53 protein-coding genes (2 of these 53 running past the window's edge) are annotated in these 57,671 nt (G+C 57.1%); 48 read left to right on the top strand and 5 right to left on the bottom strand.

Going from position 1 to position 57,671, the window contains the following annotated elements:
* The 9 genes from gcvT to tuf all read left to right on the top strand — a co-directional run.
* Positions 1–77 carry the end of a glycine cleavage system aminomethyltransferase GcvT gene (gene gcvT, locus HMPREF2605_RS02305; protein WP_005508390.1) on the top strand. Its footprint begins 1,042 nt before the window's first position, so 77 of the gene's 1,119 nt are visible here — the last part of the coding sequence; its start codon lies off the left edge, out of view; it ends in the stop codon at positions 75–77.
* A 276-nt stretch (positions 78–353) separates the two neighbouring features.
* Complete coding sequence (locus HMPREF2605_RS02310) at positions 354–1,850, top strand: L-serine ammonia-lyase (protein ID WP_070846818.1); 1,497 nt, start codon at positions 354–356, stop codon at positions 1,848–1,850.
* Between the two features lie 257 nt (positions 1,851–2,107).
* Entirely contained in the window at positions 2,108–5,614 is a 3,507-nt protein-coding gene (gene rpoB / locus HMPREF2605_RS02315) for a DNA-directed RNA polymerase subunit beta (protein WP_070846819.1), read from the top strand.
* A gap of 110 nt (positions 5,615–5,724) precedes the next feature.
* Complete coding sequence (locus HMPREF2605_RS02320; RefSeq protein WP_044150206.1) at positions 5,725–9,627, top strand: DNA-directed RNA polymerase subunit beta'; 3,903 nt, start codon at positions 5,725–5,727, stop codon at positions 9,625–9,627.
* 593 nt (positions 9,628–10,220) lie between these two features.
* Positions 10,221–12,251, top strand: a complete 2,031-nt coding sequence (locus tag HMPREF2605_RS02325; protein ID WP_070846820.1) for a neutral/alkaline non-lysosomal ceramidase N-terminal domain-containing protein — start codon at positions 10,221–10,223, stop codon at positions 12,249–12,251.
* Positions 12,252–12,888: 637 nt separating this feature from the next.
* Positions 12,889–13,263: a 30S ribosomal protein S12 gene (rpsL, locus tag HMPREF2605_RS02330; protein WP_005504939.1), complete on the top strand. Its 375-nt coding sequence runs from the start codon at positions 12,889–12,891 to the stop codon at positions 13,261–13,263.
* On the top strand, positions 13,263–13,733 hold the full coding sequence (gene rpsG / locus HMPREF2605_RS02335) for a 30S ribosomal protein S7 (RefSeq protein WP_005504941.1): 471 nt from the start codon (positions 13,263–13,265) through the stop codon (positions 13,731–13,733). The genes rpsL and rpsG overlap by 1 nt, the downstream gene beginning before the upstream one ends.
* A gap of 72 nt (positions 13,734–13,805) precedes the next feature.
* The gene (gene fusA / locus HMPREF2605_RS02340) at positions 13,806–15,920 is read left to right on the top strand and encodes an elongation factor G (protein WP_049347282.1); all 2,115 of its coding nucleotides are present in this window, start codon (positions 13,806–13,808) and stop codon (positions 15,918–15,920) included.
* A 200-nt stretch (positions 15,921–16,120) separates the two neighbouring features.
* Positions 16,121–17,311, top strand: coding sequence for an elongation factor Tu (tuf, locus tag HMPREF2605_RS02345; RefSeq protein ID WP_005508397.1), 1,191 nt, complete (start codon positions 16,121–16,123; stop codon positions 17,309–17,311).
* Positions 17,312–17,897: 586 nt separating this feature from the next.
* On the opposite strand, the gene HMPREF2605_RS02350 is transcribed toward tuf, so the two are convergent.
* Positions 17,898–21,227 carry a Fe2+/Zn2+ uptake regulation protein gene (locus HMPREF2605_RS02350; protein ID WP_246828151.1) on the bottom strand — a complete coding sequence of 1,110 codons (3,330 nt, stop codon included), beginning with the start codon at positions 21,225–21,227 and terminating at the stop codon, positions 17,898–17,900.
* Between the two features lie 576 nt (positions 21,228–21,803).
* Between HMPREF2605_RS02350 and rpsJ the strand changes: the two genes are divergently transcribed.
* From rpsJ to glmM, 36 genes are all read left to right on the top strand, one after another.
* On the top strand, positions 21,804–22,112 hold the full coding sequence (gene rpsJ / locus HMPREF2605_RS02355) for a 30S ribosomal protein S10 (protein WP_004005287.1): 309 nt from the start codon (positions 21,804–21,806) through the stop codon (positions 22,110–22,112).
* Positions 22,113–22,125: 13 nt separating this feature from the next.
* The gene (rplC, locus tag HMPREF2605_RS02360; protein WP_005504955.1) at positions 22,126–22,782 is read left to right on the top strand and encodes a 50S ribosomal protein L3; all 657 of its coding nucleotides are present in this window, start codon (positions 22,126–22,128) and stop codon (positions 22,780–22,782) included.
* A 6-nt stretch (positions 22,783–22,788) separates the two neighbouring features.
* Positions 22,789–23,406 (top strand): 50S ribosomal protein L4, encoded by a 618-nt coding sequence (gene rplD / locus HMPREF2605_RS02365; protein ID WP_005504957.1) that lies wholly within the window; start codon positions 22,789–22,791, stop codon positions 23,404–23,406.
* The gene (gene rplW, locus HMPREF2605_RS02370; RefSeq protein WP_005504959.1) at positions 23,406–23,708 is read left to right on the top strand and encodes a 50S ribosomal protein L23; all 303 of its coding nucleotides are present in this window, start codon (positions 23,406–23,408) and stop codon (positions 23,706–23,708) included. The genes rplD and rplW overlap by 1 nt, the downstream gene beginning before the upstream one ends.
* Positions 23,709–23,748: 40 nt before the next feature.
* Positions 23,749–24,585 (top strand): 50S ribosomal protein L2, encoded by an 837-nt coding sequence (gene rplB / locus HMPREF2605_RS02375; RefSeq protein ID WP_005504961.1) that lies wholly within the window; start codon positions 23,749–23,751, stop codon positions 24,583–24,585.
* Positions 24,586–24,597: 12 nt separating this feature from the next.
* Positions 24,598–24,879, top strand: a complete 282-nt coding sequence (gene rpsS / locus HMPREF2605_RS02380) for a 30S ribosomal protein S19 (protein WP_004005282.1) — start codon at positions 24,598–24,600, stop codon at positions 24,877–24,879.
* Positions 24,880–24,939: 60 nt separating this feature from the next.
* On the top strand, positions 24,940–25,305 hold the full coding sequence (gene rplV / locus HMPREF2605_RS02385) for a 50S ribosomal protein L22 (RefSeq protein WP_005504964.1): 366 nt from the start codon (positions 24,940–24,942) through the stop codon (positions 25,303–25,305).
* Positions 25,306–26,103 (top strand): 30S ribosomal protein S3, encoded by a 798-nt coding sequence (gene rpsC / locus HMPREF2605_RS02390; RefSeq protein ID WP_005504966.1) that lies wholly within the window; start codon positions 25,306–25,308, stop codon positions 26,101–26,103.
* Positions 26,104–26,523 carry a 50S ribosomal protein L16 gene (gene rplP / locus HMPREF2605_RS02395; protein WP_005504968.1) on the top strand — a complete coding sequence of 140 codons (420 nt, stop codon included), beginning with the start codon at positions 26,104–26,106 and terminating at the stop codon, positions 26,521–26,523.
* Between the two features lie 5 nt (positions 26,524–26,528).
* Positions 26,529–26,768: a 50S ribosomal protein L29 gene (gene rpmC, locus HMPREF2605_RS02400; protein WP_005504969.1), complete on the top strand. Its 240-nt coding sequence runs from the start codon at positions 26,529–26,531 to the stop codon at positions 26,766–26,768.
* Complete coding sequence (gene rpsQ, locus HMPREF2605_RS02405) at positions 26,765–27,037, top strand: 30S ribosomal protein S17 (RefSeq protein WP_005508401.1); 273 nt, start codon at positions 26,765–26,767, stop codon at positions 27,035–27,037. The genes rpmC and rpsQ overlap by 4 nt, the downstream gene beginning before the upstream one ends.
* Before the next feature lie 473 nt (positions 27,038–27,510).
* Positions 27,511–30,243: an LPXTG cell wall anchor domain-containing protein gene (locus HMPREF2605_RS02410; RefSeq protein ID WP_070846822.1), complete on the top strand. Its 2,733-nt coding sequence runs from the start codon at positions 27,511–27,513 to the stop codon at positions 30,241–30,243.
* Positions 30,244–31,675: 1,432 nt separating this feature from the next.
* Positions 31,676–32,047, top strand: a complete 372-nt coding sequence (gene rplN / locus HMPREF2605_RS02415) for a 50S ribosomal protein L14 (RefSeq protein WP_005504986.1) — start codon at positions 31,676–31,678, stop codon at positions 32,045–32,047.
* Positions 32,048–32,050: 3 nt separating this feature from the next.
* A complete protein-coding gene (gene rplX / locus HMPREF2605_RS02420) occupies positions 32,051–32,386 on the top strand; it encodes a 50S ribosomal protein L24 (protein ID WP_005504988.1) in 336 nt (111 codons plus the stop codon).
* Positions 32,386–32,946: a 50S ribosomal protein L5 gene (gene rplE, locus HMPREF2605_RS02425; RefSeq protein WP_070819400.1), complete on the top strand. Its 561-nt coding sequence runs from the start codon at positions 32,386–32,388 to the stop codon at positions 32,944–32,946. The genes rplX and rplE overlap by 1 nt, the downstream gene beginning before the upstream one ends.
* Positions 32,947–33,019: 73 nt before the next feature.
* Positions 33,020–33,418 carry a 30S ribosomal protein S8 gene (gene rpsH, locus HMPREF2605_RS02430; protein ID WP_049331925.1) on the top strand — a complete coding sequence of 133 codons (399 nt, stop codon included), beginning with the start codon at positions 33,020–33,022 and terminating at the stop codon, positions 33,416–33,418.
* Between the two features lie 27 nt (positions 33,419–33,445).
* The gene (gene rplF, locus HMPREF2605_RS02435; RefSeq protein ID WP_005505004.1) at positions 33,446–33,982 is read left to right on the top strand and encodes a 50S ribosomal protein L6; all 537 of its coding nucleotides are present in this window, start codon (positions 33,446–33,448) and stop codon (positions 33,980–33,982) included.
* A 2-nt stretch (positions 33,983–33,984) separates the two neighbouring features.
* Positions 33,985–34,344, top strand: coding sequence for a 50S ribosomal protein L18 (gene rplR / locus HMPREF2605_RS02440; protein ID WP_070819401.1), 360 nt, complete (start codon positions 33,985–33,987; stop codon positions 34,342–34,344).
* 29 nt (positions 34,345–34,373) lie between these two features.
* Positions 34,374–35,018: a 30S ribosomal protein S5 gene (rpsE, locus tag HMPREF2605_RS02445; RefSeq protein WP_171840195.1), complete on the top strand. Its 645-nt coding sequence runs from the start codon at positions 34,374–34,376 to the stop codon at positions 35,016–35,018.
* Positions 35,019–35,020: 2 nt separating this feature from the next.
* The gene (gene rpmD, locus HMPREF2605_RS02450) at positions 35,021–35,227 is read left to right on the top strand and encodes a 50S ribosomal protein L30 (protein ID WP_004005265.1); all 207 of its coding nucleotides are present in this window, start codon (positions 35,021–35,023) and stop codon (positions 35,225–35,227) included.
* Positions 35,228–35,229: 2 nt separating this feature from the next.
* Positions 35,230–35,676, top strand: coding sequence for a 50S ribosomal protein L15 (rplO, locus tag HMPREF2605_RS02455; protein ID WP_005505008.1), 447 nt, complete (start codon positions 35,230–35,232; stop codon positions 35,674–35,676).
* Positions 35,677–35,957: 281 nt separating this feature from the next.
* Entirely contained in the window at positions 35,958–37,265 is a 1,308-nt protein-coding gene (secY, locus tag HMPREF2605_RS02460) for a preprotein translocase subunit SecY (RefSeq protein ID WP_070633781.1), read from the top strand.
* Positions 37,262–37,825 (top strand): adenylate kinase, encoded by a 564-nt coding sequence (locus tag HMPREF2605_RS02465; protein ID WP_070633782.1) that lies wholly within the window; start codon positions 37,262–37,264, stop codon positions 37,823–37,825. Before secY ends, HMPREF2605_RS02465 begins: the two co-directional genes overlap by 4 nt.
* 120 nt (positions 37,826–37,945) lie before the next feature.
* Positions 37,946–38,785: a type I methionyl aminopeptidase gene (gene map, locus HMPREF2605_RS02470; protein WP_070633783.1), complete on the top strand. Its 840-nt coding sequence runs from the start codon at positions 37,946–37,948 to the stop codon at positions 38,783–38,785.
* A gap of 122 nt (positions 38,786–38,907) precedes the next feature.
* Entirely contained in the window at positions 38,908–40,122 is a 1,215-nt protein-coding gene (rlmN, locus tag HMPREF2605_RS02475; protein WP_044150213.1) for a dual-specificity RNA methyltransferase RlmN, read from the top strand.
* Between the two features lie 286 nt (positions 40,123–40,408).
* A complete protein-coding gene (gene infA, locus HMPREF2605_RS02480; RefSeq protein ID WP_005505018.1) occupies positions 40,409–40,630 on the top strand; it encodes a translation initiation factor IF-1 in 222 nt (73 codons plus the stop codon).
* A gap of 124 nt (positions 40,631–40,754) precedes the next feature.
* Positions 40,755–40,868, top strand: a complete 114-nt coding sequence (rpmJ, locus tag HMPREF2605_RS02485; protein ID WP_004005257.1) for a 50S ribosomal protein L36 — start codon at positions 40,755–40,757, stop codon at positions 40,866–40,868.
* A gap of 179 nt (positions 40,869–41,047) precedes the next feature.
* Positions 41,048–41,416, top strand: coding sequence for a 30S ribosomal protein S13 (gene rpsM / locus HMPREF2605_RS02490; RefSeq protein WP_005505026.1), 369 nt, complete (start codon positions 41,048–41,050; stop codon positions 41,414–41,416).
* 68 nt (positions 41,417–41,484) lie between these two features.
* Positions 41,485–41,892: a 30S ribosomal protein S11 gene (gene rpsK, locus HMPREF2605_RS02495; RefSeq protein ID WP_005505028.1), complete on the top strand. Its 408-nt coding sequence runs from the start codon at positions 41,485–41,487 to the stop codon at positions 41,890–41,892.
* A gap of 138 nt (positions 41,893–42,030) precedes the next feature.
* A complete protein-coding gene (locus HMPREF2605_RS02500) occupies positions 42,031–43,023 on the top strand; it encodes a DNA-directed RNA polymerase subunit alpha (RefSeq protein ID WP_005505031.1) in 993 nt (330 codons plus the stop codon).
* 105 nt (positions 43,024–43,128) lie between these two features.
* A complete protein-coding gene (gene rplQ, locus HMPREF2605_RS02505) occupies positions 43,129–43,782 on the top strand; it encodes a 50S ribosomal protein L17 (RefSeq protein WP_012903064.1) in 654 nt (217 codons plus the stop codon).
* Between the two features lie 173 nt (positions 43,783–43,955).
* On the top strand, positions 43,956–44,921 hold the full coding sequence (gene truA, locus HMPREF2605_RS02510; protein WP_070846823.1) for a tRNA pseudouridine(38-40) synthase TruA: 966 nt from the start codon (positions 43,956–43,958) through the stop codon (positions 44,919–44,921).
* 364 nt (positions 44,922–45,285) lie between these two features.
* Positions 45,286–45,729, top strand: a complete 444-nt coding sequence (gene rplM, locus HMPREF2605_RS02515) for a 50S ribosomal protein L13 (protein WP_005505035.1) — start codon at positions 45,286–45,288, stop codon at positions 45,727–45,729.
* 32 nt (positions 45,730–45,761) lie between these two features.
* The gene (gene rpsI, locus HMPREF2605_RS02520) at positions 45,762–46,253 is read left to right on the top strand and encodes a 30S ribosomal protein S9 (protein ID WP_005505036.1); all 492 of its coding nucleotides are present in this window, start codon (positions 45,762–45,764) and stop codon (positions 46,251–46,253) included.
* 180 nt (positions 46,254–46,433) lie between these two features.
* Positions 46,434–47,501, top strand: coding sequence for a polyphosphate kinase 2 (gene ppk2 / locus HMPREF2605_RS02525; RefSeq protein ID WP_070687290.1), 1,068 nt, complete (start codon positions 46,434–46,436; stop codon positions 47,499–47,501).
* 242 nt (positions 47,502–47,743) lie between these two features.
* On the top strand, positions 47,744–49,102 hold the full coding sequence (glmM, locus tag HMPREF2605_RS02530) for a phosphoglucosamine mutase (RefSeq protein WP_049327570.1): 1,359 nt from the start codon (positions 47,744–47,746) through the stop codon (positions 49,100–49,102).
* 175 nt (positions 49,103–49,277) lie between these two features.
* Here the strand turns inward: glmM and mscL are convergent, their stop codons facing one another.
* From mscL to coaA, 3 genes are all read right to left on the bottom strand, one after another.
* Positions 49,278–49,658 carry a large conductance mechanosensitive channel protein MscL gene (gene mscL, locus HMPREF2605_RS02535; RefSeq protein ID WP_049331947.1) on the bottom strand — a complete coding sequence of 127 codons (381 nt, stop codon included), beginning with the start codon at positions 49,656–49,658 and terminating at the stop codon, positions 49,278–49,280.
* 292 nt (positions 49,659–49,950) lie between these two features.
* Positions 49,951–50,814 (bottom strand): M15 family metallopeptidase, encoded by an 864-nt coding sequence (locus HMPREF2605_RS02540; protein ID WP_141762261.1) that lies wholly within the window; start codon positions 50,812–50,814, stop codon positions 49,951–49,953.
* 220 nt (positions 50,815–51,034) lie between these two features.
* Positions 51,035–51,991 carry a type I pantothenate kinase gene (gene coaA, locus HMPREF2605_RS02545; RefSeq protein ID WP_070846825.1) on the bottom strand — a complete coding sequence of 319 codons (957 nt, stop codon included), beginning with the start codon at positions 51,989–51,991 and terminating at the stop codon, positions 51,035–51,037.
* Positions 51,992–52,174: 183 nt separating this feature from the next.
* On the opposite strand from coaA, the gene glmS reads away from it, so the two are divergent.
* The 3 genes from glmS to HMPREF2605_RS02560 all read left to right on the top strand — a co-directional run bounded on the left by glmS (position 52,175) and on the right by HMPREF2605_RS02560 (position 56,417).
* Positions 52,175–54,058 (top strand): glutamine--fructose-6-phosphate transaminase (isomerizing), encoded by a 1,884-nt coding sequence (gene glmS / locus HMPREF2605_RS02550; RefSeq protein WP_049338090.1) that lies wholly within the window; start codon positions 52,175–52,177, stop codon positions 54,056–54,058.
* Positions 54,059–54,323: 265 nt separating this feature from the next.
* Positions 54,324–54,761: a holo-ACP synthase gene (locus HMPREF2605_RS02555; protein ID WP_070831739.1), complete on the top strand. Its 438-nt coding sequence runs from the start codon at positions 54,324–54,326 to the stop codon at positions 54,759–54,761.
* A gap of 69 nt (positions 54,762–54,830) precedes the next feature.
* The gene (locus tag HMPREF2605_RS02560) at positions 54,831–56,417 is read left to right on the top strand and encodes a bifunctional ADP-dependent NAD(P)H-hydrate dehydratase/NAD(P)H-hydrate epimerase (protein WP_070831736.1); all 1,587 of its coding nucleotides are present in this window, start codon (positions 54,831–54,833) and stop codon (positions 56,415–56,417) included.
* 226 nt (positions 56,418–56,643) lie between these two features.
* Here the strand turns inward: HMPREF2605_RS02560 and HMPREF2605_RS02565 are convergent, their stop codons facing one another.
* On the bottom strand, positions 56,644–57,671 hold the 3' portion of the coding sequence (locus tag HMPREF2605_RS02565) for a sugar transferase (RefSeq protein WP_070642928.1). It continues 454 nt past the right edge of the window; only the last 1,028 of its 1,482 coding nucleotides appear in the window; its start codon lies beyond the right edge, outside the window; the stop codon is at positions 56,644–56,646.

Here is a 57,671-nt window from a genome sequence, read left to right on the forward strand (position 1 = left end):
CTGTGGATGTTGATATCCGCGGTAAGCGTGCTCCGTTTGATGTTGTGGCTCTGCCGTTCTACAAGCGTGAGAAGTAAGAGTTTTTCTGCAGGTAATCTGTAGGGTAGAGGCGTCGTGTCCTGTGTGGGCACGGCGCCTTTTCTGCGCCGTGAGGTGGGCGTTGAGTGGTGGGGGAGTGTATGAGGTGTTCTGAGCCTTAGTTTGTGCTGGTTCTGAAGTGCGTTAGGATTAGAGCGGCCAGTCAAGGGTGATTGTCCGCACTTATAGACCGCAGATTGATGTGTGGTTCCTCCATTGAGGGGCGCGTATCTTTTGGCGCGGTGCACAGACATTATTTATTTGAAGGACAGAACGTGGCTATTAACCAGAGCGCGCCCAGTAGCGCCCAGAAGAAGGCAGAGGCTCTGCCGTATGACATCAGTGTTTTTGAGATGTTCAGCGTTGGTGTGGGCCCTTCGAGTTCGCATACGGTGGGGCCGATGCGCGCTTCGAACCGTTTTGTGGCGGAGCTGATTGATGAGGGTCTGCTGGACCATGTGACGGGTGTGCACATTGACCTGTATGGTTCGTTGGCGGCTACGGGTGCTGGTCACGGCACGATGAGCGCTGCGTTGAAGGGTCTGTGTGGTTTTGTTCCGGAGACGATCAATATCGCTGAATCTGAGGCGATGATTGAGCGTAATAGTGTGGACGGTACCTTGCCGTTGGCGGGTTATCCGTCCTCTGCTTACGGTGTGACTGCGCCCGGTGGTGAGGAGCAGAAGGTGTACGGCCCGGTGGTGAAGTACCGTGAGCTGGATATGACTCTGCGCCCTCTGACGGTTCTTCCGCGCCATACGAATGGTATGAAGATCGCGGCGTTTGCGGGTGAGCAGCTGCTGTTGGAGCGCACCTACTATTCCATTGGTGGCGGCTTCATTGTTGAGGGTGATGAGGAGGCGACCGGTGGCGCGTCGCTGATGAATCCTCCGTATCCGTTTGGTTCGGCCGCTGAGTTGCTGGAGATGGCGAATGAGTCTGGTCTGTCGATTGCGCAGTTGAAGATGGCGAATGAGTGTTCGCTGCGTTCTGAGCAGGAGGTCCGTGACGGCATCTTGCATATCTACCGTGTGATGAAGGAGTGCATTGGCTCTTCTTTGGCGCGTGTGGGTTATTTGCCGGGCCCGCTGAAGGTGCGTTGCCGTGCGGGTGCGTGGCATCGCGATCTGATGGTGGAGGATCCTTCGAAGTCTCCTGAGTTCGCTATTGACTGGGTGAACCTGATTGCTTTGGCGGTCAATGAGGAGAACGCTTTTGGTGGTCGCGTGGTGACTGCTCCGACGAATGGTGCTGCGGGTATTATTCCTGCGGTGCTGCATTACGCGATGAATTACACGCAGGGTATCCGCCATTGCGGTCAGGCTGCTCGTGATCAGGCGGTTGTTGATTTCTTCTTGGCGTCTTCTGCTGTGGGTGTGCTGTATAAGAAGCGCGCGTCGATTTCTGGTGCTGAGGTTGGTTGCCAGGGTGAGGTGGGTAGTGCCTCCTCGATGGCTGCTGCCGGTTTGGCGCAGGTGATGGGTGGTACTCCTGAGCAGGTTGAGAATGCTGCTGAGATTGCGATGGAGCACAACTTGGGTCTGACGTGTGACCCGGTGGGTGGTCTGGTGCAGATTCCGTGTATTGAGCGTAATGCGATGGCTGCGTCGAATGCTGTGACGGCGGCTCGTATGGCGTTGCGTGGCGATGGTACGCACCGTGTGTCGTTGGATCAGGTGATTGAGACGATGCGTCAGACCGGTTTGGATATGTCTCACCGTTATAAGGAGACGTCTATGGGTGGTTTGGCTGTGAATGTGGTGGAATGCTAGGTGCACGCTGTGGCAGGTTTGCACTCCTGATGAGGGTGTGGTAGACAGAAGGGATTTCTTCCTGTATTGTTAGTATTTACGCTTTCCCTAACCTTTGTGCCTTCATATAGCGGTGGGCACGGGCTGAAGGTGACGTTTTTCCGTCCGACTCTATAGCTTCGAGCACCGTTTTATTCGGGGGCTGAGGTTGTCGTGTCGCTGGTAATGTCGCCGGGAGGCTGATTGCTAACAGACATGTCTGTGGAAGGATCCCCATTTTGGTCGCTTCGAGCACCTCTAACCATGACGCCGCTAACGGCGCAGAGAACGTCTCGCGCCGAATTTCATTCGCGAAGATTAACGAACCGCTGAAGGTTCCCAACCTGCTTGCTATCCAGACCGATAGCTTCGACCGCCTCGTGGGTAACGAGCGCTGGGTGGAGCGTCTGGAAAAGGCGCAGGCTGCTGGTGACACTTCTGTCCCCGCTCAGTCCGGTCTGGCTGAGATTTTTGAAGAAATCTCCCCGATTCGTGACTTCCAGGAGACTATGCAGCTCTCCTTCTCTGAGCCTGAGTTTGCTGACCCCAAGTACTCTGTTGAGGAGTGCAAGGACCGCGACGCAACCTACTCGGCTCCGCTGTACATTAAGGCTGAATTCATGAACCTCGCTACCGGCGAGGTCAAGCAGCAGACCCTGTTCATGGGTGACTTCCCCCTGATGACCGAGGCCGGTACCTTCGTTATTAACGGTACTGAGCGTGTGGTCGTTTCTCAGCTGGTGCGTTCCCCCGGTGCTTACTTCGAGAAGGCTCCGGACCGTACCTCCGATAAGGACATTTACTCTGCCCGCGTGATTCCTTCCCGCGGTGCATGGTTTGAGCTTGAGATTGATAAGCGCGACCAGGTTGGCGTGCGTCTGGACCGTAAGCGTAAGCAGTCCGTGACTGTTCTGCTGAAGGCTCTGGGCTGGACCGAGTCCAAGATCCTGGCTGAGTTCGGTCAGTACGACTCCATCCGCGCAACCCTGGAGAAGGACTCCGTCAAGGACCGCGACGAGGCTCTGCTGGACATCTACCGCAAGCTTCGTCCGGGCGAACCCCCGACGGTTGAAGCTGCCCAGGCTCTGCTGGACAACATGTACTTCACCCCGCGCCGCTACGACCTGGCGAAGGTTGGCCGTTACAAGCTGAACCGTAAGCTCGGCGTGGACGTTCCCATGGATTCCCCCGAGGCTTCCGTTCTGAGCCAGGACGACATCGCTCAGATGATTCGTTACCTCTGCGCTCTGCACGCAGGCGAGACCAGCATCCCCGGCGTCCGTGACGGCGAGGAGATCTCCCTCAAGATTGATATCGACGACATCGACCACTTCGGTAACCGTCGTATCCGCACTGTGGGCGAGCTGATTGAGAACCAGATCCGTACCGGTCTGTCCCGTATGGAGCGCGTGGTTCGCGAGCGCATGACCACCCAGGACGTGGACGCTATCACCCCGCAGTCCCTGGTGAACATCCGCCCCGTCGTGGCAGCTATCAAGGAGTTCTTCGGTACTTCTCAGCTGTCCCAGTTCATGGACCAGAACAACCCGCTGGCAGGTCTGACCCACAAGCGTCGTCTGTCCGCACTGGGTCCGGGCGGTCTGTCCCGTGACCGTGCAGGCATGGAAGTTCGAGACGTCCACCCCTCGCACTACGGTCGTATGTGCCCCATTGAAACCCCTGAAGGCCCGAACATTGGTCTGATCGGTTCGCTGGCAACCTACGGTCGCATCAACTCCTTCGGTTTCATTGAGACCCCCTACCGCGTGGTGACTGACGGCCGCGTGACCGATGAGGTCCGCTACCTGACCGCTGACGACGAGAAGTCTGTTGTTATCGCACAGGCAAACGCACCGCTGAACGCTGACCGCACCTTCGCTGAGAACGAGGTTCTCTGCCGCGCGGGCGATGGTTCTGGCGAAGCTGTTCTGGTTGCTCCCGGCGCCGTTCAGTACATGGACGTCTCCCCGCGCCAGATGGTGTCTGTTGCTACCGCTCTGATTCCTTACCTGGAGCACGACGACGCTAACCGAGCACTGATGGGTGCTAACATGCAGCGTCAGGCTGTGCCCCTGCTGGAGTCTGAGGCTCCCGTGGTTGGTACCGGTATGGAGAAGTACGCAGCACTGGACTCCGGTGACTCCGTGCTCGCGAAGAAGCCCGGTGTGGTTTCCTCCGTGGACGCTAAGACCGTTATCGTCCGTAACGACGACGGCTCTGTCTCCACCTACCCGATCATGAAGTTCTCCCGCTCGAACCCGGGTAACTGCTACAACCAGCGCGTTGTGGTGAAGGAAGGCCAGCGCGTCGAGTACCGCGACGTTATTGCTGATGGCCCCTCCACCGACGGTGGCGAGCTGGCACTGGGTAAGAACCTGCTCGTGGCATACATGCCGTGGGAAGGTCTGAACTACGAGGATGCGATCATCCTCTCCCAGCGTATGGTTTCTGAGGACGTGCTGACCTCGATTCACATTGAGGAACACGAGATTGATGCCCGCGACACCAAGCTGGGCCCCGAGGAGATTACCCGCGATATCCCGAACGTGTCCGAGGATGTTCTCTCGGCTCTGGACGAGCGCGGCATCATCCACATCGGTGCTGAGGTTGAGGCTGGCGACATCCTCGTCGGTAAGGTCACCCCCAAGGGTGAGACCGAGCTGACCCCCGAGGAGCGCCTGCTGCGCGCAATCTTCGGTGAGAAGTCTCGCGAGGTTCGCGACACCTCCCTGAAGGTTCCTCACGGCGAGTCCGGTACCGTCATTGGTATCCGCATCTTCGACCGCGAGAACAACGATGAGGACGATCTACCCCCGGGCGTGAACCAGCTGGTCCGCGTGTACGTGGCTCAGAAGCGTAAGATTACCGACGGCGACAAGCTTGCAGGCCGCCACGGTAACAAGGGTGTTATTTCCAAGATCCTGCCGATCGAGGATATGCCCTTCCTGGAAGACGGCACCCCCGTGGACGTTATCCTGAACCCGCTGGGCGTGCCCGGTCGTATGAACATTGGTCAGGTTCTGGAAGTCCACACCGGTTGGCTGGCTAAGCAGGGTTGGAAGATTGAGGGCGAGCCCGAGTGGCTTAAGCACATGCCGAACTTCCCGAAGGAATCCGGCCCGACCCGCCTGGCAACCCCGGTGTTCGACGGTGCCCACGAGGACGAACTGTTCGACCTTATGGACCACTCGAACCCGAACCGCGATGGTGACCGTCTGATCAACCGTTCCGGTAAGGCACGTCTGATTGACGGCCGTTCCGGTGAGCCGTTCCCGGATCCGATTTCGGTTGGTTACCAGTACATCCTGAAGCTGCACCACCTGGTGGATGACAAGATTCACGCTCGTTCCACCGGTCCGTACTCGATGATTACCCAGCAGCCTCTGGGTGGTAAGGCGCAGTTCGGTGGTCAGCGCTTCGGTGAGATGGAAGTGTGGGCGCTGGAAGCATACGGCGCCGCATACACCCTGCAGGAAATCCTGACCGTCAAGTCCGATGACGTGGCGGGCCGTGTGAAGGTTTACGAGGCTATCGTGAAGGGCGAGAACATCCCTGAGCCGGGTATCCCCGAATCCTTCAAGGTTCTTATCAAGGAAATGCAGTCTCTGTGCCTGAACGTCGAGGTGCTCTCCACCGACGGCAAGATTATTGAGATGAGCGACTCGGAGGAAGAAGGCTTCCGGGCAGCAGAAGATATGGGCGTGAGCCTGACCCACGACGAGCCTAGCTCCGTCGACGAGGCATAAGCACCGCCTCCTTCTAGGGTGGGGAGCCCCGCATGCGCTCGCGTGCGTTGTGGGGTTCCCGCCCGCTAACCCAAGTCTTCAGAAACTTACAGAAAGAGATTAGGACCGATATGTCCAACGAATCTTCGCTTGGTTTGATGCGAATTGGCCTCGCCACCGCCGACGACATCCGTCGTTGGTCTTTTGGTGAGGTTAAGAAGCCCGAGACCATCAACTACCGTACCCTGAAGCCCGAGAAGGACGGTCTCTTCGACGAGCGTATCTTCGGCCCCACCAAGGACTGGGAGTGCTACTGCGGTAAGTACAAGCGCGTGCGCTTCAAGGGCATTGTGTGTGAGCGCTGTGGTGTTGAGGTGACCCGCTCTAAGGTACGTCGTGAGCGTATGGGCCACATTGAGCTGGCTGCTCCTGTTACCCACATTTGGTACTTCAAGGGTGTTCCTTCCCGTCTGGGTTACCTGCTGGATCTGGCTCCGAAGGACCTGGAGAAGGTCATTTACTTCGCTGCGTACATGATCACTAAGGTTGATGAGGAAGCTCGTCACGAGGACCTGCCGATGCTGCAGGCTGCTCACGACCGCGAGAAGCAGGAGCTTGAGGCTGCTCTGAACGCTGATGTGAACGCTATCAGCCGTGAGGTTGAGGCTGAGCTGGCTCGTATTGAGGCAGAGGGCGGCAAGGCTGCTGAGAAGCGTAAGCTGCGTGATAACGCTGAGCGTCAGCTCGCGTCGGTGCGTAAGCGTTACGAGCGTGAGGCTGAGCACCTGGATCGTGTGTGGGATCGCTTCAAGAACCTGAAGGTCGCTGACCTTGAGGGTGACGAGGCTCTGTACCGTTCCATGATTGATAAGTACGGCATGTACTTTGAGGGTGCGATGGGCGCAGAGGCTATTAAGAAGCGTCTGGAGTCCTTCGACTTGGAGGCTGAGTCTGAGGCTCTGAAGGAGATTATTCAGACCGGTAAGGGTCAGAAGAAGACCCGTGCTCTGAAGCGTCTGAAGGTTGTTAACGCCTTCTTGACCACTAACAACTCTCCGCTGGGTATGGTCCTGGATGTTGTTCCGGTTATTCCGCCGGAACTGCGCCCGATGGTTCAGCTGGACGGTGGCCGCTTCGCGACTTCCGACCTGAACGACCTGTACCGTCGTGTGATTAACCGTAATAACCGTTTGAAGCGTCTGCTGGAGCTGGGTGCTCCCGAGATTATCGTGAACAACGAGAAGCGTATGCTGCAGGAAGCTGTGGACTCGTTGTTCGATAACGGTCGTCGCGGTCGCCCGGTGACCGGCCCCGGTAACCGCCCCCTGAAGTCTCTGTCTGACATGCTGAAGGGTAAGCAGGGTCGTTTCCGTCAGAACCTGCTCGGTAAGCGTGTTGACTACTCGGGTCGTTCCGTGATTGTGGTTGGTCCTCAGCTGCAGATGCACCAGTGTGGTCTGCCCAAGCAGATGGCGCTGGAGCTGTTCAAGCCCTTCGTTATGAAGCGTCTGGTGGAGCTGAGCCACGCTCAGAACATTAAGAGCGCTAAGCGTATGGTTGAGCGTTTCCGCCCGCAGGTTTGGGACGTTCTGGAAGAGGTTATTGCTGAGCACCCGGTTCTGCTGAACCGTGCACCTACTCTGCACCGCCTCGGTATTCAGGCGTTTGAGCCGAAGCTGGTTGAGGGTAAGGCTATTCAGCTGCACCCGCTGGTTTGCTCCGCGTTCAACGCTGACTTCGATGGTGACCAGATGGCAGTTCATCTGCCGCTGTCTCCTGAGGCTCAGGCTGAGGCTCGTATCCTCATGCTGTCCTCGAACAACATCCTGAAGCCGTCGGATGGCCGCCCTGTGGCTGTTCCTTCGCAGGATATGATCATTGGTCTGTACCACCTGACTACTCCTCGCGATGGTCAGAAGAACGAGGGTCATGCATTCTCCTCGGTGTCTGAGGCTCTGATGGCGATGGATCGTCACGAGATTGAGCTGTACACCAAGGTGAAGATTCGCCTTGATGGTGACCAGTTTGTTGCTCCCGAGGATTGGGAAGCACCGGAGGGTTACCAGCCCGGCGATTCTGTGCTGCTGGACTGCACTGTTGGTCAGGTTCTGTTCAACCAGGCTCTGCCGAAGGATTACCCCTGGTTCTCCGGTGTGGCAGATAAGAAGGGTCTGGGTAGCCTGATTAATGATCTGGCTGAGCGTTACCCGATGGATGTTGTGGCTCGTGCCCTGGATAACCTGAAGAACTCCGGTTTCTACTGGGCTTCTCGTTCGGGCGTGACCGTGGCTGTTTCCGATATTGCTACTCCTTCTGAGAAGCCGGCAATTATGGAGCGCTACGAGAAGCAGGCTGCTGCAATTGAGGACGACTTCGAGATTGGTACCATCGATGACGAAGAGCGTCGTCAGGAGCTGATTAAGGTTTGGACCGAGGCTACCGACGTGGTTGCAGAGGCTATGCGTGAGAACTTGAGCTCTCACGGTGGTCTGAACACCATTTACCGTATGGTGACCTCCGGTGCACGTGGTAACTGGATGCAGGTCCGTCAGATTGCGGGTATCCGTGGTCTGGTGTCGAACCCGAAGGGTGAGATTATGCCTCGCCCGATTAAGTCCTCGTACCGTGAGGGCCTGTCGGTTCTGGAGTACTTCATCGCGACCCACGGTGCACGTAAGGGTCTGGCTGATACCGCGCTGCGTACCGCTAACTCGGGTTACCTGACTCGTCGTCTGGTGGACGTTTCGCAGGACGTTATCGTTCGCGAGCACGACTGTGGCACTCGCCGCGGTTTGGTTCTGCCTCTGATTGATGAGGATGGCGGTCTGCACCAGGATGTTGAGACTTCAATTCACGGTCGTACCCTTGCGGTTGACGTGAAGGATGAGGCTGGCAACGTTCTGGCTGCTGCTGGCTCCGATGTCTCTGATGAGCTCATCGAGAAGCTCTTCAAGGCAGGCGTGAAGGATGTTCGCGTCCGTTCGGTTCTGACCTGTGAGTCCGCTATTGGTGTGTGTGCACTGTGCTACGGTCGTTCGATGGCTTCGAACGTGCTGGTGGACATTGGTGAGGCTGTTGGTATTATTGCGGCTCAGTCGATTGGTGAGCCCGGTACCCAGCTGACCATGCGTACCTTCCACACCGGTGGTGTGGCTTCGGCTGACGATATTACTCAGGGTCTGCCCCGTATTCAGGAGCTGTTCGAGGCTCGTACCCCCAAGGGTGTTGCCCCGATTTCTGAGGTGTCTGGTCGCGTGACCATTGAGGATACCGAGAAGTCCTACAAGATTGTGGTGACCCCGGACGATGGTTCCGAGCCCCAGTCCTACACTGTTCTGCGTCGTGCAGCTTCTAAGCTGCAGAACGGCGATCACGTTCAGGTTGGCGATCAGCTGGCTACCGGTTCTGTTGATCCGAAGGAGGTTCTGCGTATTCGTGGTCCTCGTGAGGCTCAGAAGCACCTGGTGAGCGAGGTTCAGGGCGTGTACAAGTCGCAGGGTGTGGAAATCCACGACAAGCACGTTGAGGTTATTGTTCGCCAGATGCTACGTCGCGTGACCGTGATTGAGTCCGGTGATACCGATCTGCTGCCTGGTGAGCTGGTTGATAACATTGCTTTCCAGACTGCTAACCGCAAGGCACTGGTTGAGGGCAAGAAGCCCGCAGCTGGCCGTCCGGAAATGATGGGTATTACCAAGGCTTCGCTGGCTACCGAGTCCTGGCTGTCGGCGGCCTCCTTCCAGGAGACCACCCGTGTCCTGACTCAGGCTGCTATGGAGGCGAAGACTGACCCGCTGCTCGGCCTGAAGGAGAACGTGATTATCGGTAAGCTGGTTCCCGCCGGTACCGGTCTGGCACGTTACAACGATATTGAGGTTGAGCCCAGCGCCCAGGCTACTGCTGAGCGTATGCAGGCTCTGGACACTTTCGGTGGTTACCAGAGCGCGTTCCAGATGGATAACGAGGTGTACACTTACGGCAACGGCGGCTTTATGGCTGTTTCGCTGGATGAGTACGGTCGTGGTCTGGACTAAGGCTTCTGCCGTGAGGGGTAGGTTGAGGGTTTAGAGCCCCGGCCTGGTCCTTGATAAAGAACGCGGATACTCGAGTTTGTCTCGGGTATCCGCGTTCTTTGTTTAACGAATGGGTGGGGGAGGGGCGTCTTTCTTTTAAGTGGTACTTTAATATTCTTTATCCTTCAGGGGAAGGTTTCATATTTTTTGCCTAGTGGGCGAATTTATTTATAAAAAAATCATTGGAGCGCATTATTTTTCAAACCGGGAAAATTTCTTGGCTGGGCAAGAAATTAGATGATGATCAAATATTGTGAGACCCCTTGTAATTCGCCCTAATAATGCCATATATAGAACACTTACTCGTTTTTCTTTGGGGTATATAAAGAATAAATATTCTATATTTGAACAATGCTAATTCAACTTGGAAAGCCCTTTGACTAGGTTCTATTCTTGAAAGCATGCATATCACTCCATTCACTTCCGGACGGGTGACTACTGGTGGCACCCAACTGTCTTCCGGAACGGTACAGCCTCACGAATCTGAACAGAATCCCTCCTCGACTGCAGGTGGGCAAAAGCGCTCCTCTGTCTTTTCGCGCTTTAAAGCACCCATGCATTCTCTAACTCGCATTGGTGCAGCGTGCCTTATTGCGGCATCCGCAATTCTTCCCGCTGGCCAGATTGCGACGGCAGCTCCTTCCTCTCAGCGCTCCAGTGCTACCCCCTACCTGGTTGGTGCAGGTGCGGCGGATATTACCGGTGAGCCCGGTGAGGTCGGCTTCATGGGTTACGGTGAGACCTCTCAGAAGGGTAGCGGTGTGCATACTCGCCAGTACGCACGCGCTTTCATTGCTGTGGATCGAGCCTCGGGTAAGCGCAACCTCATTGTTGTACTCGATACGTTGACCAGTTGGCAGTCTTTGCGTGATGAGCTGGTGAAGCGTATCCGCGCTGAGTTTGGTTCTGTGTACGATGAATCGAACATTATGATTACTGCAACCCACACTCACGCAACTCCTGGCGGTATCACGCACCAGAGCCTGTACAACATTACAACTCTGGGTTTCCATCAGGACACGTTTAATGCACAGGTAGATGGGTCACTGAAGGCGATTCGCCAGGCGACGAAGGACCTTGCGCCCGGTAACCTGACGATTTCTTCTTCAAAGCTGACTGGTGTCGGTGTTAACCGTTCTCGCGAGGCGTTCAACCTGGACTCTCCTGAGATTCGCTCTAAGCTGCCCGGCGGTACCGATCCGACCAATATGACTCTGCGTCTGGAGCGCAACGGTAAGACTCGTGCGGTGTTGAACTGGTATGCGATTCATCCGACGTCTTTGACCTCGAAGAATACTCTGATTTCGAGTGATAACAAGGGTTATGCGGAGTATCTGCTGGAGACTCAGGATCATGGTGTTGATCGCAATGTTCCCGGTAGCGGTGATGGTTTCGTTGCGGCGTTTGCAAATGCTAATGCTGGTGATGTTTCCCCGAATACTTGGTTGAGGCCTGGTCAGGGTCCCACTAATGACCAGTTCAAGAATGTGAAGATTCAGGGTGAGAAGCAGGCTAATGCTGTGCGTTCTCAGCTCAAGAGCGCGGGTACTCCGGTGGGTAAGGGTCTGGATTCGCGTATTTCGTACTTCAATTTCTCGGGTATGAACGTGGATGCCAAGTACACCGGTAGCGGCCATAATGAGCGCACCTGCCAGGGCTTCCTGGGTACTTCGTTTGGTGCCGGCTCCACTGAGGATGGCGGCGGTGGCTGGGATGCCTATAAGGAAGGCTCTGGTCGCCCCTCTATTCTGGGTACTTTGGTGTTCACTCCGAGCGCCGCGCAGGCGCGTTGCCAGCAGCCGAAGGGTATTCTCTTCTCTGCAAAAAATGGAACGATCATTCAGGAAAAGTATCCGGTGCAGATTATGCGCTTCGGTGACTACTACCTGCTGGGTATGCCCGGTGAGTTCACCGGTGCGGTAGGTGTGCAATACCGCCAGGATGCTGCCAAGCTTTTCGGTGTTCCCGAATCGCATATTATTCTGCAGGGCTACACCAACGCCTACGACCACTACGTGACGACTCCTGAAGAATATGACTCTCAGCAGTATGAAGGTGGCGCGACCCTCTTCGGTCGTTACACCTCCAGCGCGTTCCGCCAGACCATTAATATTGTCGGAACCTCGCTGAAGAACGGTACCCCTCTGAGTATTGGTGACCGTCCGAATGATCGTCGCCCGGTAGCGAGTCTGCAGGGTAAGGTCGTCTACGATACCCCCATGTTCGGTGTGCGTTACGGCCAGGTCACTCAGCAGCCTCAGGACGCTATTGCCGGCCGCGAAGAGGTGACTGCTCGTTTTGCGGGTGCTCACCCGAATAACAATATTCATCACGACGGTAGCTATTTCGTGATTGAGCGTCGTGTGGGTAATACCTGGAAGTACTACACCGCCGATAACAACCCGGATACCTTCTTTGAATGGAAGCGCATTGGCGTTTCGGCGTCTCAGGTGACGGTTCGCTGGAAGGTGCCGGCTAATACTCCTAAGGGGCAGTACCGCATCCGCTACTACGGCAATGCTAAGAAGAATTCGAAGACTATCACCCCGTTTGAGGGGCAGACTCGAGTCTTCCAGGTGGCGTAGTCCAGTAGCTGCTGTGGCGGACCTATAACTGAATATTCTCTTGCGGGAGGCGGGCGCGGTTCTGTGCTCGCCTCCCGCAAGTATTGAAGCCGTCAAGAATCGTGTGTGTGATTCTTGGCGGCTTTCTGCTTTGGATCGCCTCAGAGAGGGTGCAGGGGAGGGGTGAATCCCAACAATGTAATTTAAGTGAGGCAAATCATTAGCTTTTACCCTTGGATGGGGGCTTAAAAGCAAAGAATCTCCGCTCTGGCGCTAGATTAAGCGGGATTTAACCTGTATAGTCTTATCCGAAGTACTTGAGCTCGGTGCACAAGGATCCACCCCCGGTGGGTTTACGCGGGATATTTCCCGAGGGCACGGGCATGATGAATCAATGGCAGTATGGATACCGTCCTTTGGCGTTGCTTTTTGCTGACGCCTAAATGCCATTTTTAAGCGTGCCCAAAAACTTTTTCACCTCTGATGGTGGGGAATTTTAGCCCTGAGAACTCGCCGAGATGTCGAGGAACCTATAGAAACCAACCGGATATGCATCCGAGCGTTTCTGATAACCGAGAGCACCCATCCAACGTGATGGGGGCCAGTAAGTTTATACGGGCTTCTCTAACGAGAAACCTGATCAAGCAACGGAGAAAACGTGCCTACTATTCAGCAGCTGGTCCGCAAGGGCCGGACTCCCAAGGTCGTTAAGACCAAGGCGCCCGCACTGAAGGGCAACCCCATGAAGCGTGGCGTGTGCACCCGTGTGTACACCACCACCCCGAAGAAGCCGAACTCGGCACTGCGTAAGGTCGCTCGTGTCAAGCTCAACGGCGGCGTCGAGGTTACCGCATACATCCCCGGTGAGGGTCACAACCTGCAGGAGCACTCGATTGTGCTCGTTCGCGGTGGTCGTGTGAAGGACCTCCCCGGTGTTCGCTACAAGATCGTTCGTGGCGCTCTGGATACCCAGGGTGTTAAGGGTCGCGGCCAGGCTCGCTCCCGCTACGGCGCTAAGAAGGAGAAGAAGTAATGCCTCGTAAGGGTCCCGCTCCCAAGCGTCCCCTCGTAAACGATCCTGTTTACGGTTCCGCTCTGGTCACCCAGCTGATCAACAAGGTTCTGCTGGACGGCAAGAAGTCCGTCGCAGAGCGCATCGTCTACGGTGCCCTGGAGGGTGTCGAGAAGAAGACCGGTTCTGACCCGGTCGCAACCCTGAAGAAGGCTATGGACAACATTAAGCCTTCTCTCGAGGTTCGCTCCCGCCGCGTTGGCGGTGCAACCTACCAGGTTCCGGTTGAGGTTCGCCCCGGCCGTTCCACCGCTCTGGCTCTTCGCTGGCTCGTTGGCTTCTCCAAGCAGCGCCGCGAGAAGACCATGACTGAGCGTCTGATGAACGAGATCCTGGATGCATCCAATGGTCTCGGTGCCGCTGTGAAGCGTCGCGAGGACACTCACAAGATGGCCGAGTCCAACAAGGCCTTCGCACACTACCGCTGGTAATTCTCCGTTTAGAGCCTGCCGAGTCGATTCGAGTCGGCAGGCTTTCGGAGTATCTCATTTAGGGAGAATAACGTGGCACTTGACGTGTTCACCGACCTTAACAAGGTCCGCAACATCGGTATTATGGCGCACATCGACGCCGGTAAGACCACCACCACTGAGCGCATTCTGTTCTACACCGGTATTAACCACAAGATTGGTGAGACTCACGACGGCGCTTCCACCATGGACTGGATGGCTCAGGAGCAGGAGCGAGGTATTACCATTACCTCCGCAGCAACCACCTGCTTCTGGAAGGACAACCAGATCAACATTATCGACACCCCCGGTCACGTCGACTTCACCGTTGAGGTTGAGCGCTCCCTGCGCGTCCTCGACGGCGCAGTTGCTGTGTTCGACGGCAAGGAAGGTGTTGAGCCCCAGTCTGAGACCGTTTGGCGCCAGGCTGACAAGTACGATGTCCCCCGTATCTGCTTCGTCAACAAGATGGACAAGATGGGTGCTGACTTCTACTTCACCGTTCAGACCATCATCGACCGCCTGGGCGCACGCCCGCTGGTTGTTCAGCTCCCCATCGGCGCTGAGAGCGACTTCCTCGGTGTTGTTGACCTGCTCGAAATGAAGGCATACGTCTGGCCCGGCGACGCCAAGGGTGACGTGACCATGGGCTCCTCTTACGAGGTTCAGGACATTCCTGCTGACCTGGTTGAGAAGGCTGAACAGTACCGCGCTGAGCTGGTTGAGGCTGTTGCTGAGGCTAGCGAAGAGCTCATGGAGAAGTACCTCGAAGAGGGCGAGCTGACCATCCCCGAGATTAAGGCTGGTATCCGTCAGCTGGTTATCTCCGGTGAGGCATTCCCCGTTCTCTGTGGTTCTGCATTCAAGAACCGCGGTGTTCAGCCCATGCTGGACGCTGTGATCGAGTACCTGCCCTCCCCGCTGGACGTTCCGGACGTTGTCGGCTCCAACCCCTCCAACGAGGAAGAGAAGCTGACCCGTAAGGCATCCGCTGAGGAGCCCTTCGCAGCACTGGCGTTCAAGGTTGCAGCTCACCCGTTCTATGGTCAGCTGACCTACACCCGTGTGTACTCCGGTACCGCAGCTCAGGGCCAGCAGGTTCTGAACTCCACCAAGGGTAAGAAGGAGCGCATCGGTAAGCTCTTCCAGATGCACTCCAACAAGGAGAACCCTGTTGAGGAGATCACCGCAGGTCACATTTACGCTGCAATCGGTCTGAAGGACACCACCACCGGTGACACCCTGTGCGACCCCGCACACCCGATTGTTCTCGAGTCGATGACCTTCCCCGATCCCGTGATCTTCGTGGCTATCGAGCCCAAGACCAAGGGTGACCAGGAGAAGATGTCCACCGCTATCCAGAAGCTCTCCGCTGAGGACCCCACCTTCACCGTTTCGCTGAACGAAGAAACCGGTCAGACCGAAATTGGTGGTATGGGTGAGCTGCACCTGGACATCATCGTTGACCGTATGAAGCGTGAGTTCAAGGTTGAGGCTAACGTTGGTAAGCCTCAGGTTGCTTACCGCGAGACCATCAAGAAGGCAGTCGAGAAGGTCGACTACACCCACAAGAAGCAGACCGGTGGTTCCGGTCAATTCGCAAAGGTGCAGGTCTCCTTCGAGCCCCTGCCCCTGGATGGCGAAGAGCTGTACGAGTTCGAGGACAAGGTCACCGGTGGCCGCGTTCCTCGCGAGTACATCCCCTCGGTCGACGCTGGTATCCAGGACGCTATGAAGTTCGGTGTCCTCGCTGGCTACCCGATGGTGGGCGTGAAGGCAACCCTGATCGACGGTGCTTACCACGACGTCGACTCCTCCGAAATGGCGTTCAAGATCGCTGGTTCGATGGTCTTCAAGGAAGGCGCTAAGCGCGCTAACCCGGTCCTGCTCGAGCCGCTGATGGACGTTGAGGTTCGTACCCCCGAGGAGTACATGGGCGACGTTATCGGCGACCTGAACTCCCGCCGTGGCCAGGTTCGTTCCATGGAGGACGCATCCGGCGTTAAGATCATCAAGGCTATCGTGCCCCTGACCGAAATGTTCGGTTACATTGGCGACCTGCGTGGCAAGACCCAGGGTCGTGCAGTGTTCTCGATGGCATTCGATAGCTACGGCGAGGTTCCCAAGAACGTCGCTGACGAGATCATCCAGAAGAGCCGCGGCGAGTAATTTTCGCGTCTCACCCGTGGGCCACGGGCTAAAAACCTGTGGCCCACGTCAAAATTTTCAATTAAATCCATTATTGAGAGCATGAACAGTTTCATCTCTGCGGCGTAATCCGCTATTGTAGACGCTAGACCGTTTTATAACGGGATGCGCCGGAGCGAAGATCCGCGTGCATGTTTTCAATCGTTCTAGGAGGAACACTCTTGGCTAAGGCTAAGTTCGAGCGCTCCAAGCCTCACGTTAACGTCGGTACCATTGGTCACGTTGACCACGGTAAGACCACCCTGACCGCAGCAATCTCCAAGGTTCTGGCTGACAAGTACCCGGACCTGAACGAGAAGCGCGACTTCGGTATGATCGACTCCGCTCCCGAGGAGCGCCAGCGCGGTATTACCATTAACATTGCTCACATCGAGTACCAGACCGAGAAGCGCCACTACGCACACGTTGACGCTCCCGGTCACGCTGACTACGTCAAGAACATGATTACCGGTGCGGCTCAGATGGACGGCGCAATCCTCGTGGTTGCAGCTACCGACGGCCCCATGGCACAGACCCGCGAGCACGTTCTGCTCGCTCGCCAGGTTGGCGTCCCCACCCTGCTGGTTGCACTGAACAAGGCAGACATGGTTGACGACGAAGAGCTCCTCGACCTCGTCGAGATGGAGGTCCGTGACCTCCTCTCCTCGCAGGAGTTCGACGGCGACAACGCTCCCGTTGTTCGCGTTTCCGCACTGAAGGCTCTCGAAGGCGACCCCGAGTGGGTTGCTAAGGTCGAGGAGCTCATGGACGCAGTCGACACCTACATTCCGGACCCCGTGCGTGAGAAGGACAAGCCCTTCCTCATGCCCATCGAGGACGTCTTCACCATCACCGGTCGTGGCACCGTTGTTACCGGTCGTGCAGAGCGCGGTACCCTGAAGATCAACTCCGAGGTCGAGATCGTCGGTATCCGCCCGATCCAGAAGACCACCGTTACCGGTATCGAGATGTTCCACAAGCAGCTCGACGAAGCATGGGCAGGCGAGAACTGTGGTCTGCTGCTGCGTGGTCTGAAGCGTGACGATGTTGAGCGTGGTCAGGTTGTCGTGGAGCCGGGCTCCATCACCCCCCACACCGAGTTCGAGGCAAACGTCTACATCCTCTCCAAGGATGAGGGTGGCCGTCACAACCCCTTCTACTCCAACTACCGTCCTCAGTTCTACTTCCGTACCACTGACGTGACCGGCGTTATCACCCTCCCCGAGGGCACCGAGATGGTTATGCCCGGTGACAACACCGAGATGACCGTTACCCTGATCCAGCCCATCGCAATGGAAGAGGGCCTCGGCTTCGCTATCCGTGAGGGTGGCCGCACCGTTGGTTCGGGTCGCGTTACCAAGATCATCAAGTAATTGCCGTAAGTTTACGACAATTCGCTAAAGATTTGCCGGAGGGGAAACTCTCCACCAGGTAGCGATACTCAAGGACCCCCGCATCTGCGGGGGTCCTTTTGTTATGCCCTTTTGTGGGTTGCTGAAGGCAGCAAAGAGGCAGGTATATCCCTCTCTGCTGGGAGAACCTCGTAACCACGTCCTGGGCGCTATAGACGCCCTTCAACAAGCTCTCAGCGCTATTGTGCGGCAGAAACCCACGCTAAAAGATAGGGGAGAAGATCGGATCCTCAGCGGTGAGGAGCCAATGGTGAGGAATCCTCAGAGCGGTAGCAGTATCGCACACCCGTGCCTCAGACCTGTAGCAGGGCATAGGGGAACAGATGCGCTGTCATTGGCTTACCGTTCTTGAACGCCCACACACTTTCAAGGAGCTGGCAAAAGGACGCGAGATAGACGTTGCAGATGCGAATAGGGTTTGCGGCCAAAGAAAAACGGTTCCCAGCCCGAAGGCTGGGAACCGCAATTCGAATGACTGCCCCTCGGAAGGGACATAGGTAATCCTACTACAGAATGCCGTAGGAATAGAAGCTATACGTGCTGATAGCTAGATGTTTTCCTCGTGGCGAGGCTCGTAGCCTTGCTGAGGAGCCGGGGGCTGCTGCATCTGGACATTGCTCTGAGGGTACATAACCGGCTGATTCTGAGGCGGCGGGAAGTCCTCAAGCTGCTCAGAACCCTGGTGCGGAGCTGCTGCATCCTCCTTGTTCTGTCGAACCAACAGACGCCAGATAACGCCGGCAATGAGCAGAATAGAGATAATCAGCAGAGTCAGCGGGTTCAGACCGTTGAGCAAAATTGCCAGGTCGAGGGTGACTAGCGCAGTTGCGATATAGGTCCAGACTCGGTCGAGCAGCAGAGCGCTCAGGAGAGTCAGGGCAATGCCGAGTACCAGCACCACGATATCCGGACCGTCAGCGGGAACTGCCCACGTTACCAGGGTGAGGAATACCTGCAGGCCCAAAGCCCAGTACAGAGGAGAATCCGATACCTGCGTATCTACAGGCCTCTTTGCGATGAAGTTCTTGAGGACCTTGGCGGCCACAACAGCCAGCATAATCAGGAGAGCAACCTCAAGAATGACGCTCAGAGGATTGGACTTCGAGTAATCAATGACCAGACGGGCAATGAAGAGGCTGAACGCCGTGGTGCAGACGATCGGCAGGTTCTTCGCCTTGGTGACAGACACGAAGGACAGAGCGCCTAGACCCCAGAGAAGTGCGTTGAGCTCCACCTGCCTGGGCTCAAAAACCAGCCCAACGAAAGTGTAGAATCCCAGCGTCGCCAGAGCGGGAATCATCAGCAGCGTATTGACCGGTGCATAGATACCCTGGCTCAGGGGACGACGAGACAGGAAACGCGCGTAGGGGGCACCCAACGGGCCGTGCATCGGCAAATCAACCATCGTATTACCAACCGGGACAGCGATGCGCGGACGAACATTAGCGTTCACACCGAAGACCTCAACCGGGAGCGTGACCTTCAGGACGAACAGGATGATGACGGCAATCAGAGCGTAGTAGCCCAGAAGAGTCATTTCCATTGTGCTTTCCCTCGTGTTGAAGAGATTCCACAGAGCACCGATGCAGAAAGTCGTGATGCTGATGGAGGCACCAATCTGCATGCGGGAGACCCTGAAGATAAGGGCAAGCACCCATACAGCGATGAAGATAGCAGGAGTTGCTACCGCGAACAGAAGATTATCAAAATCGCCAATGAAACGGCCTGCGCTCAGGACAGAACCAAGGGTGAAGAAAATCGCCGCCGCGTATGCTTCGTAGTTTCGCTTGGAGTACGCATAGAGTAGCACGCTGCACAGCGCCTGAACCGCCAGCAGTGCAAGTACGAGGAAGTCTACGAGCGATTCCTTCATATTGCCGGTGATTGCGAGCAGAATGACCGACCAGCAGATGGGGAATCGCGCAACGGTGAGTAGCTCCGAACGAATCGAAGAGCCAACCGGCATAAAGAAACCAAGCGCACCATAAACGACGGTTAGGAGCGCTGGCAGTGCTACAGCAATGTACTCCTTCTGCAAGTCGTACAGCAGGTAGTGTCGCGAGCCAATCGTCGCGATAAGCAGAGTCGCGTAGAACGCGATACGGACAAACATGACAAGCGTGGAGCGGAAGGAACCAACATCCGAAAGTCGTAGCGCGCGGGCCAGAATAAGAGCGCTCAGGACGCTCAAGAAGAGGACGGCACCCGAGAAGAGCGGGAAACCAACCCAGAATCGGCCATGTGCTCCGCCATCAGCATGGTTAGCTACGTACCCAACGAAGAGAGCAAAAACGCCCAAGAAGAGGTAGACCGACATCTCTACAAGACGGTAGCTTGCGTTCTGTACTGCAACGCCCTGAGAGAGGACAAAAGTCAGCAGCGCAATAGCGGCGCAGACCAACGCAAACATCAAAAGCGACTCAGAAGTCTGCATCTCAGGAATGAGAGCGAGGAAGAGCTGAATCATACCAATGGCATAACCGATGTTGCTCAGTACCGCTCCAGCGGTACGTGCCTCGGGAGCCTTAGCAGTGACCAGATAGATGACTACAGCCGCGGCAAAGAAGAGGTAGAACGTTCCCTGGTTGCCAGGGGAAGCATACATGCCAATGACCGGGATGAGCGCTACAAAACTCATGAGCACCAGAGGCTGAATTGCCTTGCGGTACAGCAAGAAACTGACAATGCAGAGGACACCAATAACCCAGGGCGCGGGGAAGACACCTTGATTACCCTCTGCATAGGGAAGGAAAGTGCTCCAGCGCGTTGCGTAGGTAACGCTATCAGCGACGTGAGCAGTGTAGAAGGCATCAAGGAGAGCAAAGAAGGAGAAGAATACGCCGACGCATGCGTCAATTGCCGGCAACCACTCTATCTTGCGAGCGGGTTGGTGAAGAGCTTCCTTCGCCCAGGGGATAGCCGGGGTGCTTTGCACCTGCTCGGACTGTTCAGCGGCAGCAGGAGCGGAACCAGCAATAGTCTTCTGCAGACGAGGAATAAATACGTAGGCAGAAATCAGGTTAACAACCAGAACAGAGACGAAGAAGATACTGGGGAACCACGGGCCGTGATCCGAGTCCATGATGAAGGAGAGAATGGATGCAATCGGGTAGATGCGTGCCTGGGCGTAGTAATCCGCCGTGCCGTTCAGCCAGGTGAACAGAATGGCGTGCACAGACATGACCGCAAAGGCAATACCTGCATCCGTGTAGCTCAGATCGTTGGTAAAGAAGAAAATGGCGACGGCAGTAGCCGGGACGAAAATACGGGAAGAATCAACAAGACCTTCGCGGATACCCTTCGGGGCAGCATTCGGGGCAAAGTGCAGAATCAAACCCAGAACAGTGGCAACGGCAGTCAGAGAAACGAAATACCAAACGAAAGGCAGAGCCGCCACCTTCGTAGCTGCCAACGAGTCCGAAACGATGAACGAAATCAGCAGGTACGCCATCACACGGTTACGCATGAGGGCGCAGGCTCCAACAATAGCTGCAGTGCCAACCAGAGACGTGAGGAGCCAGATGTAGCGTCCTTCAGTCCAAATCTTGAGGACATAGATAGCAACGCCGGTCAGAGGAATAAACGCAAGACCCGTTGCTGCAAAAGAGTAGGAGGCAATACGCAGGCGCTCTACGAAACGGTAGGTGAGCAGACCGGCTCCGTAGAAGACAATTGCTCCAAGCGCCATTGCGAGGACACGGAAGATAGCCGTTTCATCCTGAGAAGAAGTCACCGAGGTGACAAAAAGACCTGCAGCGCCGATGAGCAGGAGCGAGCCGATGTACAGAACAATATTGAGGAAGATATCCTCATTGACCCGGCGTCGATACGCAGGAGGCTGAGGATACGGACTCGATAGGGACGGGGGAACGTACAAGCCGAGACCTTGCGGCTGAGCATACTGAGGGCTCTGAGACGAAGAGTGAGAGCTAGAGGATGCCTGATGAGGTTGTGTCGGCTGAGACATGGTTTCTCCTTAGGCTGTAGTGATACTTCTACGATACGAGAGTCTTTAGACCTAAAAGCTTTATTAAGAGCAATAAAGCGCATGGAACTTACTGAAAGTAGATTGAAAGCTCCCTGAGAGTTACATTCAGGGAAGTGCCTCAAATTGACAAAGACAGTTAAGTGTTCTTAAGCACTTAACTCGTGTTTGTATTGCTTAAGCGCTCTATCTCTGAGAGAATTGACGACGTTGTCAAAGCGTCTACCTGCACTAAAGGTAGGCCCACGTATGACCCGGTCCGAAGGATGACGGGACGAGTATGTCTAGAAAATAGGCGACACGCCCGAGTTCGGGGGTCGGTACTCAGGCGGGGTGAGGAACCCGGCAAAGCCGGATTCAGTCCGTTCTGAGTGGCGCACGTGATGAATATATCGCGTTCCTTAAGCGCTATAACAAAGGGGCAAAAGCTCCGATACAGGGAATACATCAAGAAAGAGAGTCCGACAGATGGCGGGACAGAAAATCCGCATCCGTCTGAAGTCCTATGACCACGAGGTCATCGATTCTTCGGCACGGAAAATCGTCGAAACGGTAAAGGGCGCAGGCGCAACTGTAGTTGGCCCCGTGCCGCTGCCGACCGAGAAGAACGTTTACTGTGTTATCCGTTCTCCCCACAAGTACAAGGACAGCCGCGAGCACTTCGAGATGCGTACGCACAAGCGTCTGATCGACGTTGTTGATCCGACCCCCAAGGCTGTTGATGCCCTCATGCGTCTCGACCTGCCGGCAGACGTAAACATCGAGATCAAGCTGTAGAGGATCGCATCTAATGACTAACAAATTCGAGCGCCAGGTGAAGGGCCTGCTGGGCACCAAGCTCGGCATGACCCAGGTCTGGGACGAGGACGGCAAGTTCGTGCCCGTCACCGTCGTCAAGGCTGATTCTAACGTTGTTACCCAGATCCGTAACCAGGAAACTGACGGCTACGAAGCTGTTCAGATCGGTTTCGGTGCAATCGACTCTCGCAAGGTTACCAAGCCCCTGGCTGGTCACTTCGAGAAGGCCGGTGTTACCCCCCGTCGCCACATCGTCGAGCTGCGTACCGCAGATGCTTCTGAGTATTCCCTCGGTCAGGAACTGACCGTTGAGCTCTTCGAAGCAGGCCAGAAGGTCGACGTCGTTGGTAAGACCAAGGGTAAGGGCTTCGCAGGTGTTATGAAGCGTCACGGCTTCAAGGGTGTTGGCGCGTCTCACGGTCAGCACAAGAACCACCGTAAGCCCGGTTCCATCGGTGGCGCATCCTACCCCGCACGCGTGTTCAAGGGTATGCGCATGGCTGGCCGTATGGGCGCAGCACGTCACACTACCTTGAACCTGACTATCCAGGGTGTGGACGCAGAGAACAATGTCCTGCTGATCAAGGGCGCAATCCCCGGTCCCAAGGGCGGCGTTGTTCTGGTTCGTACCGCTGTGAAGGGAGCCTAATACATCATGGCTGTTAAGACCCTTAAGGTAGACCTGCCCGCAGAGATTTTCGACGCGCAGGCATCCGTGCCCCTGCTGCACCAGGTTGTCGTTGCACAGCTCGCTGCTGCACGCCAGGGCACCCACAAGACCAAGAACCGCGGCGAGGTTTCCGGTGCAGGCCGTAAGCCCTTCAAGCAGAAGGGTACCGGTAACGCACGTCAGGGCTCCATCCGTGCACCGCACATGACCGGCGGTGGCGTTGTTCACGGTCCGACCCCGCGTAACTACGCACAGCGCACCCCCAAGAAGATGATCGCCGCTGCACTGCGCGGTGCTCTCTCCGACCGCGCTCGTCACGACCGCGTCCACGTTGTCGAGAACTTCATCTCCGGTGAAACCCCCTCGACCAAGGCTGCAAAGGCTGCATTCGCAGCTATCACCGAGCGCAAGAACATCCTTCTTGTGATTGCTCGTGCAGAGGACGTTGTGGCTCTGTCCGCACGTAACCTGGAGAACGTCCACGTTCTGTACGCAGATCAGCTCAACACCTACGATGTGCTGGTTTCTGACGACGTGGTCTTCACCAAGGCAGCATTCGACGCATTCGTTGCTGCAGCTCAGAAGAAGGAGGGCGCTAAGTAATGAGCGTTTCCACCAAGTCTGTATACGACGTGATTATCGCTCCCGTCGTTTCCGAGAAGAGCTACGGTCAGCTCGACGAAGGTAAGTACACCTTCGAGGTCGCTACCGATTCCAACAAGCTGGAAATCAAGCAGGCCATCGAGAAGATCTTTGACGTCAAGGTTGCTTCCGTCAACACCATCAACCGTCAGGGCAAGCGCAAGCGCACCCGTTTCGGTTGGGGCGCTCGCAAGAACACCAAGCGTGCGATTGTGACCCTCAAGGAAGGCACCATCGACATCTTCGGCGGTCCGCAGGCATAAGCCCCGCGGAGACCACTTTAACGAAGGAAGAAATATCTAAATGGGTATTCGTAAGTACAAGCCGACGACCCCGGGTCGCCGCGGTTCGAGCGTTGCTGATTTCTCCGAGATCACCCGCTCCACCCCGGAAAAGTCCCTGCTTCGTCCGCTTCACAAGACCGGCGGCCGTAACAACACCGGCCGCATCACCACCCGTCACAAGGGTGGCGGCCACAAGCGCCAGTACCGTCTGATCGACTTCCGTCGTCACGACAAGGACGGCGTTAACGCACGCGTTGCACACATCGAGTACGATCCCAACCGTACCGCTCGCATCGCGCTGCTGCACTACTTCGATGGTTCCAAGCGCTACATCATCGCTCCGAACAAGCTCGCTCAGGGCGACATCGTCGAGTCCGGCCCCGCAGCTGACATCAAGCCCGGTAACAACCTGCCCCTGCGCAACATCCCCGTTGGTACCGTGATTCACTGTGTCGAGCTCCGCCCCGGCGGCGGCGCAAAGCTGGCTCGCTCCGCAGGTGCTTCTGTACAGCTGGTTGCTAAGGAAGGCAAGTACGGTCAGCTCCGTCTGCCCTCCGGCGAAATCCGCAACGTGGATGTTCGCTGCCGCGCAACCGTTGGTGAAGTTGGCAACGCTGAGCAGTCCAACATCAACTGGGGTAAGGCAGGCCGTAACCGCTGGAAGGGCATCCGCCCGACCGTCCGTGGTGTGGTCATGAACCCGGTTGACCACCCGCACGGTGGTGGTGAAGGTAAGACCTCCGGTGGTCGTCACCCGGTTAACCCCAACGGTAAGCCCGAGGGTCGTACCCGCCGTCCCAACAAGGAAAGCGACAAGCTCATCGTTCGTCGCCGTCGTACTGGCAAGAAGCGCTAAGGAGCCTGAAACATGCCTCGTAGTTTGAAGAAGGGCCCTTTCGTTGATCAGCACCTCTACCTGAAGGTTGCAGCTCAGAACGAGAAGGGCACCAAGAACGTAATCAAGACTTGGTCGCGTCGCTCGATGATTATCCCCGACATGCTCGGTCACACCATCGCAGTGTACGACGGTCGCAAGCACGTGCCGGTGTTCATCACCGAGTCGATGGTTGGTCACAAGCTCGGTGAGTTTGCTCCGACCCGCACTTTCCGCAGCCACGTGAAGGACGACCGTAAGGGCAAGCGTCGCTAATCGGTTCACACCGATAAGCTAACGTTTCCCTTTCGGCAATAGACGAAAGAGAGATAGGCAATGGAAGCCAAGGCATCAGCGCGTTTCGTTCGCGTTACGCCTATGAAGGCCCGCCGTGTCGTCAACCTGATCCGTGGTAAGCAGGCGGAAGAGGCTCTGGCGATTCTGAAGTTCGCCCCCCAGGCAGCTTCGGAACCGGTATACAAGATCGTTGCTTCGGCAGTAGCTAACGCTCGTCAGAAGGCAACCCAGCAGGGTCTGCCCTTCCGCGAGGAAGAGCTGTTCATCAGCGAAGCATTCGTGAACGAGGGCCCGACCATGAAGCGCATTCAGCCCCGCGCTCAGGGTCGCGCATACCGAATCAACAAGCGCACCAGCCACATCACCGTGGTAGTTGCTACCCCGGAGAAGGAGGAGGACCGCTAAATGGGTCAGAAAATTCACCCGAACGGTTTCCGACTGGGCATCACCACTGACCACGTCTCCAAGTGGTTCGCTGATTCCAACAAGCCCGGCGAGCGTTACGCTGACTTCGTCCGCGAGGACGTAAAGATCCGCGAGCTGCTGGCTAAGAACCTGGATCGCGCAGGCGTTGCAAAGGTCGAGATCGAGCGTACCCGTGACCGCGTGCGTGTGGACATTCACACCGCTCGTCCCGGTATCGTGATTGGCCGCCGTGGCGCAGAAGCAGACCGCATCCGCGGCGAGCTCGAGAAGCTCACCAACAAGCAGATTCAGCTGAACATCCTCGAGGTTGCTAACCCCGACCTCTCCGCTCAGCTGGTTGCACAGAGCATCGCAGAGCAGCTCGCATCGCGTGTTGCATTCCGCCGTGCAATGAAGAAGGCAATCCAGTCCGCACAGCGTGCAGGTGCAAAGGGTATCCGTATCCAGTGCTCCGGCCGTCTGGGTGGCGCTGAAATGTCCCGTTCCGAGTTCTACCGCGAAGGCCGTGTGCCCCTGCACACCCTGCGTGCGAACATCGACTACGGCTTCTTCGAGGCTAAGACCACCTTCGGTCGCATCGGCGTGAAGGTCTGGATCTACAAGGGCGACCTGACCGACAAGGAGCTGGCAGCTCAGCAGGCAGCAAACAACCGCCGTGGCAACCGCCGCGATGGTGACCGCCGCCGCCAGGGCAACCGTGGTCCTCGTCGCGAGCGCCGCAACGAGAACGCTTCGGCAAAGGTCGAGGCCAAGACTGCAGAGAACGGTGAGGCATAAATGCTTATTCCCCGTCGAGTAAAGTACCGCAAGCAGCACCACCCCAAGCGTAGTGGTCTCGCAAAGGGCGGCACCGAGGTTAGCTTCGGTGAGTGGGGCATTCAGGCCCTGTCGCCCGCATACGTGACCAACCGCCAGATTGAGGCTGCACGTATCGCAATGACCCGTCACATCAAGCGTGGCGGTAAGGTCTGGATCAACATTTATCCCGACCGTCCGCTGACCAAGAAGCCTGCTGAAACCCGTATGGGTTCCGGTAAGGGTTCGCCCGAGTGGTGGGTCGCAAATGTCAAGCCGGGTCGAGTCATGTTTGAACTCTCCGGTGTGTCCGAAGAAGTGGCTCGCGAGGCAATGCGCCTGGCAATCCACAAGCTCCCGATGAAGGCACGTGTTGTGCGTCGCCGCGAAGGTGGTGAATAAGCGAGATGGCAGTAGGATCCAAGGACCTGAGCATCGATAAGCTCGCAGAGCTCTCCAACGAAGAGCTGGCTGCAAAGCTGAGCGAAGCGAAGAAGGAACTCTTCAACATCCGCTTCCAGGAAGTCACCGGTCAGGCTAACGCAGGTCGTCGCCGCACTATCAAGCGCGACATCGCACGTATCTACACCGTGCTGCGTGAGCGCGAGCTCGGTATTCGTCCCGCAACTGAAGGTGAGTCCAAGTGAGTGAAGTAAAGAACGAAGAGCGCGGCTACCGCAAGACCCGCCGCGGCTACGTTGTCTCCGACAAGATGGACAAGACCGTTGTCGTCGAGGTCGAGGACCACGTGAAGCACGCACTGTACGGCAAGGTCGTTCGCCGTAGCTCCAAGATCAAGGCACACGATGAGCAGAACGCTGCTGGCATCGGTGACCTCGTTCTGATTGCAGAGACCCGTCCGCTGTCCGCTTCCAAGCGCTGGCGTATCGTGGAGATCATCGAGAAGGCTAAGTAAGCTCTCTTCATGACTCTCTGCTAGAGCAGTAAAAGAGCCCCTCTCCTACTTCGGTAGGAGAGGGGCTCTTTGCTTTTAACCTTTGTACGGGAAAAACCGGGGCAGGCGCCCTATGGCACGGGCTAATAACAGGCGCTAAGACAACATTTGTCATAAATGTCTTGATATGTCATACGAGAAAGCAATATTTTTCTCTCGCGTTGATGGCGCAATCCATGAGTAGACGCTGCTAGAGAAGAAAACGCATGTGGAGGCGGAATTAGGGCGAAAAAATGAAAAGTAATACGTGAGTAAGGCGCCTGGGGACTGCGGAATCCGATGAGCAACACTTGAAAACAACCTGATTAGGGACTTATTATCAACTTTATAGTTGCTTAGCGTAACCTTGCCTAATAATCAGTCGGGTGGCTTTGCACCTTCCGGAGGTTGCACGACCTTTGGAGAAGTACCACTACACATCATCGAGGATCATCATGACTTCTTCGCCCAAGCCCTCACGTAAGCTGCTCGCCATTGCTGGCGCACTTTCCGTTGTTGCAGGCTCTTTCGCTGCCGTTCCTGCTACCTTTGCGGCAAACGTCTCCGCATCCGTTCCCGGCGGGAACTCCCAGAACTCCACTGAGGAATGCCGCCACATTGCAGTGAGCGCTACCCAGTACCAGGGCCTGCCCGGCCAGTACCAGCTGGCATACTCGGCAGCAACCTCCTCCCTCTACACTTCCTTCTCCTCCGGACGCCCGCCGATTCTGACCGGTGGCGTCGGCACCTGGAACGTTGCATCCACCCCGAGCCTTGCCACTGTCTACCAGTTCCCGACCACCGACTTCACCGCACGTGGTGCTACCGCACCGACCGGTAAGCAGATTGAATCTCCCTACGGTATCGCTTACGACGAAGCAACCGGATATGTATGGGTGACCCAGACCCGCGTCAACAAGGTATCTGTCTTCGATCCCGCGACCAACAGGATTATCTGGAGCAGCGCAGAAGGCGACGTCAACCACCCCCGCGAGGTACGTATCGACCCCTCCAGCGGCAAGGTCTTTGTATCTGGCTCCGGCGGCATTAGTGTCTTCGACACCACTCGGCACGCCCTGGTCAAGAAGATTGAATTTACTGACGCCAAGGGCGAATCTGACATTGCAATGAACATGCACGTAGATTCCGCAGACGGCAAGCTTTACGTGCCTTCCCTGAGTGCCGGCACCGTGAAGGTGATCGACACCAAGAGCTACGAAGTCGAGAAGACCATTCAGCTGCACAAGGAAAATGCTGAAGCTGCTCTGAACCCCTCGGACGTCACTATCGACAAGTCCCTGAAGGAAATCTACGTCAGCACCCAGGGTGACCGTAAGGGCAGTAACTCCGGTATCACCGTCTACGACCTGGAAACTGGTGCCTACAAGAAGACCATTCCTTTCGGCAACCAGGCCCTCGCTCTCGCCTCCGACGAAGCCCGTGACCTGCTGTACGTGACCGATTACGGCACCGGCAACGTCGGTGTTGTTGATGCACGAACCGGCACCGTTGTTTCTCAGGTGTCTACCGGTGCGACCAGCGGCGCAAATGATGTTCTGGTCGCTGCAGACGGCAGCGTATACGCTGTAGCACGCAGCATCGAAGGCGCTTCCGCTATCGAAACCGACTACACCATCGATAAGACCACCGGCGAATACCGCACCTCTAGCACCGAGCCCAAGGGCAAGGACAACGCAGACTCCCCGATTACTCCCGGCGTCATGGTGAAGATCAACACCACCGTTGAAACCACCGCGAAGCCTGCTGCACAGACTTCTTCTGAAGAACTGGTGAAGACCTACGCGGACGGCGCTAAGCTCTACGCCGTGAAGGACTGGACCACCGGTGAAACCCTGAAGCTGCGCGGTGAAGGTTTCAAGACTCAGGACGGTTCAAAGGGCTCCGTACTCGCAGTCAAGCTGAACAAGGGCCGCATCTCCGCGAAGGAAGAGCCGAAGTTCAACGGTGCTGAGGGCAACAGCGCAGGTGTTTGGGCGTACATCCAGGCAGATGAGAACGGTAATTTCACCGCTGAACTGCCGTACCCGACCACCGAAAACTCTAACCTGACGGAAAACCTGAAGAGCGGCGATAAGGTTTCGGTCTTCCTGCTCTCCGGCTCCATTGTTGAAGGTGACACTCCTCGCGGTGGTGAAGCGCTCTCCGCAACTGTTGCAGAGAAGAAGGCAGACACCGCTGAGACCTGCGCACCGGCAGAAACCACCCAGGTCTCTGCTGCTCCCTCTGGCGTGACTACCACTTACCCCGCGGGCACTAAGCTGAGCCTGCCTGATAGTGATGCGCCCACTCCTGCTCCGAGCGAGTCTGCTAAGCCTGAGCCGACCACCCCGGCTCCGAGCGAGTCCGCAAAGCCCGAACCCAGCACCCCGGCACCCTCCGAAAGCGCAAATTCCAATGAGGTTGTGCACGAGTACAAGGACGGCGCTAAGGTCTACTTCCCCAAGACCTGGGACGGCCAGAAGCTGACCTTCCGCGGTGAAGGCTTCAAGACTCTGGACGGTAAGGGCTCCGTTATCGCCGTCAAGCTGAACAAGGGCGCTATTTCCGCGAAGGAAGAGCCCAAGCTCGAAGGCGTTGAAGGCAATAGCGCAGGCATCTGGGCATACATCAAGGCGGACGAAAACGGTAACTTCACCGCAACCATCGACCGCCCCACCGTGGCAAACTCTAACCTGACTGAAGAACTGAAGACCGGCGATAGCGTTGCTATCTACCTGCTCTCCGGTTCCTTGGCAGAGAACGATAACGTACGTGGTGGCGTTGCCGTAGAGTACACCTTCAGCGTTGAAAACCAGGCACCTGCGCCGAAGGTTTCGGAGCCGAAGGCATCCGAGTCGGCTAACGCACCTGTAACTAACCCCTCTGCAGCGCCTTCCGCACCGGCAGAATCCAAGGAACAGGTAAAGGAAAACGCTAAGGACCAGTCCAAGGCTCCCGTGGATTCTTTGAACTCCGAGACCCAGAAGAAGGACAACGCTGCTCCGAAGACCTCCGGATCTTCGTCGCAGAACGTCACCTCTTCCAGCAACGGCTCTACCTCTTCGAACTCCTCGAAGTCTTCACTGGCTAACACCGGTGCTTCGGGCGTCGTCATTGCAGCCGGAATTGGCGTTCTTGCCCTGGTCGTTGGCGCAACCGTGCTGGTAGCACGTCGCCGCAAGGCATAGTCCGTACCCCACGGCAGCCCACGATACTACCGCTCGGTAGTAGCTAAAGAGGCAGAGCGGGATCTACTAGATATTCAAGAACCCGATTGACTTTCTGAAACTGCCGATACACATTGAAAGGGGCGGTACCCATCGAAGCGATGGGTACCGCCCCTTTCAGTTTGCATATATGCCTGTTATATAGGCGGAAGGCCTAGACCAGGGGCAGAAGTAGTAGCGGGGGCACCCTATCTGCACTTGCTCGCCCATATTTGACGATTTAACAGCCCCAAAGAATGAAATGTAGGGTTCTAGCGCCTCAGATATAAAGAAAACCCGCACCGAAGTGCGGGTTTAGTGTCAAAGCGAGGTTCGGTCCCTAGACAAACGGATTAGCGAGGAAAAAGGGACCCAAGAAATCTGTCCGATAAGGACCGAACCTCTTATTTGACGCATGCGTCTCTTCTATTATGGTACATCTCGCTGATTTTCGCACCTTGAAGCGTGTTTATTACCAAAAAACTTGATTTTTGAAAAAACAACCCTTAATTTCTAAATTTTTAAGCAGATTTTTTCAGAGCACTGCTTTGGGGGGGGGGCAGGGGTGACAAAATATAGCGTCATTGCTATGGACAAGGTCGGGGACTATACCCTGCCGTTAAGGTTCCCCGCGTGCTGGATGCACGCTCTGGCGAATACTATGAGGCTGCGGAAGAAAGAAGAAAGCCGTCCGGAAGAAGCACCTCGTCCTATCGTTCGTGATGGTATTGCGAAAGTATATATGTCATAGCTGCAGAGCGAAGAGCAGTTGGCATATCCAAAATAGTCACTGCCGCTCTCTAACCTTGTGCGCGCACTAGCGGGGTGGGGGAGTAGGACTGGGATGATCCTATCGCTAGGCTGCGGCAAGTCTGTCGTGGAGAAGCATTAAAGCGTAGTAAAATATGAATATCTACCATCCTTGTTTGACACATTGTTTGGTAGATTTCTCGAGGCCCCTTCAGTTTCTTATGCGTCAGGAACTACACGAAGGGGCCTCCTGCTTTAAGTGTCAAATAAGCCGCCTTCTCGCTCGGTGTTGATGTGGGGGATGAGGTTTTTGGCATCCGATACATGCATTGTCTTGGTGAATAGGGTGGTAGAGACCGAAATCATAGTTAACAAGCCCTTGCGCTAGATACCTGCTTCCTGTACAGTGTTAAGACTGTGTGGCTGTATCCAAATGGCCACGCAACCACGGGCTTCTCGTGCCAGTGCATAATGCCGCTACTTACGGGTGGATACGCCCGCTTCACGCGGGTCCAAATGCTTCTGGCATGGGTTTGCCCCAGGCGTTTCCGCTAACCCCTTCCACAGAGATGGGGCCCGGGGCGTCAACCAATCCCGTAAAAATGTTCCGCAAGGCTGGCTCGCGCCTAAAGCGAGTCGGAACCGGCGAGACGACAGGAGAAATATGATTCAGCAGGAGTCGCGACTGAAGGTCGCCGACAACACTGGTGCGAAGGAAATCCTGACCATCCGTGTTCTCGGTGGTTCCTCGCGTCGCTACGCAGGCATTGGCGACATCATTGTCGCAACCGTCAAGGATGCAATCCCCGGCGGTACCGTAAAGAAGGGTGACGTTGTCAAGGCAGTCGTCGTCCGCACCAAGAAGGAAACCCGTCGTCCCGACGGCTCCTACATCAAGTTCGACGAGAACTCCGCAGTGATCCTGAAGAACACTGATGGTGATCCCCGTGGTACCCGTATCTTCGGCCCCGTGGGTCGTGAGCTTCGCGACAAGAAGTTCATGAAGATCGTTTCGCTGGCTCCGGAGGTGCTCTAACTCATGGCTAAGATCAAGTCCGGCGACCTGGTTCAGGTTATTTCCGGTGCAGATAAGGGCAAGCAGGGCAAGGTTCTGAAGGTTCTCCCCAAGGAAAACCGCGTGATTGTTGAGGGCGTCAAGGTCGTCACCAAGCACACCAAGGCTAACCCCCTGACCGGCGCAGCAGGCGGCATTCAGAAGGTTGAGGCACCGATCCACGTTTCTAACGTTGCGATTGTTGACCCCGAGACCAAGAAGCCGACCCGTGTTGGTTTCCGCCTCGAGACTGTAGAGCGTGACGGCAAGGAGCGCACCGTTCGCGTGCGCGTTGCTAAGCGTTCGGGTAAGGACATCTAATGACCGAAACCAAGATCACCCCCCGCTTCAAGACCAAGTACGCTGAGGTCGTCGTTCCCGCTCTGCAGGAAGAGTTCAAGTACGAGAACGTCATGCAGACCCCGAAGATCGTTAAGGTCGTCGTAAACATGGGTGTTGGCGAGGCAGCTCGCGACGCAAAGCTCATGGACGGCGCAATCCGCGATCTCACCGCAATCACCGGTCAGAAGCCGATTGTTACCCGCGCTAAGAAGTCCATCGCACAGTTCAAGCTGCGCGAAGGTATGCCCATTGGTGCACACGTCACCCTGCGTGGCGACCGCATGTGGGAATTCCTGGACCGCCTCGTCACCCTGGCACTGCCCCGAATCCGCGACTTCCGCGGCCTCTCGGACCGCCAGTTCGACGGTAACGGTAACTACACCTTCGGTCTGACCGAGCAGTCCATGTTCCACGAAATCGATCAGGACTCGATCGACCGCGTGCGTGGTATGGACATCACCGTGGTGACCTCCGCGAAGACCGACGACGAAGGCCGTGCAATCCTGAAGGCACTGGGCTTCCCGTTCAAGACCAACTAACGACTACGTTGTAGGTCCAGACCCCGTTACCGCGGGGTAGGGAAACCACAACGAGGAAGGGCTAAAGCCCACAATGACTATGACTGATCCGGTCGCAGATATGCTGACCCGTTTGCGTAACGCAAACTCCGCATACCACGACACCGTATCCATGCCCTACTCCAAGCTGAAGTCTCGCATTGCTGAGATCCTGAAGGCTGAGGGCTACATCGCCGACGTGAAGGTTGAGGATGCAAAGGTCGGCAAGACCCTGACCCTCGTCCTCAAGTACGGTCCGTCCCGCGAGCGTTCCATCGCTGGCGTGCGTCGTATTTCCAAGCCGGGCCTGCGTACCTACGCAAAGTCCACCAACCTGCCCCAGGTTCTGGGTGGCCTCGGCATCGCAATCCTGTCCACCTCTTCGGGTCTGCTCACTGACAAGCAGGCTGCGAAGAAGGGCGTGGGCGGCGAAGTCATCGCTTACATCTGGTAGTCGGTTAGAAGAGAAAGGAAGAGAATAATGTCACGTATTGGACGTCTCCCCATCTCGGTTCCCGCCGGCGTTGAGGTTAAGGTCGATGGCAACCTGGTCACCGTTAAGGGCCCCAAGGGCGAGCTCTCCCACAAGGTAGCTTCCCCCATCACCGTGGCTCTGAACGAAAACGAGATCGTTGTATCTCGTCCGAACGACGAGCGCCTGTCTCGCTCGCTGCACGGTCTGACTCGTACTCTGATTCAGAACCTGATTATCGGCGTTACCTCCGGCTACGAGAAGAAGCTGGAAATCGTTGGTACCGGTTACCGTGTGACCCCGAAGGGTAACGACCTGGAGTTCGCTCTGGGCTACTCCCACCCGATCAACATCACCGCTCCCGAGGGTATTACCTTCGCAGTGGAGGGTGCTAACAAGCTGACCGTGTCGGGTATCGACAAGCAGCTCGTTGGTCAGGTTGCAGCAAACATTCGTGGTCTGCGTAAGCCCGATCCCTACAAGGGTAAGGGTGTTCGCTACGCAGGTGAGCACATCCGCCGCAAGGTCGGAAAGGCTGGTAAGTAAACATGGCTATCAAGTCGAAGGCAGCGCAGCGTGCACGTCGTCACGCTCGCATCCGCAAGTACGTTTCGGGTACCGCTGCGCGTCCGCGCCTGTGCGTCACCCGTTCGACCCGTCACATGTTCGTTCAGGTTATCGACGATGTCAAGGGCGTAACCCTGGCATCCGCTTCCACCATGGAAGCAGAGCTGCGTGTAGCTGACCTGGACAAGACCGCTAAGGCAAAGCGCGTTGGTGAGCTCGTTGCAGAGCGTGCCAAGGCAGCTGGTGTTGAGGCAGTCGTGTTCGACCGCGGTGGTAACAAGTACCACGGCCGTGTTGCAGCCGTTGCTGACGGTGCACGCGAGGGAGGTCTTGCACTCTAATGAGCGAGCAGAACGTAAAGGAAACTCAGGTGAGCGAAGCAGTAGTAGCTGAAACCGCTGAGACCTCCAACCAGCGCGAGGAGCGCCGCAACAACCGCGGCGAGCGTCGTGGCCGTGGTGAGCGCCGTAACAACCGCGCTCGCGAGGAGGAGAAGGACAAGTACATCGAGCGCGTTGTGACCATCAACCGCGTTTCCAAGGTCGTCAAGGGTGGTCGTCGCTTCAGCTTCACCGCACTGGTCGTCGTTGGTGACGGTAACGGCCTGGTCGGCGTTGGCTACGGTAAGGCTAAGGAAGTTCCCGCAGCAATCTCCAAGGGTGTCGAGGAAGCAAAGAAGAACTTCTTCCGCGTTCCCCGCATCGAAGGCCGCACCATCCCGCACCGCGTGCAGGGTGAGGCAGCTGCAGGCGTTGTGATGCTCCGCCCGGCAACCGCTGGTACCGGTGTTATCGCAGGTGGCCCCGTGCGTGCAGTACTCGAGTGCGCAGGCATTCACGACGTGCTGTCCAAGTCGCTCGGTTCCTCGAACCAGATCAACATCGTTCACGCAACTGTTGCAGCACTCAAGGAGCTCGAGGAGCCCCTGGCAGTGGCAGCCCGCCGTGGCCTGCCCACCGATGAGGTTATCCCCAGCTACCTGCGCAACACCAAGTCTGAAAAGGCAGGTGCGTAGTAATGGCCAAGCGTATTCAGCCCAGCGACGCAAAGCTGGAAATCACCCAGGTCAAGTCCTATGTTGGTCAGAAGCAGAACATGCGCGACACCCTGCGTTCCCTGGGCCTCAAGCGCCCCGGCAACAAGGTAGTCCGCACTGCTGACCCCGTCACCGTTGGCATGGTTAACACCGTTGCTCACCTGGTGAAGGTTGAGGAGGTCAAGTAAAGATGGCAGAAGCTATCAAGATTCACGATCTGCGCCCGGCTCCGGGTGCCCACAAGGCAAAGACCCGCGTTGGCCGCGGTGAAGGCTCCAAGGGTAAGACCGCAGGTCGCGGTACCAAGGGTACCAAGGCACGTTACCAGGTTCGTGCAGGCTTCGAAGGCGGCCAGCTGCCGCTGCACATGCGCCTGCCGAAGCTGCGCGGCTTCAAGAACCCCTTCCGCACCGAGTACCAGGTTGTTAACCTGGACCGCATCCAGGAACTGTTCCCCAACGGTGGCGACGTCACCGTCGAGGCACTGGTTGCTAAGGGTGCCGTTCGTAAGAACGAGCTCGTGAAGGTTCTGGGCAACGGCGAAATCTCCGTCAAGGTGAACGTTGTTGTCGACAAGGCATCGGCTTCCGCTATCGAGAAGATCGAGGCCGCTGGCGGTTCTGTAACCGTTAAGTAGTCTTCAAGACGAGAAAGCCCCTGTCCGTACGCTGTACGGCAGGGGCTTTTTGCTGCTTGAAAAGATTCACAACAGGACTATATTCCTGTATTCGCATATTTGAACGCTTGGTGTGCGCCACATTTTGTGTTCAAAAATCACGCTAAGAGAATATAAAAGCTACATAATCTGCTAGGGAGTTATCGTTACCCGCTCCAAACACGATAGACTGGAAGATGTGTTTACTGCGCCCTAAAACTCTTTGAGAGGGATGGGCGCCCCATAGACTTACAGGAGGACATGTGCTGAGCGCATTCGGGCGAGTCGTTAAGACCGCCGATTTGCGGCGTAAGCTGCTGTTTACCCTGGCAATGATTGTGCTGTACCGCGTGGGCACTTTCATCCCCGCGCCAGGCGTTTCCTACGGAAATGTACAGCAGTGTCTGAACGCCAATGTTACAAGCGGTGGCGTCTACGATATCGTCAACCTTTTCAGTGGTGGCGCACTGCTGCAGCTTTCGATCTTTGCCCTCGGCGTGATGCCGTACATTACCGCGTCCATTATCATCCAGCTGCTACGCGTGGTCATCCCGCGATTCCAGGAGCTGCACGATGAGGGCGCGCAGGGTCAGGCAAAGCTCACCCAGTACACCCGCTACCTGACCATCGCTCTTGCTCTGCTGAATGCAACCACCATCGTCTCGATGGCACGCTCTGGCGTTCTGCTGGGTAACTGCCCGGGCATCATCCCCCAGGACGACGTACTGCACATCCTGCTGATTATCGTCACCCTGTGTGCGGGTACCACCGTCATCATGTGGATGGGCGAGCAGATTACCGAGCGTGGCGTCGGCAACGGCATGTCCCTGCTGATCTTCACCTCCATTGCGTCCTCCTTCCCGAGCGCTCTGGGCTCCATCCAGCGCACCCACGGTTGGGGTATCTTCGCGGCTGTCTGCGGTATTGGCCTGCTGGTCATGCTCGCCGTGGTCTACGTGGAACAGTCCGTTCGCCGTATTCCCGTGCAGTACGCAAAGCGCATGATTGGTCGACGCACCATTGGTGGCACCAGCACCTACATCCCGCTGAAGGTCAACATGGCCGGCGTGATTCCGCTGATCTTCGCCTCCTCCCTGCTGACCCTGCCCGGTCTGATTGCCCAGTTCAACACCCCCACCAACGGCTCCACCCCGCCGGACTGGGTTAACTGGATTAACGCATACCTGGTGCGTGGCGACCACCCGCTGTACATTGCTCTCTACTTCTTCATGATTATTGGCTTCGCCTACTTCTACGTGGCGGTCACCTTCGACCCGGTGGAAGTAGCGGACAATATGAAGAAGTACGGTGGCTTCATCCCCGGTATTCGTGCCGGTAAGCCGACCGAGCGTTACCTCAGCTACGTACTCAACCGAATTACGTTGCCTGGCGCACTTTACCTGGGTGTAATTTCCATGATTCCCCTGGTAGCGCTTATCCTATTCAACGCAAACCAGAATTTCCCGTTCGGCGGCGCCTCGCTGCTGATCGTGGTGGGTGTTGGTCTTGATACTCTCAAGCAGATCAACGCTCAGCTCCAACAACGAAACTACGAAGGACTGCTCCGATGAACCGTCTGCTCATCGTCGGCCCTCCCGGTGCAGGTAAGGGCACCCAGGCCGTCAAGATCGCTGAAGCGCTGAAGATTCCCGCAATTTCTACCGGCGATATCTTCCGTAAGAACATCAAGGAAGAGACCGAACTCGGTAAGGAAGCGAAGTCGTACATCGACTCCGGTAACCTGGTTCCCGACTCTGTCACCAACAACATGGTGCGTGCACGCCTGGACGAAGGCGACGTCGTCAACGGCTTCCTGCTCGACGGCTACCCCCGCAACACTGCACAGGTGCACGAGCTGGACTCCATCCTTGAAGCTAAGGGCGAGAAGATCGACCGCGTTCTGCTGCTCGTTGCAGATAACGACGAACTCGTCGAGCGTCTGCTCAACCGTGCAGCTGAGCAGGGTCGTACCGATGACAACGAAGAAGTCATCCGTCACCGCCTGAAGGTCTACGAAGAGGAGACCGCGCCGCTGATCGCAATCTACCGCGAACGCGGCATCGTCAAGGAAGTTAACGGCCTCGGCGAGATTGCTGAAGTCACCGAGCGCATCCTCGACGCTCTGAAGTAATCTTCTGCTGTACCCCCGCAATTTGAGGTGCATGATGCATCACAAAAACTTGCGGGGGTACAGTGCTGTCTGTAGAGTTCTAAGCTTGGGCATACCGCCCCATACACCTAAGGAGCCAGAATGGCACGAGTCGAAATCAAAACCAATGCACAGCTTCAGCAGATGGCTCGTGCAGGTGTTATCACCAGCCGCGCACTTGACGCGGCCGTAGCGGCAGCCCGCCCCGGCGTAACTACCGCAGAGGTGAATGCCGCCTTTGAACGCACCCTGCTGGAACTGGGCGGTACCTCCAACTTCTACGGCTACTACGACTACCCGGCAACCGTATGCACCTCCGTCAACCACGAGGTCGTTCACGGTATCCCCGGCGACTACGTTCTCAAGGACGGCGATATCCTCTCCATCGACGGTGGTGCATACGTGATTGACCCCGCCACCAACCGCCAGTGGCACGGCGACTCGGCACGTACCGTTCTGGTCGGTGACAACGTAAGCGAAGCGCGCGCGGAGCTCTCTGCCGTGACCCGCGAGGCGATGTGGCACGGTATCGCGGCTCTCGCGACCGCAAAGAAGGTCGGTGAAATCGGTCTGGCTATCGAAGCATACGTGACCGAAGAATACGGCGATAAGTACGGCATCATTGAAGACTATGTGGGCCATGGCATCGGCTCGCAGATGCACATGGCTCCGGATGTGCTGAACTACGCTGTGCGTGACATGGGCCCGAAGATTAAGCCCGGTATGGCTTTCGCTATCGAACCGATGCTCGTCACCGGTTCCATCGAGACCAAGGTGCTCTCCGATGACTGGACCGTTGTGACCGTTGACGGCTCCGATGCATGCCAGTGGGAGCACTCCGTTGCTGTGCACAGCGACGGCATCTGGGTTCTGACCGCAGAAGACGGCGGCGCCAGCGAACTTGCTCGCTTCGGCGTAACCCCGGTTCCGATTCCCGCCTAAGCCCCACCACTGGGGGAGGGGAACACCTTTAGTTGCCCCACCTCCACCCGAAGAAACCGGCGAATCCGGTCCGGTGCGTGATAGCGCATCCGAAAGCATCCACATCACAAGGAAGAAGCTCCATGAGCGAAACTCTCAATAGCGGCGAGGCAACCGCGCCCGCTGCGACCAAGGTGCCGGTTGAAATCTCGAACGTTCGCCCCGCACCCGGCCAGATTGCCCTGAAAGCACCGCGCCGTGCGAAGCCGCCCAAGCACATCGCTGACTTCGATATGGCTGGCCGCCGCGAATTTCTGAAGGAACTGGGCTACCAGTCGTTCCGTGCGTCCCAGCTGTCCAAGCACTATTTTGAGCGTCTGGTCACTGATCCCGCCGAGATGACTGACCTGCCGGCTAAGGATCGCGAGCAGATGGTTGCTCAGGCGATGCCCCAGCTTCTGACTCCGGTCCGTACCCTCGAGGCTGACGGTGGCGACACCCTGAAGGTTGTGCACCGCCTCTTTGATGGTGCGCTCATTGAGTCCGTCATCATGCGCTATGACAACCGCGTGACCATGTGCATTTCTTCGCAGGCTGGCTGCGGTATGAACTGCCCCTTCTGTGCAACCGGTCAGCAGGGTTTGACCCGTAACCTCTCTACTGCAGAAATTGTGGAGCAGGTCGTAGCTGGTGCCCGCTACCTGAAGCAGATGAAGGGTTTGGAAGAAGCAGAAGGCGGTTCTGAGGATACTCGTCCTCTGCGTGTTTCCAATATTGTCTTCATGGGTATGGGTGAGGCGCTCGCTAACTACAAGGCAACTATGGGTGCTGTGCACCGCCTGATTGACCCTTCGCCCGAGGGCCTCGGTATTTCTGCTCGTGGTCTGACCATGTCGACCGTGGGTCTGGTACCCGGTATTCGTAAGTTTGAGCTGGAGAAGCTGCCCATTACTTTGGCGCTGTCTCTGCATGCTCCGGATGATGAGCTGCGTGATGAGCTAATCCCGATTAACCAGCGTTGGAAGGTTGACGAGACTCTGGACGCTGCGTACGACTACTACCGTACGACCGGCCGCCGCGTCTCCATTGAGTACGCGCTGATTCGCGATATTAACGATCAGGGCTGGCGTGCGGATCTGCTCGGTAAGAAGCTGGCGCAGCGCGGCCGTGGTTGGGTGCACGTGAACCCGATTCCGCTGAACCCGACCCCGGGTTCGAAGTGGACGGCATCCCGTAAGGGCGTTGAGCAGAACTTTGTGGAGCGTCTGCGTGCCCACGGTATTCCGACGACTATTCGTGATACTCGCGGTTCCGATATTGATGGAGCATGCGGTCAGCTTGCCGCTAAGGAAGACTAAGCAGTTGAGCTGTGACCGGTGAACGGTGCCCCTTTCCTGCGGAGGGAAGTCAATAAGACTTTCAGGAACGTGGGGGAGGGGCTTCTTCCTTTTAAACATTAAGTGCCTGATGTCATAAAAATCACGGTTGTTTTTCCACGGCCTTTGCCGTAGAGTTAACAGTTGGTTGTTTGTGCCAGTGTTAAGTGCGCCTTAAAACGCCCTATCGCCTCACCGAGGTGAGCTCACAAACAGAAGATACAATTGCCCGCCGCACCTGCGACGGGCACCGACGTTAGCGGAGGATATGGCTAAGAAAGACGGCGTCATCGAGATTGAAGGCTCTGTGGTTGAAGCTCTGCCCAACGCGATGTTCCGTGTTGAGCTGGATAACGGCCACAAGGTTCTCGCACACATCTCGGGCAAGATGCGTCAGCACTACATTCGCATCCTGCCTGAGGACCGAGTAGTAGTGGAACTGAGCCCCTACGACCTTTCCCGAGGTCGTATCGTCTACCGTTACAAGTAAACCCGAGATAAACGTCGCCCCTGGCGGCGTTTAAATCGTGTTCAAAGGGATAACGCAGTTCCCCAACGTAAGTGAGGGAACCTCTTATCTCGCCAGTAATCAAGTTGCAATCAAAAGGAATGCGATGAAGGTCAAGCCGAGCGTTAAGCCGATCTGCGATAAGTGCAAGGTGATCCGCCGTCACGGTGTGGTCATGGTGATCTGCGAAAACCCGCGCCACAAGCAGCGCCAGGGCTAATCCCTAGCAGCTGACTTCATAACCGCCCCAACAGGGGGCGGAATTGTCATAGGCACCGCTCCGAAGCAACGCCCACGAGGCGACTTCGGATACCTCCGGACTCAGAGGCCGGGGACCGGGTCAGAACAACCCGGGCAGTGATGCTATAGACCTCTGGAAAACAACAAGGAGAAGCCAGTATGGCACGTCTCGCTGGAGTTGATATTCCCCGCGAAAAGCGCGTGGAAGTTGCTCTCACTTACATCTACGGCGTGGGCAAGACCCGTGCACACGAAACCCTCGCTGCTACCGGCGTCAACCCTGACACCCGCGTCAAGGACCTGACCGACCAGGAGCTCGTGGCACTTCGTGACTTCATCGAAGGCAACTACAAGGTTGAAGGTGATCTTCGCCGCGAGGTTGCAGCTGACATCCGCCGTAAGGTTGAAATCGGTTCCTACCAGGGCCTGCGCCACCGCCGCGGCCTGCCGGTTCACGGTCAGCGCACCAAGACTAACGCACGTACCCGCAAGGGCCCGAAGCGTACCGTCGCAGGTAAGAAGAAGTAAGCAACGTTGCTCTGTTGGATATCTCTATCCGACCAACGTATTAGAAAACCTTTGTAGGAGAATCAAAAATGCCTCCCAAGACTCGCGCTGCGGCAGCTCGTAAGACCAACCGCCGCAAGGTTAGCAAGAACATCGTTGCTGGTCAGGCTCACATCAAGTCGACCTTCAACAACACCATCGTCTCCATCACCGATCCCACCGGTGCAGTGATCTCCTGGTCCTCCGCTGGCGACATGGGCTTCAAGGGCTCCCGTAAGTCCACCCCCTACGCCGCACAGCTGGCTGCTGAGGCTGCTGCAAACCGCGCCAAGGAGCACGGCGTCCGCAAGGTTGACGTGTTCGTCAAGGGCCCCGGTTCCGGTCGCGAAACCGCAATCCGCTCCCTGCAGGCTGCAGGCCTCGAGGTCGGTTCGATTCAGGACGTTACCCCCGTTGCACACAACGGTTGCCGTCCCCCGAAGCGCCGCCGCGTCTAATTAGGTCCCTGACCTAATCCCTCGACGGGTACGCTCCACGGAGCTGTACCCGGAGAGTACAGACACCCGTCTGCTTCCTAAGATATGTTTTCCCCAACCTGTGGGCTCATATAGCGGAGCTCACCGAAAGGAAACAAAGTGCTTATTGCACAGCGCCCCACTCTGACTGAAGAGGTCGTAGCGCCCAACCGCTCGCGCTTCACCATCGAGCCTCTGGAGCCCGGTTTCGGCTACACCATGGGTAACTCCCTCCGCCGTACTCTGCTGTCCTCCATCCCCGGCGCCGCTGTTACCAGCGTCCGCATTGATGGTGTACTGCACGAGTTCAGCACCGTTCCCGGCGTGACCGAGGACGTCACTGAGATCATCTTGAACATCAAGAAGCTCTCCATCTCTTCTGAGAACGACGAGCCCGTCGTGGCCTACCTGCGCAAGCAGGGCGAAGGTGAACTGACCGCAGGCGACATCGAGGTTCCCGCTGGCGTGGAGATCCACAACCCGGAACTGCACCTAGCAACCCTGAACGCCTCGGCAAACTTCAACGCTGAGCTGGTTATCGAGCGCGGTCGCGGCTACGTGACTGCAGCTCAGAACAAGGTCGGCGATGGCGAGATTGGCCGTATCCCGGTTGACTCCATCTACTCCCCGGTTCTGAAGGTTACCTTCAGCGTGAACGCGACCCGTGTTGAGCAGCGCACCGACTTCGACAGCCTGACCCTGGACGTCGAAACCAAGGAAGCCATCGCACCGCGTGACGCCGTTGCTTCTGCAGGCAGCACCCTGGTCGAGCTCTTCGGCCTGGCACGTGAGCTGAACATTGCAGCTGAGGGTATCGAAGTTGGCCCGTCGCCCGCCGACGAGTCCATGGCCGCTGATCTGGCACTGCCGATCGAGGACCTGAACATGTCCGTCCGCTCCTACAACTGCCTCAAGCGCGAGGGCATCCACACCGTGGGTGAGCTCGTGACCCGCAGTGAAGCTGACCTGATGGACATCCGTAACTTCGGTGCTAAGTCCATTGACGAGGTCAAGGCAAAGCTCATTGAGCTCGGCCTGGCTCTGAAGGACTCCCCTCCCGGTTTCGAGCCTGCTGCACGCCCGCTTGATGACGAAGACGGTTCCGGCGAATAATTTCGACCGAATAGTTCACCCGGTTCCACCGGGATCAGTCAAACTTGATTCCCTAAGAGGCTCCGCTGCTGGGGCGTTAGGGAACGCAACTATGGAGATTTAACTATGCCTACTCCCACTAAGGGTCCCCGCCTCGGCGGTTCCCCGACCCACGAGCGCCACATGCTCAACAACCTGTCGGCGCAGCTGTTCCAGCACAAGCGCATCACCACCACCCTGACCAAGGCAAAGCGCCTGCGTCCGGTGGCAGAGCGCTTCATCACCTTCGGTAAGAAGGGCGACCTGGCTGCTCGCCGTCGCGTGCTGCGTTCCATCACCGACAAGTCCGTCGTGCACGAGCTCTTCACCGTTATTGCTCCGGCAATGGCAGAGCGCCCCGGTGGTTACACCCGCATCATCAAGATCGGTAACCGCAAGGGTGACAACGCTCCCATGGCAGTCATCGAGCTCGTCATGGAGCCCGTTGCAACCCAGGGTGCAGTTGCTGAGGCAACCAAGGTTGCTGAGAAGGCAGCTGAGGCTCCCAAGGCTGAAGCAGCTGAGGGCCTGCCCGCAGGTTCCCACGCACCCCTGGAGTCCGGCGAGGCTCCCGAGGGCTTCGAGGTTAAGGGTAACGCCGATTCCATGAAGTACCACGTGCCCGGTTCCCGCTGGTACACCAGCACCAAGGCTGAAATCTGGTTCGACTCCGCTGAGTCGGCAGAGGCTGCAGGTTACGCCCCCGCAGGTGGCGCAGCAGCACAGAAGGTTTCCGAGTAATACGGATCCCAGCTGATTTAGGCTAAGCCTAAAATATGTCAATCCGCCGTCCACTATTGTGGGCGGCGGATTGGCGTATCTGCATACTTAAGAGGACACGGTTCTTTGCGCATTCGCTATCCAAGAGCCGGCCCGTAGTCTTCAATCGTCCTTTACCGCTGAAAGGCACACCAATGCATAACGCTACTTCTTTAGAGAATTACGAAGAGCAGCCCTTCACCGCTACGCACCGCGTGCGAATTGATTGTGCTTACGACGGTTCTCTTTTCAGCGGGTGGGCAGCCCAGCCGAACCTGGTCACCGTGCAGGGAGTCATTGAGAACGCCCTTGAACTGATTTTGCGTGTACCTCACCGCGTGGTGGTCGCGGGTCGAACCGATGCCGGTGTGCATGCGGAAGCCCAGACCCTACATTGCGATCTGAGTGATGAGGACTGGACTCGCCTGCAGGGGCGAACCGGGGAAGATGACCCGACGGCTGCACTGGGGCGCCGCCTCACCGGTGCTCTTCAGCGATGCCTTTACGATGCGGAAGAACAACTCAACCTGCCGAAGAACGTTCGCGGTATTTTGCAGGGGGCTATTCAGATTCACCGCGTGAGCGAAGTGCCCTTCGATTTTGATGCGCGCTTCTCAGCTACCGGCCGCCGCTATGTTTACCGCATTGCAGATGGTGCAGCGGACGGTCTTAACCCCCTGCACCGTACCTACACCTGGGCGGTACCCGAGCACCTGGATTGTGTTGATCTGAACGAATCGGCACAGCAACTACTCGGCCTGCGCGATTTTCTCTCCTTCTGCAAACCCCGTGAAGGCGCGACCACCATTCGTGAACTGCGGGAACTCAGCTTTACCCGCACTGAAAACGGGCTGATTGAGGTACGCGTAGTGGCTGACGCCTTCTGCCATCACATGGTGCGTTCACTTGTCGGCGCGCTGGTTCTCTACGGTACGGGCAAACGCGACGCCGCCTGGCTGCGAGAGCGGATCGAGAACCCGGGACGCGAGGCTTCGCTGACTCTGGCGCCTCCGCATGCGCTCGCTCTGGCTGAGATTTACTACCCTGTTCCTGAGCTCTACGGTGTGCAGGCGGAGCGTGCTCGAGCAAAGCGCGAGGACCACGAAGCACAGAGCGCTTAACGCCCTGTGCATATTGAACCTCGTCACTTTGCTCATGCTCCACGAAGCACCGCGGGGGAGCGCAACTACCGCGGGGGAATTACACGGATGGAATTTAAAATGTGTTTAAGGCAAAAAAGCCCTATTTTTAAGGCTTTGGCGGTGGATTAAGCACTCGACGTCCTGTATAGTCTTGATATGTTGTGCGTGTTCTACCCGAGCGCGCTCTAAATCGCTGTCTAGTTGCAGGACGTTAAGGCGGTATAGAGTACGGGCAGAACGGGCGGCAGCTCGGTCCTCACCCGGGTGTTCGTCATGCACGTAAGTAAAAGGCGCGATACCCAACTAAGCGCCGTATGTACATTTCGAGACAAAGGCCAATATTTTGCGCACTTATACTCCCAAGCCCGGCGAAGTCGAGCGCCAGTGGCACGTCATTGACGCCACCGACGTTGTTCTCGGCCGCCTCGCAAGCCAGACCGCTATCCTGCTGCGCGGTAAGCACAAGCCGACTTTTGCTCCCCACGTTGACACCGGTGACTTCGTTATCATCGTGAACGCTGAGAAGGTCGCCCTGACCGGTGCAAAGCTCGAGCAGAAGCGTGCATACCGCCACTCGGGTTACCCCGGCGGTCTGAAGTCCGTGAACTACGCAGAGCTGCTTGAGACCAACCCCGTTCGCGCGGTTGAGAAGGCTGTCAAGGGCATGCTGCCCAAGAACAAGCTTGCTGCACAGCAGCTCAAGAAGCTGAAGGTCTACGCTGGCCCCGAGCACCCGCACGCGGCACAGCAGCCCAAGACCTACGAATTCAACCAGGTCGCCCAGTAATTCGGGCCTACGAAGAAACAATAGGAGAAATCGTGGCTCAGAACGAAGAGCAGATCGTAGTCGAGGAAGAGCTGACCAGCTACACCTCGGAGTCCGCTGCCCCCGCAGCGGCTAAGGCAGCACGTCCGGCCCTGACCGTTGCAGGCGCAGCAGTTGGTCGCCGCAAGGAAGCAGTGGCACGCGTTCGCGTTGTGCCCGGTTCCGGCAACTGGACCATCAACGGCCGTAGCCTGGAAGACTACTTCCCCAACAAGCTGCACCAGCAGGACGTCAACCAGCCCTTCAAGCTCCTGGAGCTCGAGGGTGCATACGACGTCATCGCACGCATCAACGGTGGTGGCCCCTCCGGTCAGGCAGGTGCTCTGCGCCTGGGTATCGCTCGTGCACTGAACGAGATCGACCGCGAGAACAACCGCCCCGCACTGAAGAAGGCTGGCTACCTGACCCGTGACGCACGCGTCATCGAGCGTAAGAAGGCTGGTCTTAAGAAGGCACGCAAGGCTTCGCAGTTCTCCAAGCGTTAATCGCTGGTTTTCACGAAGCGTTACGCCCCGCTTCTCCTTCGGGAGAGTCGGGGCGTTTTGCGTATCTGCTCACCGTGAGCGTTACAAGGTTATAGGGTGCATATAACTGTTACGTTTGTTCATCGAAGAGCACACCGGTAGAGTTAAAGAGTCAAAGCAGACAGGAAGAAAAGAGTACTCATGGCAGAGCAGAATCCCTCCACCCAGCCCGAAGAGAAGGCAGTGGAGGCTCCTCAGACTGAAGCCCACCAGCACGCCGCTGGAGGCGCACACGCACACACCGGTTCTGAGAAGAAACAAGCCATCAAGGAAGCCCTGAAGCCCCAGGCACGCCGCACCTCCGTTGTCGAAGACTACTCGGCAGAGCTGGACGAAATGGCTTCCCTCACCCGCGCCCTCGGCAAGGACAAGAAGGACGACGAAACCTCGCAGGCATGGAAGAAGGGTTATCCCTACGACACCAAGCTCAGCCGTAAGGCATACGAGAAGGAAAAGCGTGCCCTGCAGATTGAGCTGCTGAAGCTGCAGCTCTGGGCTAAGTCCACCGGTCAGAAGATCCTCATCATCTTCGAAGGCCGTGACGCAGCAGGTAAGGGTGGCTCCATCAAGCGCTTCACCGAGCACCTGAACCCCCGTGGCGCTCGCGTTGTGGCACTGGAGAAGCCGACCGATATCGAGCAGACCCAGTGGTACTTCCAGCGTTACATCAAGCACCTGCCCTCCGGCGGCGAAATCGTCCTGATGGACCGCTCCTGGTACAACCGTGCCGGCGTTGAGCGCGTTATGGGCTACTGCACCCAGGCACAGTACTTCGAGTTCATGCGCGAAGTTCCGGACCTGGAGCGCATGCTGGTGAACTCCGGTATCCATATCATCAAGTTCTGGTTCTCCGTCACCCGCGAAGAGCAGCTCGCACGCTTCACCTCCCGCCGTACCGACCCGGTTCGCCAGTGGAAGCTTTCCCCCACCGACCTGGCATCCCTGGACAAGTGGGACGACTACACCGCGGCGAAGGAAGCAATGTTCTTCTACACCCACACCGGTGACGCCCCCTGGACCGTTATCAAGTCCAACGACAAGAAGCGCGCACGTCTGGAAGCAATGCGTTACGTGCTCTCCCAGTTCGACTACCCCTCCAAGGATGAGGCAGTCGTGGGCGAGCTCGACTCGCTAATCGTCCGCTCTGCATCGGACGTTTTCGAGGATGAGTCCGGTGACTCTCCCGACGGCTTCCCGGTCGTCAAGTAAGCGTTGATAGATAGGGGAGAGCAACAACTCAACCCTGCGGCGATATAACCGACAAACAGCTTGCGCTGTGAAGGTGCCTGCCTCTCTTTTCCCTCTCTGGGAACTGAGAGCAGGCACCTTTGCGTGTCTATAGAAACATTGGCTATGAAGCAGATATGTAGCCGCTGAAAATCACTTTCTGATTCTGAAGAAAATGCGGTGTATACGCCTGAGGAGAGTTATGCGCATCGTAAAATGAAAGGGTGACTGAACGACTTTTTGGAACCGACGGCGTACGCGGTCTGGCAAACGATGTAATTACTCCCGCCCTGGCTATGGAGCTCGCGCAGGCGGCCTCTATTGTGCTGGGCTTTGACACGGTAGAAGAGGGCGTACGCCCCCGTGCCGTGATCGCAAATGACTCCCGATCCTCTGCAGACTTTATTGTCTCTGCGATGAAGGCTGGCTTCGCTAGCGCAGGTGTTGACGTGCTGGACGCCGGCATTGTCCCCACCCCCGCAGCAGCTTACCTGGTGGCACACACCGGTGCTGACTTCGGCGTGATGATTTCTGCATCGCACAACCCGGCAGCGGACAACGGCATTAAGTTCCTGGCCCGAGGCGGCCAGAAGCTGGAAGACTCCGTTGAGGACGCCATTGAACGCGTTTATCGCGAGAAGTCCTTCCGCTACCCGACCGGTGGTGCTGTGGGTACCGTCAAGCCCCTGGAGAACGGTACCGAGGCTTACGTGAAGCACCTGGTCTCCACCCTGCCCGAAGGCAAGCCCCTTGCCGGCATGAAGATTGTTCTGGACTGCGCAAACGGTGCGGCATACGCAGCATCTCCCGCAGCTTTCGAAGCGTTGGGTGCAGAGGTTATCGCACTGGCTGTAGAGCCCAACGGCACCAACATCAACGACGGCGTGGGCTCCACCCACCCCGAGAAGCTGCAGGCAGCAGTCGTTGAGCACGGCGCGGACCTCGGCATCGCCCACGACGGCGACTCCGACCGTTGCCAGGCAGTTGACGAAAAGGGCAACCTGGTAGACGGCGACCAGATTATGGCTATCCTTGCTGTTGCTGCTAAGCGCGAAGGCAAGCTCGCAAAGGACACCCTCGTCGCAACCGTGATGAGCAGCCTGGGCCTGGAGCTGTACCTGCGCGAGCACGGCATTACCCTCGGCCGCACCGCTGTGGGTGACCGCTACGTCCTCGAGTCTATGCGCGAGCACGGCTACAACCTCGGCGGCGAGCAGTCCGGCCACGTTATCATGAGCGACTACGCAACCACCGGTGACGGCGTTCTGACCGGCATCCAGCTGGCTGCAGAGGTGGCTCGTAGCGGTCAGACCCTCTCGGAGCTGGCATCCCGCATGCAGCCCACCCCGCAGCGCCTGATCAACGTCAAGGGCGTTGACCGTGCGGCGGTCAAGACCAACGAGGCGCTCGCTACCGCTGTGAGCGAGGCTGAAGGCGTACTGGGTGAGAGCGGCCGCGTGCTGTTGCGTGCATCCGGTACTGAGCCTCTGGTTCGCGTGATGGTTGAGGCTGCAACCCAGGAGCAGGCTGATGAGGTTGCTCAGCAGCTGGCTGACGTCGTGGCTAAGGAATTGGCACTCTAAACGTATTCTTCCGGTGCGAAGACCGGAATGGAGGATAGAGAAAGGGCTGGGAAGGTGTTACCTTCCCAGCCCTTCTTCGTTATCTTAGGCGGGCGTAGGGGATAAGGATGCGGAAAACCCCCGTATCCACGGGGGATACGGGGGTTTGAAAAATTAGTGGTAGAGAGCAGAGAAATTACTTCTTTGCCAGAGCGTCGCGGATCTCCTTCAGGAGGTCAAGCTCGGTCTCTTCCTTTTCAATAGCCTCGTCTTCAGCCTTCTTCTTAGCCAGCGCGAGTTCAGTCAGCTTCTGAGTGGGCACAACAACTGCGAAGTACACAGCAACTGCAATCAGGATGAAGTTGACAATAGCGGTCAGGAACACGCCAACCTTGATCTGGCCGAAGACCAGGAAGTTGTCGAAGTTGGGGGAGCCAACCAGCATGGAGATAGCCGGCATCAGGACGGCCTGGACAAGCGAGGTCACCACAGCGGTGAAGGCGGTACCCATAATCAGACCAACTGCGAGGTCGATGACGTTACCGCGGATTACAAAATCTTTAAAACCCTTAAGCATGAGATATAGAATAGCGCCTTTCAGGTGTTCAAAATGCCATATTCTGAGAAAATTTTCACCGTAAAGCATGTGTTTTTCTTCACAATGGTTCTATGGTGCCCAATACTTAAGGTCTATGTCACATGAAGTTGAGTAAAAATCTCTGTAGACCCTGTAAAACCGCGGATTTACGGGTGATATACGCAAGAAAATATGCATATGCTGTGCCTATTTATTTCTGACATGGAAGCTAGAAATACGATACACATCACCGCTCAACGCGCCTGGCGGTACCGCGCGGTTAGCTCAGAGGCTAGTTTGCACTTGCATAATCGGGTGCCGCGCCCGTACCGATAAACTCCTCAAAAGTCTTCGCGCCCGAAGACACATATTCTTGAGCAGTCTGCACACCCACATACCGGTAATGCCACGGCTCAAAACGATAGCCAGTCACTGACTGACGGCCATCAGGGAAACGCAAAATATATCCGTAACGCGGAGCATTCTTCGCCAACCACTGGCCAGCCAGCGTATCGCGGTAACACTCCTCCAGCCGGCACCCCTCAGGAGAAGCGAAATCAATCGCCAAACCTGTCTGATGCTCCGAATATCCGGGACGCGCCGACAACTGATCTGCCACCTGCTGACCGTTCACTGAAACCCAATACTGATAGGTCTGCTGCTGCACCGCATATGAACGATACGCGCTAGAAACAAGCAGGGTCACACCATCAGCAGCAGCCGCATCAATCATCGTGTCCGCTGCCTTAGCCGCCTCGGCACGCAACTGCTGACCATAGAAATCCACCAGGTCACTCGGCTCCCAATCCAGCTGCGCAAAGGGACGCATCTTATTCACAAGACAACGCAGCGAATCCGGCTGAGACTCGACACTCGGCTGAGCGGGAGCAATCGTTGCCGGCCCCGAGGTGCTAGCGGATACTGAAGCGCTCGCGGAAGCGGTGGGGGAGGGGGTAGTCGAAGAGGCAGCTCCGGTGGGAGAAGGGATGCCAGAAGCCGAAGCGCTTGCCGCCGAGGGCGAAGATGCAGTAGAGGAAGAGGCTGCAGAAGAAGCTGACGGAGACGAAGAAGCGCCCCGGCTCTGAGAGCCGCAAGCCGCCAATAGTGCGGTGCTACCAACGCCCAAAGCCGCGCCCAAAAGAGTGCGACGGTTCATCACAGAACTTTCAAAAGACGCCTGAGAATCGGATGTGCGGCGCGGGGAATTCACAATAACTCCTAATCATGGTGCGTAACGGTGCATACAAAAAGCGCCGGAAGCCTAAACCCACCCCGCGAGGGAGTGGAGCCTCCGGCGCCTTCTACTAGAATGCACCACAAACGCGCTACACGGGCAACTAAAAACCGCACACGAACAATAAAAACCTAAAGAACCTCTAGTTCTTACGCAGAAGAACCTGCTCCACGTTATGCTCGGCGCCCTTCTGAAGAATCAAATGCGCACGAGCACGAGTCGGCAAAACATTCTGTAGCAGATTCGGCTCATTCACGCTCTTCCAAATGCCGGTCGCAACCTCAACCGCCTGCTCATCGCTCAGCTCCGCATAACGCTTGAAATACGACTCCGGATTCGCAAAAGCCGAAGAACGCAGTGTCAAGAAACGATTCACATACCAGCGCTCAATATCCTCAGTGCGGGCATCCACATAAATAGAGAAATCAAAGAAATCACTCAGCGTCAGATCGGAAGTCTCCGGCCCCTCAGCCTGAGAAGGCGCCAAAACATTCAAGCCTTCAAGAATCAGCACATCCGGTGCGGTGACCTCAATATGCTCATCCGGCATGATGTCGTAATACAGGTGCGAATACTTCGGCGCCACCACACGCTCGGCACCGGACTTCACCTGCGACACAAAGTTCAACAGAGCACGGCGATCATAAGACTCCGGGAAACCCTTGCGGTGCATAATACCGCGACGCTGAAGCTCAGCATTCGGGTACAAGAAACCATCCGTAGTCACCAACTGAACCTTCGGAGTCGAAGGCCAACGGCTCAAAAGAGCCTGCAAAATACGCGCCGTCGTCGACTTACCCACAGCAACAGAACCCGCCACACCAATAATGAATGGGACGCGGCGCTGAGACACATGCAGAAAATCATTCGTCATATGGTTCAGCGAGGATGCGGCAGTTACATACAGATTAAGAAGGCGAGAAACCGGCAGATAAATACGCTGCACCTCTTCAAGGTCGACAGTTTCACCCAGACCACGAAGAGACTCAATTTCCTCAGCACTGAGGGGGACAGAAATCTCATCGGCTAGGTGCGACCAACGGGAACGGTCAAGATGCATGAAGCGGTCATCGCCAGAAAAATACGGTGCGGTGCTCATTTATCTAAGTGTACGAACTTTCAGCCCGCGGGGAAAATATCTACTCTCATGGTTTGTGCGAAGAAATAAATTGATGGAAAGAAAAGGGTAAAACCTGAAAAGCTAGGAAAGCCACATTAAACGTGACGCATAACGGTATTTCACCGTGCACATATTCGGATACTTGTGGGATAAACTTATAGCATGTGTGGAATCGTAGGATATGTAGGTCTGGACACTGCTCCGGACGGTAACAAGTTTGACCACAACGCATACGATGTGGTCCTCGAAGGTCTGCGCCGTCAGGAATACCGCGGCTATGACTCTGCTGGCGTGGCACTCGTGTGCCCCGACGGCATCGTATTCCGTAAGAAGGCTGGTAAGCTCCTGAACCTTGAGAACGAGGTCAAGGAACACCCCCTGCCGGACTCCCAGATTGGTATCGGTCACACCCGTTGGGCAACCCACGGTGGACCCACTGACAACAACGCTCACCCCCACGTTGTCGACAACGGCCGCCTCGCCGTCGTACACAACGGTATTATCGAAAACTTTGCAGAACTGCGCGCCGAGCTGCTCGCCGAAGGTGTAGAGTTCGCATCTCAGACCGACACCGAGGTAGCTGCAGCAACCATTGCAAGCATCTACAACAAGCTCGGTACCGGTGACCTCACCGAGGCAGTACGCGTAGCATCCAACCGCCTCGAAGGTGCATTCACCATCCTGGCTATCCACGCCGACCACCCGGACCGCGTTGTGGCAACCCGCCGCAACTCCCCGCTGGTTATCGGCCTGGGCGAGAACGAGAACTTCCTCGGCTCTGACGTCTCCGCGTTCATTGACTACACCAAGGAAGCCGTCGAAATGGGTCAGGACCAGATCGTGACCATCACCGGCACTGACTACTCCATCATCGACTTCGAAGGTAACCCCGCAGAGGGCAAGCCGTTCCACATCGAATGGGACGCAGCAGCAGCCGAAAAGGGCGGCTACAACTCCTTCATGGAGAAGGAAATCCACGAGCAGCCCGCAGCCGTTGAGCAGACCCTCATGGGCCGCCTTGACGAGAACGGCAACCTCACCCTCGACGAGCTGAACATCGACGACTCGGTGCTGCGCTCGATTGACAAGATCATCGTTGTTGCATGTGGTACCGCAGCATACGCAGGCCAGGTGGCACGCTACGCCATCGAGCACTGGTGCCGCATCCCCACCGAGGTCGAGCTCGCACACGAGTTCCGCTACCGCGACCCCATCGTGAACGAGAAGACCCTCATCGTGGCACTCTCGCAGTCCGGCGAAACCATGGACACCCTGATGGCAGTGCGCCACGCACGCGAACAGGGCGCAAAGGTTATCTCCATCTGCAACACCCACGGCTCGACCCTGCCCCGTGAATCCGACGCTGCCCTGTACACCCACGCGGGCCCCGAAATCGCAGTGGCATCCACCAAGGCATTCCTGGCACAGATCACCGCAGCATACCTGCTCGGCCTGTACCTGGCACAGCTGCGCGGCAACAAGTACAAGGACGAAATCGCTTCGATCCTCGCCGAGCTGCAGAACATGCCCGCAAAGATTCAGAAGGTCATCGACAACGACACCCAGGTCAAGGAACTGGGCGTCGAAATGAAGGATGCCTCCTCCGTGATCTTCCTCGGCCGCCATGTGGGCTTCCCCGTCGCAATGGAAGGCGCACTCAAGCTCAAGGAAATCACCTACATCCACGCTGAAGGCTTCGCAGCAGGCGAGCTCAAGCACGGCCCCATCGCGCTGATCGATGAAGGCCAGCCGGTCATCGTAGTGGTTCCCTCCGCAAACGGTCGCGACTCCCTGCACGGCAAGGTCGTCTCCAACATCCAGGAAGTGCGCGCTCGCGGCGCCTTCACCATCGTCATCGCCGAGGAAGGCGACGAGGCCGTCAAGCCCTACGCAGACCGCCTCATCACCGTCCCGGCATGCCCCTCGCTGTTGCAGCCCCTGCTGGCAACTGTGCCCTTGCAGATCTTCGCATGCGCACTGGCAGAAGCTAAGGGCCTGGACGTTGACCAGCCGCGTAACCTCGCAAAGTCCGTGACCGTGGAGTAATCCTTAGGAGTAATCCTCGGAAATCGCCTCAGCGATAACGAAAGGGCGGTGGTTGAGTTCTTAGAGAACTCGACCACCGCCCTTGTCGTTTAACCACTCGGTTATTCATGGATGGTCCAACAAAAATAGGACACTGTGAAACAGGCATCAACCGGGCGTCATATTTGACGGTAAACCGCCCAAAAGAAACGAATCTCGCTAGACTTAAAACAAGAGAAACCGCAAACAGGACGCGGCACCACCCCTAGCGCAGAAGGTGAAGCTCATGATCATGGGAATCGGCGTAGATACCGTCAACATCGAACGATTCGAACGAATCGTCACCGAAACACCAGCCTTCGTTCGCCGCGTCTTTACCCCCAACGAACGCACCCGGAACGTGCGCTCCCAAGCCGTACGATTTGCTGCCAAAGAAGCCGTCGCAAAAGTACTCGGAGCACCCGCCGGACTCAACTGGCAAGACTGCGAAGTCGCCACCGCCGAAAGCGGTCAGCCCTACCTCATCATTCAGGGCACCATCGCCCGCCGAGCCAAAGAACTTGGCATCAACCGCATTCACCTCTCGCTGACCCACGACGAACCCATGGCCATCGCCATTGCAACCGCCGAATACCTCAGCGATGCAGAACTGGCGCACCTGCAAAAGTTCAACCCCGAAAGCTACCGACTCAGCGTCATCGCCGGTGACGACACCGAGGACTAACGCAGAGCCACACCAACACCACACCAGGTGACCCCTAAGGCCCGCACGGTGCCACCCAAGGAGACAGCAATGAAGCTCATCTACACTGCTTCCCAGGTACGCGAAGCAGAAAAGCCCTACATCGAAGCCGCCGACTACGACGGCTACCTCATGCAACGTGCCGCAGATGCCGTCGCGGCCGAAGCACAGGACCTGCTCCGCGGCAAGGACAATGCCAAAATCCTGTTGCTCATCGGTCCGGGCAACAACGGCGCAGACACCATCTACGCCGGCGCCCGCCTCAGCGCCAAAGGCCACCGCGTTGATGCCGTCATCTTTGACCCCAGCGAAAAGAACCTCGAACTCATCGCCCGAGAAGGCGGCGAAGGCACCCGCGTACTCGACCCCGAACACACCCTCGAACACCTTACCGGCTACGACCTGACCATTGACGGCATCCTCGGTACCGGCTCCAGCGGTGCCGTACGCGGTAGCGCCGGCGAATACCTGGGCGTACTCCGTGCAGCGCAGCTCGACGGTAAGCTCGGCGCAGTCCTTGCCGTAGACACCCCCTCCGGAGTCGACAACAACCGCGGAACCGTGCACGAACCCTCCCTGCGCGCCGATCGCACCGTCACCTTCATCGGCCACAAGCTACCGGCAGGCACCTGCCACAGCGTCCACTCCGGAGACATCAAACTCTACGACCTGGGCGTTCCCGAAGCCCTCAACTCCCACAAGCCTGCCCTGCGCGTCCTCGAGCGCGAAGACTACCGCGAGCTTATCGAAGTACCCGACGAACACTCCCACAAGTACACCCGCGGCGTACTCGGCATGCTCACCGGAAGCCTCGAATACCCCGGCGCAGCCCTCATGAGCGTGCGTGCCGCTCTCAACACCGGCGTGGGTATGGTTCGCTTCAACGCCAACTCCCACGAGCTGCGCCAGCTCATGATCGCCCACAACCCCGAAACCGTCTACTTCAGCGGCGCACCCGCCCTGCAGAGGGTCACCGTCTGGGCAGGCGGCTCAGGATCCAGCCACGACTCGCTGGATAAGAACCGCTACCTGCTCCACTCGCCCGAACCCGCCATCCTCGACGCGGGCGCCTGCGACCTGGCGGCAGAATACATGGCAACCGGCAAGCACCTCGGCTCCCATAAGATTCTCACCCCGCACGCGGCAGAACTCGAACGCTTCCTGCGCATCGTGCACGAGCTCGCCCCCGAAACCTGGACAAAGCACCTGGGCGACGCCATCGTACCCAGCCGCAAGGACATCGACGCAGAGCCCTTCCGATGGGCCCGCGCCGCCTCCGAACTCTCCGGCGCCACCGTCATGCTCAAGGGCGGCTACACGCTCATCGCGGCGCCCAACGGCGCCACCTACAGCGTTGCTGGCGGAAGCCCCTGGCTCGCCACCGCAGGCAGCGGAGACACCCTCACCGGCATCTACGGAGCACTGCTCGCCCAGACCGTAGCAGCCTTCGATGCTCGCGGAGAAGCGCTGGAAGGCTGCACCTTCGCCTCCATCGGTGCGCTCGCCGTCTACCTGCACGGCGAAGCCGCACGCGCCAGCGCCACCGGAAGCGTCAAGGACGCCCGGCCCGGCCCGGCACCCGCAACCCGCGTCGCGGAGATGCTCCCCGAAGTTATCGCCCGACTCATCGCAGAATAGGGGAGCGGGAACAAAGCTAGCACACTGAAGCTCTGACACTCGTCTCAAGACGAAGAGAAAAGCCCCCAGACACCCTGGGTATGCAGAAGGGGCGTGAATCCATCGGAAATGGATTCACGCCCCTTCAACGCGTTTACATCAATGCACGATACCGAGCTGCCTGTGCCGGGACAGCATCACTAAAAACCGGCATACGCATCGGCGGGAGAAACTCCCACCATCTTTCTTAGTACGCGCCTTCCTTAGCGAAAACCGCACGGACAGTACGCAGAAGAATAATGAAGTCACCGGTAAGCGACCAGTTCTCAACATAGTAGAGATCCAGACGAACCGACTCCTCCCAAGAGAGGTCACTACGACCCGAAACCTGCCACAGGCCGGTAATACCCGGCTTCACCAGAAGGCGGCGGTACGCAATATCTTCGTACTGCTCAACTTCCTCAACCAGCGGAGGACGCGGACCCACCAGCGACATATCGCCAATGAACACGTTCCACAGCTGAGGCAGCTCATCAATCGAGTACTTACGGATGAACTTACCGATGGGGGTAATACGCGGGTCGTCCTTCATCTTGAAGAGCACGCCGTTACCCTCGTTCTGCTCCATGAGGCGCTTCTTAACCTCTTCAGCATCAGTACGCATCGAACGGAACTTCACCATCTTGAAAAGCTCACCGTTCAGACCCACACGGTTCTGAAGGAAGAAGACCGGGCCGCCATCACGCTTAACCAGCAGAGCAACCACCAGGAACAGCGGAGAGAGCAGAATCAAACCCAGACCCGAGGACACAACGTCCACGGCGCGCTTGAAGAACGCCGACAGACCGGTAATACGCGGAGTCGACACGTGCACCAGCGGCAGACCGTTCAGCGGCTGCATGTGCATACGCGGACCAGCAATATCGGTCGTAGCCGGAGCCATAATCAGCGAAATATGCGCATCCGCCAGCTTCCAACCCAGCAGACGAACCTGGTCCGGGCTCAAATGGTGGCCATTCGTAACAGCGACCATGTGAATATCGTTCTCGCGGATAGCTTCCATAATGTCAGCCGGAGAAGTGCTGTAACCAAGCACCGGAATCGGCGCACCAGCAACAGTAGTACCGGGAGTGAAACCGGGCAGGTAGAACGCAGCGGGGGACAGACCGGAAGCAACCACATCCTTCAAATTCTTGTACAGGTGCTGACCGGTCGTCACATCAGAAATAATCATGACGCGAGTCAGCGCGCGACCGCGAGTACGCGAACGCACCA

It is taken from the genome of Rothia sp. HMSC065C03, from assembly GCF_001837295.1.
Lineage (GTDB): Bacteria > Actinomycetota > Actinomycetes > Actinomycetales > Micrococcaceae > Rothia.

Coding starts and splice junctions, on each gene's coding strand:
- rplP (WP_005504968.1), top strand. CDS start 26,104: ATGCTTATTCCCCGTCGAGTAAAGTACCGCAAGCAGCACCACCCCAAG.
- rplR (WP_070819401.1), top strand. CDS start 33,985: ATGGCTATCAAGTCGAAGGCAGCGCAGCGTGCACGTCGTCACGCTCGC.
- rpmD (WP_004005265.1), top strand. CDS start 35,021: ATGGCCAAGCGTATTCAGCCCAGCGACGCAAAGCTGGAAATCACCCAG.
- coaA (WP_070846825.1), bottom strand. CDS start 51,991: ATGAGCACCGCACCGTATTTTTCTGGCGATGACCGCTTCATGCATCTT.
- HMPREF2605_RS02555 (WP_070831739.1), top strand. CDS start 54,324: ATGATCATGGGAATCGGCGTAGATACCGTCAACATCGAACGATTCGAA.
- truA (WP_070846823.1), top strand. CDS start 43,956: ATGCATAACGCTACTTCTTTAGAGAATTACGAAGAGCAGCCCTTCACC.
- map (WP_070633783.1), top strand. CDS start 37,946: ATGGCACGAGTCGAAATCAAAACCAATGCACAGCTTCAGCAGATGGCT.
- HMPREF2605_RS02320 (WP_044150206.1), top strand. CDS start 5,725: ATGTCCAACGAATCTTCGCTTGGTTTGATGCGAATTGGCCTCGCCACC.
- rpsG (WP_005504941.1), top strand. CDS start 13,263: ATGCCTCGTAAGGGTCCCGCTCCCAAGCGTCCCCTCGTAAACGATCCT.
- rpmC (WP_005504969.1), top strand. CDS start 26,529: ATGGCAGTAGGATCCAAGGACCTGAGCATCGATAAGCTCGCAGAGCTC.
- infA (WP_005505018.1), top strand. CDS start 40,409: ATGGCTAAGAAAGACGGCGTCATCGAGATTGAAGGCTCTGTGGTTGAA.
- rpsK (WP_005505028.1), top strand. CDS start 41,485: ATGCCTCCCAAGACTCGCGCTGCGGCAGCTCGTAAGACCAACCGCCGC.
- HMPREF2605_RS02560 (WP_070831736.1), top strand. CDS start 54,831: ATGAAGCTCATCTACACTGCTTCCCAGGTACGCGAAGCAGAAAAGCCC.
- rpsS (WP_004005282.1), top strand. CDS start 24,598: ATGCCTCGTAGTTTGAAGAAGGGCCCTTTCGTTGATCAGCACCTCTAC.
- rplB (WP_005504961.1), top strand. CDS start 23,749: ATGGGTATTCGTAAGTACAAGCCGACGACCCCGGGTCGCCGCGGTTCG.
- rplW (WP_005504959.1), top strand. CDS start 23,406: ATGAGCGTTTCCACCAAGTCTGTATACGACGTGATTATCGCTCCCGTC.
- rplN (WP_005504986.1), top strand. CDS start 31,676: ATGATTCAGCAGGAGTCGCGACTGAAGGTCGCCGACAACACTGGTGCG.
- mscL (WP_049331947.1), bottom strand. CDS start 49,658: ATGCTTAAGGGTTTTAAAGATTTTGTAATCCGCGGTAACGTCATCGAC.
- rplQ (WP_012903064.1), top strand. CDS start 43,129: ATGCCTACTCCCACTAAGGGTCCCCGCCTCGGCGGTTCCCCGACCCAC.
- HMPREF2605_RS02325 (WP_070846820.1), top strand. CDS start 10,221: ATGCATTCTCTAACTCGCATTGGTGCAGCGTGCCTTATTGCGGCATCC.
- HMPREF2605_RS02465 (WP_070633782.1), top strand. CDS start 37,262: ATGAACCGTCTGCTCATCGTCGGCCCTCCCGGTGCAGGTAAGGGCACC.
- rplV (WP_005504964.1), top strand. CDS start 24,940: ATGGAAGCCAAGGCATCAGCGCGTTTCGTTCGCGTTACGCCTATGAAG.
- rplD (WP_005504957.1), top strand. CDS start 22,789: ATGGCTGTTAAGACCCTTAAGGTAGACCTGCCCGCAGAGATTTTCGAC.
- rplO (WP_005505008.1), top strand. CDS start 35,230: ATGGCAGAAGCTATCAAGATTCACGATCTGCGCCCGGCTCCGGGTGCC.
- ppk2 (WP_070687290.1), top strand. CDS start 46,434: ATGGCAGAGCAGAATCCCTCCACCCAGCCCGAAGAGAAGGCAGTGGAG.
- rplC (WP_005504955.1), top strand. CDS start 22,126: ATGACTAACAAATTCGAGCGCCAGGTGAAGGGCCTGCTGGGCACCAAG.
- rpmJ (WP_004005257.1), top strand. CDS start 40,755: ATGAAGGTCAAGCCGAGCGTTAAGCCGATCTGCGATAAGTGCAAGGTG.
- HMPREF2605_RS02410 (WP_070846822.1), top strand. CDS start 27,511: ATGACTTCTTCGCCCAAGCCCTCACGTAAGCTGCTCGCCATTGCTGGC.
- rplF (WP_005505004.1), top strand. CDS start 33,446: ATGTCACGTATTGGACGTCTCCCCATCTCGGTTCCCGCCGGCGTTGAG.
- glmS (WP_049338090.1), top strand. CDS start 52,175: ATGTGTGGAATCGTAGGATATGTAGGTCTGGACACTGCTCCGGACGGT.
- HMPREF2605_RS02540 (WP_141762261.1), bottom strand. CDS start 50,814: ATGAACCGTCGCACTCTTTTGGGCGCGGCTTTGGGCGTTGGTAGCACC.
- rplX (WP_005504988.1), top strand. CDS start 32,051: ATGGCTAAGATCAAGTCCGGCGACCTGGTTCAGGTTATTTCCGGTGCA.
- rpsM (WP_005505026.1), top strand. CDS start 41,048: ATGGCACGTCTCGCTGGAGTTGATATTCCCCGCGAAAAGCGCGTGGAA.
- rpsH (WP_049331925.1), top strand. CDS start 33,020: ATGACTATGACTGATCCGGTCGCAGATATGCTGACCCGTTTGCGTAAC.
- rpsC (WP_005504966.1), top strand. CDS start 25,306: ATGGGTCAGAAAATTCACCCGAACGGTTTCCGACTGGGCATCACCACT.
- rpsJ (WP_004005287.1), top strand. CDS start 21,804: ATGGCGGGACAGAAAATCCGCATCCGTCTGAAGTCCTATGACCACGAG.
- rplE (WP_070819400.1), top strand. CDS start 32,386: ATGACCGAAACCAAGATCACCCCCCGCTTCAAGACCAAGTACGCTGAG.
- rlmN (WP_044150213.1), top strand. CDS start 38,908: ATGAGCGAAACTCTCAATAGCGGCGAGGCAACCGCGCCCGCTGCGACC.